The 55,730-nt window shown below is 72.0% G+C and carries 54 protein-coding genes and 3 pseudogenes (1 of these 57 running past the window's edge); 22 read left to right on the forward strand and 35 right to left on the reverse strand.

Annotated elements, in window-relative coordinates; all coding sequences use genetic code 11:
- From ACGFYU_RS10570 to ACGFYU_RS10580, 3 genes are all read left to right on the forward strand, one after another.
- Positions 1–120: the end of a methyltransferase domain-containing protein gene (locus ACGFYU_RS10570; protein WP_393826889.1), read on the forward strand. It extends 1,080 nt beyond the left edge of the window; 120 of the gene's 1,200 nt are visible here — the last part of the coding sequence; its start codon lies beyond the left edge, outside the window; its stop codon occupies positions 118–120.
- A gap of 136 nt (positions 121–256) precedes the next feature.
- Positions 257–490 (forward strand): hypothetical protein, encoded by a 234-nt coding sequence (locus ACGFYU_RS10575; RefSeq protein WP_393826890.1) that lies wholly within the window; start codon positions 257–259, stop codon positions 488–490.
- Positions 491–665: 175 nt separating this feature from the next.
- Positions 666–1,220, forward strand: a complete 555-nt coding sequence (locus ACGFYU_RS10580) for a hypothetical protein (protein WP_393826891.1) — start codon at positions 666–668, stop codon at positions 1,218–1,220.
- 7 nt (positions 1,221–1,227) lie between these two features.
- On the opposite strand, the gene ACGFYU_RS10585 is transcribed toward ACGFYU_RS10580, so the two are convergent.
- The 8 genes and pseudogenes from ACGFYU_RS10585 to ACGFYU_RS10620 form a co-directional block, all read right to left on the reverse strand.
- The gene (locus ACGFYU_RS10585) at positions 1,228–1,587 is read right to left on the reverse strand and encodes a monovalent cation/H+ antiporter complex subunit F (protein WP_393826892.1); all 360 of its coding nucleotides are present in this window, start codon (positions 1,585–1,587) and stop codon (positions 1,228–1,230) included.
- A gap of 69 nt (positions 1,588–1,656) precedes the next feature.
- Positions 1,657–2,127, reverse strand: a complete 471-nt coding sequence (locus tag ACGFYU_RS10590) for a hypothetical protein (RefSeq protein ID WP_393826893.1) — start codon at positions 2,125–2,127, stop codon at positions 1,657–1,659.
- 65 nt (positions 2,128–2,192) lie between these two features.
- Positions 2,193–2,387: pseudogene (locus ACGFYU_RS10595) on the reverse strand (hydrogenase expression/formation protein HypE); the annotation flags it as partial.
- A 42-nt stretch (positions 2,388–2,429) separates the two neighbouring features.
- Positions 2,430–2,668: pseudogene (locus ACGFYU_RS10600) on the reverse strand (hydrogenase maturation protein); the annotation flags it as partial.
- A gap of 185 nt (positions 2,669–2,853) precedes the next feature.
- Entirely contained in the window at positions 2,854–3,759 is a 906-nt protein-coding gene (locus tag ACGFYU_RS10605; RefSeq protein ID WP_393826894.1) for a geranyl diphosphate 2-C-methyltransferase, read from the reverse strand.
- A gap of 2 nt (positions 3,760–3,761) precedes the next feature.
- Entirely contained in the window at positions 3,762–5,087 is a 1,326-nt protein-coding gene (locus tag ACGFYU_RS10610; protein WP_393826895.1) for a family 2 encapsulin nanocompartment cargo protein terpene cyclase, read from the reverse strand.
- A 99-nt stretch (positions 5,088–5,186) separates the two neighbouring features.
- Positions 5,187–6,599: a family 2B encapsulin nanocompartment shell protein gene (locus ACGFYU_RS10615; protein WP_393826896.1), complete on the reverse strand. Its 1,413-nt coding sequence runs from the start codon at positions 6,597–6,599 to the stop codon at positions 5,187–5,189.
- A gap of 385 nt (positions 6,600–6,984) precedes the next feature.
- Positions 6,985–8,142, reverse strand: coding sequence for an agmatine/peptidylarginine deiminase (locus tag ACGFYU_RS10620; protein WP_393826897.1), 1,158 nt, complete (start codon positions 8,140–8,142; stop codon positions 6,985–6,987).
- Between the two features lie 155 nt (positions 8,143–8,297).
- Between ACGFYU_RS10620 and ACGFYU_RS10625 the strand changes: the two genes are divergently transcribed.
- Positions 8,298–8,933, forward strand: coding sequence for a TetR/AcrR family transcriptional regulator (locus tag ACGFYU_RS10625; protein WP_393826898.1), 636 nt, complete (start codon positions 8,298–8,300; stop codon positions 8,931–8,933).
- A 20-nt stretch (positions 8,934–8,953) separates the two neighbouring features.
- Here ACGFYU_RS10625 and ACGFYU_RS10630 read toward each other — a convergent pair whose 3' ends face one another.
- The 11 genes from ACGFYU_RS10630 to ACGFYU_RS10680 all read right to left on the reverse strand — a co-directional run bounded on the left by ACGFYU_RS10630 (position 8,954) and on the right by ACGFYU_RS10680 (position 21,760).
- Positions 8,954–9,751, reverse strand: a complete 798-nt coding sequence (locus tag ACGFYU_RS10630; protein WP_393826899.1) for an ABC transporter ATP-binding protein — start codon at positions 9,749–9,751, stop codon at positions 8,954–8,956.
- The gene (locus tag ACGFYU_RS10635) at positions 9,741–10,721 is read right to left on the reverse strand and encodes an ABC transporter ATP-binding protein (RefSeq protein WP_393826900.1); all 981 of its coding nucleotides are present in this window, start codon (positions 10,719–10,721) and stop codon (positions 9,741–9,743) included. Before ACGFYU_RS10635 ends, ACGFYU_RS10630 begins: the two co-directional genes overlap by 11 nt.
- Positions 10,718–11,572 (reverse strand): ABC transporter permease, encoded by an 855-nt coding sequence (locus ACGFYU_RS10640; protein ID WP_393826901.1) that lies wholly within the window; start codon positions 11,570–11,572, stop codon positions 10,718–10,720. Before ACGFYU_RS10640 ends, ACGFYU_RS10635 begins: the two co-directional genes overlap by 4 nt.
- On the reverse strand, positions 11,569–12,528 hold the full coding sequence (locus ACGFYU_RS10645; RefSeq protein ID WP_393826902.1) for an ABC transporter permease: 960 nt from the start codon (positions 12,526–12,528) through the stop codon (positions 11,569–11,571). Before ACGFYU_RS10645 ends, ACGFYU_RS10640 begins: the two co-directional genes overlap by 4 nt.
- On the reverse strand, positions 12,525–14,195 hold the full coding sequence (locus ACGFYU_RS10650; protein ID WP_393826903.1) for an ABC transporter substrate-binding protein: 1,671 nt from the start codon (positions 14,193–14,195) through the stop codon (positions 12,525–12,527). Before ACGFYU_RS10650 ends, ACGFYU_RS10645 begins: the two co-directional genes overlap by 4 nt.
- An 86-nt stretch (positions 14,196–14,281) precedes the next feature.
- Positions 14,282–15,295, reverse strand: coding sequence for an agmatine/peptidylarginine deiminase (locus tag ACGFYU_RS10655; RefSeq protein WP_393826904.1), 1,014 nt, complete (start codon positions 15,293–15,295; stop codon positions 14,282–14,284).
- Between the two features lie 69 nt (positions 15,296–15,364).
- A complete protein-coding gene (locus ACGFYU_RS10660) occupies positions 15,365–17,116 on the reverse strand; it encodes an urease subunit alpha (protein WP_393826905.1) in 1,752 nt (583 codons plus the stop codon).
- Positions 17,113–17,817, reverse strand: coding sequence for an urease subunit gamma (gene ureA / locus ACGFYU_RS10665; protein WP_393826906.1), 705 nt, complete (start codon positions 17,815–17,817; stop codon positions 17,113–17,115). The genes ACGFYU_RS10660 and ureA overlap by 4 nt, the downstream gene beginning before the upstream one ends.
- Before the next feature lie 231 nt (positions 17,818–18,048).
- Entirely contained in the window at positions 18,049–18,630 is a 582-nt protein-coding gene (locus ACGFYU_RS10670; RefSeq protein ID WP_393826907.1) for a TetR/AcrR family transcriptional regulator, read from the reverse strand.
- A 65-nt stretch (positions 18,631–18,695) separates the two neighbouring features.
- On the reverse strand, positions 18,696–19,865 hold the full coding sequence (locus ACGFYU_RS10675) for an agmatine deiminase family protein (RefSeq protein ID WP_393826908.1): 1,170 nt from the start codon (positions 19,863–19,865) through the stop codon (positions 18,696–18,698).
- 77 nt (positions 19,866–19,942) lie between these two features.
- Positions 19,943–21,760 (reverse strand): serine/threonine-protein kinase, encoded by a 1,818-nt coding sequence (locus ACGFYU_RS10680; RefSeq protein WP_393826909.1) that lies wholly within the window; start codon positions 21,758–21,760, stop codon positions 19,943–19,945.
- A gap of 124 nt (positions 21,761–21,884) precedes the next feature.
- Here ACGFYU_RS10680 and ACGFYU_RS10685 point away from each other — a divergent pair, with 124 nt between their 5' ends.
- Together ACGFYU_RS10685 and ACGFYU_RS10690 are read left to right on the forward strand one after the other, a co-directional pair.
- Positions 21,885–22,490, forward strand: coding sequence for a TetR/AcrR family transcriptional regulator (locus ACGFYU_RS10685; protein WP_393826910.1), 606 nt, complete (start codon positions 21,885–21,887; stop codon positions 22,488–22,490).
- Between the two features lie 183 nt (positions 22,491–22,673).
- Entirely contained in the window at positions 22,674–23,840 is a 1,167-nt protein-coding gene (locus tag ACGFYU_RS10690) for an agmatine deiminase family protein (protein ID WP_393826911.1), read from the forward strand.
- 8 nt (positions 23,841–23,848) lie between these two features.
- Here the strand turns inward: ACGFYU_RS10690 and ACGFYU_RS10695 are convergent, their stop codons facing one another.
- The 7 genes from ACGFYU_RS10695 to ACGFYU_RS10725 form a co-directional block, all read right to left on the reverse strand.
- A complete protein-coding gene (locus tag ACGFYU_RS10695) occupies positions 23,849–24,250 on the reverse strand; it encodes a hypothetical protein (RefSeq protein WP_393826912.1) in 402 nt (133 codons plus the stop codon).
- 24 nt (positions 24,251–24,274) lie between these two features.
- The gene (locus ACGFYU_RS10700) at positions 24,275–24,550 is read right to left on the reverse strand and encodes a DUF6766 family protein (RefSeq protein ID WP_393827138.1); all 276 of its coding nucleotides are present in this window, start codon (positions 24,548–24,550) and stop codon (positions 24,275–24,277) included.
- Positions 24,551–24,807: 257 nt separating this feature from the next.
- The gene (locus ACGFYU_RS10705) at positions 24,808–25,005 is read right to left on the reverse strand and encodes a hypothetical protein (RefSeq protein ID WP_393826913.1); all 198 of its coding nucleotides are present in this window, start codon (positions 25,003–25,005) and stop codon (positions 24,808–24,810) included.
- Between the two features lie 73 nt (positions 25,006–25,078).
- Entirely contained in the window at positions 25,079–25,393 is a 315-nt protein-coding gene (locus ACGFYU_RS10710) for a PRC-barrel domain containing protein (RefSeq protein WP_393826914.1), read from the reverse strand.
- An 11-nt stretch (positions 25,394–25,404) separates the two neighbouring features.
- On the reverse strand, positions 25,405–26,412 hold the full coding sequence (locus tag ACGFYU_RS10715; protein ID WP_393826915.1) for a glutathione S-transferase family protein: 1,008 nt from the start codon (positions 26,410–26,412) through the stop codon (positions 25,405–25,407).
- Positions 26,413–26,457: 45 nt separating this feature from the next.
- On the reverse strand, positions 26,458–27,009 hold the full coding sequence (locus ACGFYU_RS10720) for a metallophosphoesterase (RefSeq protein WP_393826916.1): 552 nt from the start codon (positions 27,007–27,009) through the stop codon (positions 26,458–26,460).
- On the reverse strand, positions 27,006–27,182 hold the full coding sequence (locus tag ACGFYU_RS10725) for a hypothetical protein (protein WP_393826917.1): 177 nt from the start codon (positions 27,180–27,182) through the stop codon (positions 27,006–27,008). The genes ACGFYU_RS10720 and ACGFYU_RS10725 overlap by 4 nt, the downstream gene beginning before the upstream one ends.
- A gap of 4 nt (positions 27,183–27,186) precedes the next feature.
- Between ACGFYU_RS10725 and ACGFYU_RS10730 the strand changes: the two genes are divergently transcribed.
- Complete coding sequence (locus tag ACGFYU_RS10730; RefSeq protein WP_393826918.1) at positions 27,187–27,849, forward strand: ANTAR domain-containing protein; 663 nt, start codon at positions 27,187–27,189, stop codon at positions 27,847–27,849.
- Positions 27,741–29,573: a PP2C family protein-serine/threonine phosphatase gene (locus ACGFYU_RS10735; RefSeq protein ID WP_393826919.1), complete on the forward strand. Its 1,833-nt coding sequence runs from the start codon at positions 27,741–27,743 to the stop codon at positions 29,571–29,573. Before ACGFYU_RS10730 ends, ACGFYU_RS10735 begins: the two co-directional genes overlap by 109 nt.
- A 35-nt stretch (positions 29,574–29,608) precedes the next feature.
- On the opposite strand, the gene ACGFYU_RS10740 is transcribed toward ACGFYU_RS10735, so the two are convergent.
- Together ACGFYU_RS10740 and ACGFYU_RS10745 are read right to left on the reverse strand one after the other, a co-directional pair.
- Entirely contained in the window at positions 29,609–29,764 is a 156-nt protein-coding gene (locus ACGFYU_RS10740) for a hypothetical protein (RefSeq protein WP_393826920.1), read from the reverse strand.
- A 219-nt stretch (positions 29,765–29,983) separates the two neighbouring features.
- Positions 29,984–30,394 carry a nuclear transport factor 2 family protein gene (locus ACGFYU_RS10745; protein WP_393826921.1) on the reverse strand — a complete coding sequence of 137 codons (411 nt, stop codon included), beginning with the start codon at positions 30,392–30,394 and terminating at the stop codon, positions 29,984–29,986.
- Positions 30,395–30,523: 129 nt separating this feature from the next.
- On the opposite strand from ACGFYU_RS10745, the gene ACGFYU_RS10750 reads away from it, so the two are divergent.
- Both ACGFYU_RS10750 and ACGFYU_RS10755 read left to right on the forward strand, forming a co-directional pair.
- Complete coding sequence (locus ACGFYU_RS10750; RefSeq protein WP_393826922.1) at positions 30,524–32,953, forward strand: SpoIIE family protein phosphatase; 2,430 nt, start codon at positions 30,524–30,526, stop codon at positions 32,951–32,953.
- Positions 32,954–33,388: 435 nt separating this feature from the next.
- Positions 33,389–33,616 (forward strand): hypothetical protein, encoded by a 228-nt coding sequence (locus ACGFYU_RS10755; RefSeq protein WP_393826923.1) that lies wholly within the window; start codon positions 33,389–33,391, stop codon positions 33,614–33,616.
- Positions 33,617–33,646: 30 nt separating this feature from the next.
- Here ACGFYU_RS10755 and ACGFYU_RS10760 read toward each other — a convergent pair whose 3' ends face one another.
- Positions 33,647–34,042 carry a RidA family protein gene (locus ACGFYU_RS10760; protein ID WP_393827139.1) on the reverse strand — a complete coding sequence of 132 codons (396 nt, stop codon included), beginning with the start codon at positions 34,040–34,042 and terminating at the stop codon, positions 33,647–33,649.
- Between the two features lie 115 nt (positions 34,043–34,157).
- Here ACGFYU_RS10760 and ACGFYU_RS10765 point away from each other — a divergent pair, with 115 nt between their 5' ends.
- Positions 34,158–35,132: a helix-turn-helix transcriptional regulator gene (locus ACGFYU_RS10765; protein WP_393826924.1), complete on the forward strand. Its 975-nt coding sequence runs from the start codon at positions 34,158–34,160 to the stop codon at positions 35,130–35,132.
- Positions 35,133–35,217: 85 nt separating this feature from the next.
- Here the strand turns inward: ACGFYU_RS10765 and ACGFYU_RS10770 are convergent, their stop codons facing one another.
- From ACGFYU_RS10770 to ACGFYU_RS10780, 3 genes are read right to left on the reverse strand one after another with little or no spacing between them, the layout of a single operon-like run.
- Positions 35,218–36,858, reverse strand: coding sequence for a thiamine pyrophosphate-binding protein (locus ACGFYU_RS10770; RefSeq protein WP_393826925.1), 1,641 nt, complete (start codon positions 36,856–36,858; stop codon positions 35,218–35,220).
- Between the two features lie 41 nt (positions 36,859–36,899).
- Positions 36,900–37,649, reverse strand: coding sequence for a class II aldolase/adducin family protein (locus tag ACGFYU_RS10775; protein WP_393826926.1), 750 nt, complete (start codon positions 37,647–37,649; stop codon positions 36,900–36,902).
- A gap of 19 nt (positions 37,650–37,668) precedes the next feature.
- Entirely contained in the window at positions 37,669–39,165 is a 1,497-nt protein-coding gene (locus tag ACGFYU_RS10780; RefSeq protein WP_393826927.1) for a sodium:solute symporter, read from the reverse strand.
- A 241-nt stretch (positions 39,166–39,406) separates the two neighbouring features.
- Between ACGFYU_RS10780 and ACGFYU_RS10785 the strand changes: the two genes are divergently transcribed.
- Positions 39,407–41,020 (forward strand): helix-turn-helix domain-containing protein, encoded by a 1,614-nt coding sequence (locus tag ACGFYU_RS10785; RefSeq protein WP_393826928.1) that lies wholly within the window; start codon positions 39,407–39,409, stop codon positions 41,018–41,020.
- 82 nt (positions 41,021–41,102) lie between these two features.
- Positions 41,103–43,886, forward strand: a complete 2,784-nt coding sequence (locus ACGFYU_RS10790) for a SpoIIE family protein phosphatase (protein WP_393826929.1) — start codon at positions 41,103–41,105, stop codon at positions 43,884–43,886.
- A 113-nt stretch (positions 43,887–43,999) separates the two neighbouring features.
- Here the strand turns inward: ACGFYU_RS10790 and ACGFYU_RS10795 are convergent, their stop codons facing one another.
- A complete protein-coding gene (locus tag ACGFYU_RS10795; protein ID WP_393826930.1) occupies positions 44,000–44,965 on the reverse strand; it encodes a pirin family protein in 966 nt (321 codons plus the stop codon).
- 108 nt (positions 44,966–45,073) lie between these two features.
- Between ACGFYU_RS10795 and ACGFYU_RS10800 the strand changes: the two genes are divergently transcribed.
- The 6 genes from ACGFYU_RS10800 to ACGFYU_RS10825 all read left to right on the forward strand — a co-directional run bounded on the left by ACGFYU_RS10800 (position 45,074) and on the right by ACGFYU_RS10825 (position 49,392).
- The gene (locus tag ACGFYU_RS10800; protein WP_393826931.1) at positions 45,074–45,424 is read left to right on the forward strand and encodes a tetratricopeptide repeat protein; all 351 of its coding nucleotides are present in this window, start codon (positions 45,074–45,076) and stop codon (positions 45,422–45,424) included.
- Between the two features lie 113 nt (positions 45,425–45,537).
- Entirely contained in the window at positions 45,538–46,737 is a 1,200-nt protein-coding gene (locus tag ACGFYU_RS10805) for a methyltransferase (protein WP_393827140.1), read from the forward strand.
- 51 nt (positions 46,738–46,788) lie between these two features.
- Complete coding sequence (locus ACGFYU_RS10810) at positions 46,789–47,544, forward strand: MerR family transcriptional regulator (protein WP_393826932.1); 756 nt, start codon at positions 46,789–46,791, stop codon at positions 47,542–47,544.
- A 107-nt stretch (positions 47,545–47,651) separates the two neighbouring features.
- A complete protein-coding gene (locus ACGFYU_RS10815; RefSeq protein ID WP_393826933.1) occupies positions 47,652–48,317 on the forward strand; it encodes a DUF6230 family protein in 666 nt (221 codons plus the stop codon).
- Complete coding sequence (locus tag ACGFYU_RS10820; RefSeq protein ID WP_393826934.1) at positions 48,308–48,745, forward strand: DUF6114 domain-containing protein; 438 nt, start codon at positions 48,308–48,310, stop codon at positions 48,743–48,745. Before ACGFYU_RS10815 ends, ACGFYU_RS10820 begins: the two co-directional genes overlap by 10 nt.
- On the forward strand, positions 48,742–49,392 hold the full coding sequence (locus ACGFYU_RS10825; protein ID WP_393826935.1) for a hypothetical protein: 651 nt from the start codon (positions 48,742–48,744) through the stop codon (positions 49,390–49,392). Before ACGFYU_RS10820 ends, ACGFYU_RS10825 begins: the two co-directional genes overlap by 4 nt.
- A 16-nt stretch (positions 49,393–49,408) precedes the next feature.
- On the opposite strand, the gene ACGFYU_RS10830 is transcribed toward ACGFYU_RS10825, so the two are convergent.
- Positions 49,409–50,176: a metallophosphoesterase gene (locus ACGFYU_RS10830; RefSeq protein ID WP_393826936.1), complete on the reverse strand. Its 768-nt coding sequence runs from the start codon at positions 50,174–50,176 to the stop codon at positions 49,409–49,411.
- Positions 50,177–50,237: 61 nt separating this feature from the next.
- Entirely contained in the window at positions 50,238–51,650 is a 1,413-nt protein-coding gene (locus ACGFYU_RS10835) for a short-chain fatty acyl-CoA regulator family protein (protein WP_393826937.1), read from the reverse strand.
- A gap of 267 nt (positions 51,651–51,917) precedes the next feature.
- On the opposite strand from ACGFYU_RS10835, the gene aceA reads away from it, so the two are divergent.
- From aceA to ACGFYU_RS10850, 3 genes and pseudogenes are all read left to right on the forward strand, one after another.
- Positions 51,918–53,216: an isocitrate lyase gene (gene aceA, locus ACGFYU_RS10840; RefSeq protein WP_393826938.1), complete on the forward strand. Its 1,299-nt coding sequence runs from the start codon at positions 51,918–51,920 to the stop codon at positions 53,214–53,216.
- A gap of 26 nt (positions 53,217–53,242) precedes the next feature.
- Entirely contained in the window at positions 53,243–54,835 is a 1,593-nt protein-coding gene (gene aceB / locus ACGFYU_RS10845) for a malate synthase A (RefSeq protein WP_393826939.1), read from the forward strand.
- Positions 54,832–55,697 (forward strand): annotated as a pseudogene (locus ACGFYU_RS10850) (3-hydroxybutyryl-CoA dehydrogenase). The gene aceB and the pseudogene ACGFYU_RS10850 overlap by 4 nt, the downstream one beginning before the upstream one ends.
- The last annotated feature ends 33 nt before the right edge of the window (positions 55,698–55,730 follow it).

Consider the following 55,730-nt stretch of genomic DNA (forward strand, 5'->3'; position numbering starts at 1 on the left):
GCCGACGACCCGCTCGCCGAACCGAACCTCCGGCCGGTGCTGCACACCACGGGATGGCGGCTGACCGTCTACGACGACGCCGAGCACCACTTCCTCGCCCGTGCCGTCCGCGCGCGGTGACCGTGTGGACGCCTTCAAACCCTGGGCGGCCGTATTTCCCTCCGATGGCCTACCCCGACTGGCCCCTTGGGACCGACGGCCCTCTCATGGACTGGGGGCCCGCTCCCCGCCCGCTCACTCGCAGAAAGGCACGCCCATGTACGAAATGCGCGCCGAGTCCACCGCCGACCGATGCGAACTGATCTGGCACGTCGTTGCCAAGGCCCCGATGGCCGGCACCCTCTGTGGAGGTCTCATCGCACCGGACGCGTTCGCGACCGGGCCCGCGGTCACCGCGGCAACCGAACGCTACTGCGACCCCTGCATGACCGCCTTCGGAACGGTCCTGCGGACGTCGGCCGAACCAAGCGGCCACAAGGACCCCGCGTAGTCGTGCCCGGGCGGATCCGCTGCGGCGGGTGTGGGGCGATCCGCCTCGGGTAGGCGCACGGGATGGCCTTCCGACACCCGGCGGAGAAGAGCGGGGGCCGAGGCCGGGCCGGCCGCTTCGCGAGGCTCGCCGAGCCGGCCTCCGATTTCACGAGCTCCGCCACCTTCTCCCTGCTGTGCCTGCCCTGGTGGCCGGTCTGGTGGTCGTCCACGTCCTGGGCCCGCCCACCGAGTGGCAGCACCTCGCCGGCGACTCCATCGGCGCGGTTTCCCTGCTGCTGCCGGCCTTGCCGAAGAACTCCGAGCGACGCGCCGAACACGCCGTCCAGCGCAAGCGCGACGCCAGCGCCGCGGCCCTCCTGCAGCAGCAGGAGGGCAAGCAGAGCGAGGCCCCCCACGCCGTCCACTCCATGGGTACGGCCGCCACGGCCGGACCGCCCGCCGCGGCGGCGTATCCGGCCCGGTCGGTGAAGAGCGCCGCGCCGTGCCCCAGGCTCTCCGCCACGGCCGGAACCGCGCCGACGAGCAGGCCCAGCGCCAGCAGCACGGCCGGGACCGCCACCATGGGCGGGCGCGGCGACCGCCGGGCGGCCCGGACCTCCGGTCCCTCGCCCTCGCCCGTGGTCCCGGCATCGCGCGGGCCGGAGCGCGGCCGCTGCCCCGCGCCACGGAAGATCCGGGCCGCCGCCCCGAGCAGGGTGGCTCCCGTCACCGCGGAGGTCAGCAGGTAGACCGGGGTCAGCCCGAGGCCCGCCGCCTCCTCGCCGAGCGCCTTGCCCAGCCCGGGGCCGAAGGGCGGCAGGCCGGCCAGTACCAGGGCTGCTCAGGAGCACCAGGGCTGCCGCGCTCGTGAGGACACGTCCGACACCGGTCCACAGCAGCACGGTCGACAGGGCGGACACGAAGGCCATCTCGGCCGTCCCCGGACGGCGGGTGGGCACCGGCGAAGCGGGTGAAGACCAGGACCCCGGCCGGGGAGAGCGCGGCGAACACGAGGGCCAGGTCCTGGTACGAGGAGCGGTGGAAGGCCATGGGCAGCACCAGGAGGACGGCGCCTGTCACCGTACCCGCCAGGCACAGCCCGGCCAGTCGGCGCACCGCGCTGCCGCGGGCCGCCGCCCGGCAGCACCAGCGCGGCGGCCGACCACGTGGTGGCGGGTACGGCGCTCATCGCGTGCCGTCCCGGCGGCCCACCGCGCGCTCCGGCCCGCCCGACGAATCCCTGAAGGTGTGTACGACGGCCTCCGCGGGTCCCTCGGACGGCTCGGGCAGATCGACGACGCAGGTGTCGGCGGACCACCCCAGAGCCACCCCCGCCCATCCCGGATCGGCTCCCGTGCGCAGCCGGACGCGCCGGATCCGGCCCACCCGCACCGCCGGCCGGGCGATCACCCGTACGAGGGTGCCGAGGCCGGCGACGGCTGCGAAGGCCAGCGACGCACAGGCCCGCAGGGCTCGCGACGTCCCGCGCACCCGCACGCCGGCCGCCCGCCGCATCCGCAGGGCCACGGCGGCCGCGCCGGCCGCCGCGGCGCCGGCCACCAGCAGTTCGACGGGGTCGACGGCGCTGATCGCCACCAGGGCGATGCCCGTGAGAGCGCCCCACCAGCCGAGGAACTCGACCACCACGCCGCGCACCCTGATTCCTCCCCTCGATCGGGCCTCCCTGGGCCCGCGGACACAGATTCCTACGCCCCGCGCTGTCAGCAGATCCGTGGCAGTTGCTCCCCGATCGGCAGGTCGACCACGCGGGTGCCGCCGAGGCCCGTGCGGGCCACGACCAGACCGGGGTGGGCCTCGACCGCCTCGCCGATCACGGCGGCGCGCCGGCCCAGCGGGTGGTCGCGCATCGCGTCGAGTACGTCCTCGGCGTGTTCGCGGGGTACGAACGCCACCAGGTAGGCGGCCGGGCTCCGCTCATGGCCAGGTCGTTGACCGTGCCGTTGACCGAGAGGTCTCCGATGCTGCAGGCATGCGTGCGCGGACCAGACCGCGCGGGGAACGGCCGTCTTCAGCATCGGCGCCAGGACGAGGTCCGGCCGGTGGCGGCGGACGGCCTCGGCCAGGACGTCGCGGACAGGGCGAGTTCGAAGGACACGTGGTGGCCGTGGTCCCTCAGTTCGGCGTGGACCCGCTGGGTGAGGCTGTTGAAGGCGCCGGCGGCGAGCAGGACGTGCACGTGATCTCCCGTCGGCCGGAACGGGTACGGCCGCTGGCGATCGTCGGCCGCGGCCGCCCGTCGGGCGTCGAGGCCCTGCGGGGATGTCACTCGGAAGGGGGCTCGCGGGCCGCCACCTGGTGGATGCGCCGCGAAAGGGCCGGGCCCGTCGGGTGACGGGACCGGCCCTTTCCGCTGTCGGCGGGTCAGACGCGGTCGGCCGCGATCAGGACGTACTGGAAGGAGCCGTCCTTGTAGGACTCGATGAACGCCTCTTCGATGCCCGTGACCAGCGAAGACGTGGCCCGCAGCTCCCAGTAGGGCAGGGTCGCGGGGGTCAGGTCGACGACGGCCTGCGGTACGAGACGGTTGTCGGCCATGGCGCGCAGGTACTCGCGGCGGGAGTGGATGTTGCACTCGAAGTGCGCGTTGATCTGGGAGACCCACTTCGAGGGCTGGCCGTAACGCGGGTTCCAGCAGCCGGTGATAGTCACGTAGCGGCCGCCGACCGCGAGGACGCGGGCGTGCTCGGCGAAGAGGTCGTGCAGGTCGACGTACATGCTCGACTCGTTGTTCCACGAGGCCGCGGCCTGCCCGGTCTCGAAGGGCGTGCTCAGCATGTTGCAGACGCGGGCCCGGACGTGGTCCTCGATGCCGAGTTCGCGGGCCCGCTGGTTGGCGAAGTCGGCCTGCTTGGCCGACAGGGTGACGCCCTCGACCTTGCATCCGAAGCGCTGGTGGGCCATGACCATCGAGCCGCCGCGGCCACAGCCGGCGTCCACGAGGGTGTCGCCCTGCCCGATGGGGCCGAGGTGGTCCAGGAGCAGTTCGGCCTGTGCCGACTCCAGGCGGTGGAGTTCGGCAACCAGCTTCTTCTCGTACTCGCTGTCGGCGGTGTCGCCGAGGGCGGCGTGGTCGATGTCGCCGATGCCGTAGTGGTGGTGGTAAAGGCCGTCGACATCGCCGAGCCGCAGGTTCACGGGCCTGGCCTCGTTGTTCCAGTAGCGGGCGATGTCCCCCTGGTAGGGCGTCGCAGGGGCGGGGATGATCACGGAAGTGCCGGTAGAGGGCGCGGTGGTGGTGAGATCGGTGCTAGTCACGGATAAGTCCATCCTTACCAGAAGTCGGGCAGGGTGTAGCGGTAGGTGTTGCTCATGTGCCAGTAGTGGTTGCCGTCGACCCACACGGCCACGCCGCGCAGGAAGCGCAGGACCCGCGGGTCGGGGCAGGAGACGGCCAGCTCGGCGGAGGCCGCCTCGAACTCGTGCATGAGGTCGTTGTGGACCTCGACCGCCTTCAGGTAGGCCTCCTTGTCGGAGAGGCCCTCCCGTTCGGCGATGACCACCGGCAGGTTCAGGTGCTTGCCGCGGGCCTCGAGTTCCTTGGTGTACGAGTACAGGTCGTTGGCGATGGTGGTGGCGTTCCCCGCGAGCGCGATGACCCGCTGCATGGCGGGCTGCGCGTGCAGGTCCGCCGGCAGTTCGTAGCCGCCGACGGTGTCGGTGATGGTGGGGCAGGGGCGGAAGTTGTTGAACTGGCGCATCGCCAGGTACTCGGACACCTCCGGGACGTAGTTCGTCTCGGCCCAGGCCGCTTCGGCGAGGTACCCCATGTGCAGCCGGGCCATGTCGTGCCGGAACCGGTCGGCCTGGGAGGGGGTGGCCGCCTGGACGAAGTACTCCATGGCGGAGCGGTAGGAGCGCCGCGGGGCGTCCGAGAGGAGCGACTCCTCCCATGCGGGCGCGTATTCCTTCGTCGTGTGGACCGGGTCGAGGGCGGTGTGCGCCAGCAGAAGCCTTCCGCCCAGTCCTACGGGCGAACCGCCGTGGTCCTCGCAGTAGACGTCGTCGACCACGTTCTCGGCGACCATCAGCCGCGTGGCGAGCATCAGGTGGTCCATGGTCGGGGCATCGGGGTGGCAGGCGACCATGTAGCGGCCCACGGAGAAGCCGTCGAACTGGTCCTCCCACTCCGGGGGGTACGCCTGGACCTCGTCCACCGCCCATCGCTTGATCCTCCGGCTGACCTCCTCCACCCGCGCCGGGTCGGGCTCCGGAACCGGGTGGTAGTAGAGGCCCGGGATCGGATTGCCCGCCGCCGGTGCCGCCGCCTTCGGCTCCGGGGGTACCGGAAGCTCCTCGCGCCGGCCCCAGTGCAGGCTCTCCGTGCCCAGACCGCTGGGTCCGCGCAGGATCCGTTCCAGGGCGGGAGCGGCCTGCCGTACGGTGTCCGCGCCTTCCTGCGGTACTGCCGGACCGGCCCCGGTGGCGGGGAAGGGGGCGGGGCCGGACGGCAGCACGGGCGGCGACGGCGGGACGGGCAGGACGCCGGCGGCGGCTTCGGCACCGGAGGCCTGGGCGGTGACGAGGACGTGGGCTCCGAATCGGGCCGCAGCGCCGGGCAGGCTCGACTGCAGCGGGGAAGGCCCGGGATCGGGCATCCGTGGCTCCTTGATGAGATGGGTGGGCTGTTCCGGATCCCGGGCATGCTCGGTAGACCCGGGAGGGTCCGGGCTGTCGTGGGCCGTCGGGTGGGTCCGCTAGTCGCGCCTGCGGGCGATCTGCACGTTCTCCAGCACGCCGAGCGCGTCGGGCACCAGGACCGCGGCGGAGTAGTAGGTGGAGACGAGGTAGGAGATGATCGACCGTTCGTCGATGCCCATGAAGCGCACCGACAGGCCCGGCTCGTACTCCTCCGGCAGACCGGTCTGCCGCAGGCCGATGACGCCCTGGTTGTCCTCACCCGTACGCATGGCGATGACCGAGCTGGTGTTGTCCTTGGTGATCGGGATCTTGTTGCAGGGCAGGATCGGGACCCCGCGCCAGGCCGGGACGGACTGCCCGCCGACGTCGACGTGGTCCGGGTAGAGCCCGCGGGAGTTGAGCTCGCGCCCGATCGCCGCGATCGTGCGGGGGTGGGCGAGGAAGAGCTTGGTGCCGCGGCGGCGGCAGAGCAGCTCGTCGAGGTCGTCCGGGGTGGGCGGGCCGGAGTGGGTCTGGATGCGCTGCTTGAAGTCGGCGTTGTGGAGCAGGCCGAACTCCCTGTTGTTGACCAGCTCGTGCTCCTGGCGCTCGCGCAGCGCCTCGATGGTGAGCCGGAGCTGCTCCTCGGTCTGGTTGTGCGGGCCGTTGTAGAGGTCGGCGACGCGGGTGTGGATCCGCAGCACGGTCTGCGCGATGGAGAGTTCGTACTCGCGGGGCTTGAGCTCGTAGTCGACGAAGGCGCCGGGCAGTTCGGCCTCGCCCGTGTGGCCGGCCGACATCGCGATCTCGGCTTCGCCGTGCTTGTTCTGCCGCTGGTGGGGCAGCGAGCTGAACCGCTGGATGTGCGCCTGGAGGCTGGGTGCCGAGGACAGCACGGCGGCGAACTCGGTGCGGGACAGGGTGAGCAGGGTGCCGGGGGTCTCGGCGGTGGCCGTGTAGTCCCACGTGGCGTCGGCGTCGAGCAGGGCGTTCTCGCCGAACGACGCTCCGTCCGCGAGTACGGCCACGGCGACCGCGTCCCCGTATTTGCCGACGGAGGTCTGGTTGATCCGGCCGTGGGCGATCAGGTGGATCTGCTCGGCGGGGGTGCCGCGCTCGACCAGTACCTCGCCGGCCCGGAAGTCGCGCTGGACGCAGCGGCCGGCGAGCGCGGTCAGCACCTCTTCGTCGTCGAAGCCGCGGAGCAGGGCCAGTTCGCCGAGCTCGCGCGGGATCACCCGGACGTCGCCGCCGTCCTGGATGAACTCGATGCGTCCGTCGCCGACGGTGTAGCTCAGCCGGCGGTTCACCCGGTAGGTGCCGCCCTTGGTCTCCACCCACGGGAGCATCCGCAGCAGCCACCGGGAGGTGATCTCCTGCATCTGCGGAGCGGACTTGGTCGTGCTGGCAAGGTTGCGGGCGGCCGCCGTGCTCAGGCTGGACTGCTGGGGCGGCTCCAGCTGCGCTTCCGGGCTGGTGTCAACGGTCATCGGTCGAGCTCTCCTTAAGGGCGGTGACCGGCATGGGTGCACGTCACCGGTGAAAGAGGAAAAAGAGGGCGAATATCCGGGAATCCGTCCAGATCCGGGGGAACATTAACGGCCCCTACGTCCAGTCGACCTTGAGAAACCCCCGCCATTACCTCGATGCAGTGATCTTGTCCCGCATCGTGTTTGCGGGGGCGGCCGACGGCATTCGGCCAGGTCCGGAGGCGTGGCGCCCCGCGGCCGGCGTCACGACACGCACGTCGCGGCCCTGTTCGAGCCGGACGACGCACATGTCAGGGCCCCTCGGCCGTGATGCGGAAGCGCCGAGGGGCCTGCGGGATACGACGGGCAGGCCGGTGGCGCTCGGCCACCGGCCTGCCGTGGAGAGTCAGGGCATCGGCTGCTGCTGGGTGACGCAGTGGATGCCGCCGCCACCGGTGCCGAGGCGGTCGATGTCGAGCTGTTCGACGACGCGGCCCGGGAAGAGGCGGGTCAGCGTGGCCTTCGCCGCCGCGTCGGCCCGGGTGTCGCCGAACTGGCCGGTGACGACCGCGCCGTTGCACACGTAGTAGTTGGCGTAGGAGGCGAGGAAGTCCCGGTTGGTGGAGCGGATCTTGTCGTAGTCGGGGCCCTGGAGCTTCTCGACGGTCATGCGGCCGCCGCCCGCGGTCGTGGCTCCGGACAGGATCTGGTACTGCTGGCGCGCGTCCTTGGCGTAGACGTCGGTGTCCGAGGCCAGGGGCATCTGGACGAGGGCCTTCCCGGGGGCGAGGAAGCGGGAGGTCGCGTCGACGTGGTCGTCGGTGATGTCCTGGCCGGTCACGCCGTCGAACCAGATGACCTTGGAGGCGCCGTAGGCGGTGCGCAGCGCGGCCTCGATCTGGGTCTGCGACATGTTGGGGTTGCGGTTCCTGTTCGCCAGGCTGCTGCGGGTGGCCATCAGGGTGCCCGCGCCGTCCTGCTCGACCGCGCCGCCCTCGCCCACCAGGGCGGCGGCGGTGAACGGGACGCCGAGGTGGGCGGCGATCCGGCCAGCGACCAGGGCGTCCCTGGAGTGGGCCTGCTTGTTGCCCCAGCCGTTGAAGTTCAGGCCGACGGCGTCCAGGCCGCCCGCTCCGTCGGTGCGGAAGACCGGGCCGGTGTCGCGCATCCAGCAGTCGTCGACGGGGATGGTGGAGAGGACGGTGACCGTCGGGCCGCACAGGGAGCGGGCCTTGGCGGCACTGCCGGAGTTGGCGCAGAGGTAGACCGGCTCGTACGTGGCGATGGTGCGGGCGATGAGGGCGATGTCCGACTGGACGCCGCCGAGCTTGCCGCCCCAGATGGAGGTGCTGTCGGGCCAGGCCATCCAGGTGCGCGTGTGGCGGACGTCTTCGATCGGTACGCGGAAGGCGCCCGCCGCCGGGGCGGGGCGGGCTGCCGCGCGGGCCCTGCCCTCGGTCGCCGCGAGCGCGGCGGCAGCGGCGGTGAGCCCCGCCGCTGCGAGGAACCTTCGTCTGCCCATGCCCTCGCCGGGCGCGGGCGGGTGTGCTGCGTGAGCGTTCATGAGGGGTCTCCTTGTACTCAACTCCCCGCGAGAACAGCGGGGTTGACCGGAAAGCTAAAACTGGCCAAGCGCTCGGTCAATAGTTGAGACGGGGCCGTTCCGAAGGATCGGGGAAAGCCGCAGGTGACGGCGCGCGGGCTCGTTAGAGTGACGCCATGGCAGCTTCCGCGAAGAACTCCCCGGACCTGTCCGCTCCCGCTGCCCGCGCGGGGCGGTCCCGGGTCTCGGCGAAGGGCGAACAGACCCGGGCGCGACTGATCGCCGCCGCGCGGACCCTGCTGGCGGGCGGGATGAGCGAACGGTTCACCACCCGCAACGTGGCGGCCCTGTGCGGCGTTTCGCACGGGATGTGCCACTACCACTTCCAGGACCGGACCGATCTCGTACTGGCGGTCATCGCGGACATCCGACCCGAGTGGATCCACCCCCTGGAGGAGGCGGCCTCCGCTCCCGGGTCCTTCGCGGAGCGGGCCGACCGGGTGGTCGAGCTGCTAGGCCGGCCCGAGGGCGGCGAACTCTCCCACCTCCACTCCGCGTTGCACTGGCACGCCCTGAACGACGCACGGGTCCGGGAGGCGCTGGAGGCGGAGTACCGGCGCTGGCGCGGCTGTTTCGTCACGCTGTTCCAGGTCCTGGCCGAGGAGCGGGGCGGGGCCGTCGACCCGCGGCTGCTGGGCGAGGCCGTGGCCGCCGCCGTGGACGGCCTGGCCGCCGCGGAGTCGCTGGGCTCCGAGGTCGACTCCGGGGCGGTGCTGCCCACCCTGATCCGTACGCTCGCCGCCGGGACCTGACCCCGCCGGACCCCCTGGCACTAGAGCTCCCGCCGGGCCGCGGCGATCGCCGCCGGGTCCCAGCCCGGGCGGGGCACGGACTCCAGCAGCAGCCGGGTGTACGGATGCCGGGGCGCGGCGAGCACCTCCTGCGTGCCGCCCTGTTCGACCACGGCCCCGTGGCGCATCACGACGATCTCGTCGGTGACGCAGCGGACGACCCCGAGGTCGTGGGTGATGAAGAGGTACCCGATCCCGGTCTGCTCCCTGATGTCGGCCAGCAGGTTGAGGATCTGCGCCTGTACGGAGACGTCGAGGGCGGCGACGGCCTCGTCGAGGATGAGGACGGCCGGTTCGACGGCGAGGGCCCGGGCGATGGCGACGCGCTGGCGCTGGCCGCCGGAGAGCTGCCGCGGCAGGGCGTCGGCGGCCCGGGTGCCGAGGCCGACCTGGTCCAGCAGTTCCCGTATCCGCCGCGTGTGGTCGCGCCCGGGGAAGTGCAGCCGCAGCGTTTCGCGCAGGGCCGCTTCGACGCCGGTGCGCGGGTCGAGGGAGAGGTACGGGTCCTGGAAGACCATCTGGATCTCGCGGGCCCGGGCCAGCCGCGCGGCCCGGCCCCGGGTGCGCTCCGTCCGGGACCTGCCGCGGACCCGTACGTCTCCCGCGTCGGCCTGCTCCAGGCCGACGACGATGCGGGCGGTGGTCGTCTTGCCGGAGCCGGACTCCCCCACGATGCCCAGCGATCCGCCTTCCGGGAGGGCGAAGGACACGTCGTCCACCGCGCGGACGGCTCCGTAGGAGCGGTGCAGTCCGGTGACCTCCAGTACGTTATCGGGCATCGACGGCGGTCCCTTCGAGCAGGTCGCTGTGGTGGCAGGCGGCGCGGTGGTCCGGCCGGTCCGGGGCCGCCGCCGGCAGCGGGGCCCGCTGGTCGCAGACCTCCGTGGCGAGCGGGCAGCGGGCGGCGAAGGCGCAGCCGGGCAGTGGCTCCCGCAGGTCAGGCGGCTGGCCCTCGATGGCGGCGAGCCTGCCCCGGGGGCCCTCCATCCGCGGGGTGGAGGCGAGGAGCGCGGCCGTGTACGGGTGCCTGGGGCGTGTGAAGAGGACCTCGGCGGGGCCGGTCTCCGCGATCCGCCCGGCGTACATGACGTAGACGCGGTCGCTGATGGCGGCGGCCAGATCGAGGTCGTGGGTGACGAACAGCAGCCCGGTGCCGAAGCGTTCGCGGAGTCCCGCCAGGACGGCGATGACCTCGGCCTGGCTGGTGACGTCCAGCGCGGTGGTGGGCTCGTCGGCCAGCAGGAGCGCGGGATCCCCCATGAGCGCGGCCGCGATCACGACCCGCTGGAGCATGCCGCCGGAGACCTGGCCGGGGTACTTGCGCAGCACGGACGCGTCCAGGCCCACGGCCCGGAGGAGTTCGAGCGCGCGGGCCTCGGCGTCCTGCCCGTTCATCGTCCCGGTGAGCGTGACGCTCTCGGTGAGGAAGTCCCCGATGCGGCGCAGCGGGTTGACGGCGGCGCGCGGGTCCTGGAAGACCATGGCGACCGTGCCGGCGCGTACGCCGCGCAGCCGGTCGGCGTCCATGGCGAGCACGTCCTGCCCGCCGACCCGTACGGCGCCTTCGACGACCGCGCCGGGCGGCAGCAGGCGCAGCGCACTGCGGGAGGTGAGGCTCTTGCCGGAGCCGGACTCGCCGACGAGGGCGACGGTCTCGCCGGCGGCGACGGTGAGGTCGACGCCGTCGAGGACGGGCCGGGCGGTGCCGGGCAGGGTGACCCGCAGCCCTTGGATGTCGAGGGTGTTCATCTGTCTCTCCTGGCGACTCGGTCGGCCCACCGCTCGCCCACCACGTTGAAGGCGACCACGGTCAGCACGATGAAGGCGCAGGGCAGGATCGCGGACAGCGGGTAGCCGTGCTGGATGGCGGTCTGCCCGTCGAAGACCATGCGGCCCCAGTCGGGGGTGAGGGCGGGGACGCCGAGCCCGAGGAAGGACAGTCCGGCCAGGTCCATGAGGGCGTAGCCGAAGTTGATGGTGGACTGGGCGAGGACGACGGGGGCGATGTTGGGCAGGACGTGGCGCAGGCAGATCTGCACGGCCGAGTGCCCCTGGACCCGGTAGGCGCTCACGTACGGGCGGGCGCGCTCGGCGAGTACGAGCGAGCGGGTGAGGCGGCTGACGTAGGGCAGGTAGGCCACGGCCAGGGCGATGACGGGAGCCAACAGGCCTTCTCCGTACACCGAGATGATCAGGATGGCCAGCAGCATGCCGGGAAAGGCGAAGACGAGTTCCGTGCTCCGGGAGAGGACGGAGTCGAGCCAGCCGCCGCGCCAGGCGGCGGCCATGCCGACGGCGATGCCGGCGACGGTGGAGAAGACGACGACGCCCAGCGGCCCGAGCAGGGAGGTGCGCGCTCCGAGCAGCAGCCGGGCGAGGGTGTCGCGGCCGGCGGCGTCCACGCCGAGCGGGTGCGCGGCGGAGGGTCCGGCGAGGGCGCCCGCGAGGTCCACGGCGTTGGGATCCTGGGTCGCCAGCCACGGCGCGAGCAGCGCGGCGAGGACGACCAGGCCGACGAGCGCCAGGCAGACGCGGTGGAGTGGGGAGCCGGCGGCGCGGATCCGGGAGAGGCCCGGCCGGCGGGTCAGGACGGCGGTCACGCGGTGGCCTTCCTGGAGGTGAGGGTGACCCGGGGGTCGACCAGGGGCAGGGCCAGGTCCACGATCAGGTTCACCGTCATGAAGAGGGCGACGATGATCAGGGAGATCGCCTGGACGGTGGGGAAGTCCTTGGTGGTGGTGGACAGTTCGAGGAGCTGGCCGATACCGCCGATGCTGAAGGCGGTCTCCACGAGGATGGTGCACACCAGCAGGGTGGAGACGATCAGTCCGCCGGTGGTCAGGACCGTCCCGAGGGAGTTGCGGAAGACGTGGCGGCGGATGACCTGGCGTTCGGGGACGCCGCGGCTGCGGGCGACGGTGACGTGCTCGCTGTCGAGGGCTTCGAGCATGGCCGAGCGGGTGACCCGGGCGAGCATGCCGATCAGGTAGAGCGCCAGGGCGATCGAGGGGAGGGCGAGGTGCCAGAGCATGTCGCCGAGGCCGTCGCCGGCGCCGCTGCTGGGGAACCAGCCGAGCCGGACGGCGAACAGCCCCTGGAGCAGGACGGCCGCGACGAAGGACGGGGTGCCGACGGCGAACGTCGTGGTGACCAGGATGGCGGAGTCGGTGGCCCCACCCCGGACGGCGGCGATCCGGCCCAGCAGCAGGCCGATCGCCACGACCACGACGAGCGCCATGGCGATCAGCAGCAGCGTCACGGGAAGCCGGTCCGCCAACAGGCGGGAGACGTCGGTGCGGTAGGTGATCGAGCGCCCGAAGTCGCCCTGCAGCACGTCCCCGAGCCAGCGGAGGTAGCGTACGAGGAAGGGCTCGTCCAGGTGGTACTGGGCATTGATCGAGGCGAGGGCCTCGGGGGAGGCCGAACGGCCGGCGAGCAGGAAGCTCGCCGGGCTGCCGGGTGCCAGGTACATGGCTCCGAAGACCACGAACGAGGCGACGAGGAGGGTGGCGGCCATTTCCGCCACCCGTCGTACGGCGAAGCGGACGAAGCTCACGGTGCGGCCCCCACGTCTGCGGCCCACGGGTGGTACATGTAGGAGATCGTGGTGGGCGCTCCGGTGATCCGCTTGCCCAGGAACAGCGCGGTCGGCCACTCGGCGACGGGGATCCACAGCAGCTGCTCGGAGGCCTGGCGCTGCAGCTTCGCCTCGATGTCCAGCCGCTCCTCGACCGGGTAGACGGCGGCGGCCTGCTCGACGAGCCGGTCGTACTCGGGGTCGCTGTAGCCGGCGAAGTTCATGTAGGCGCCGGTCTTGAAGTTCGACAGCAGGTCGAGGGGATCGGTGATCGAGTCGTAGTAGGTGAGCGGGAACATGTCGATGCCCTCGCGCGCCCCGGGGTCGGTGAACAGCGCGGTGAACGCGTTGGGGGCGATGGTCTTCAGCCGGATGTCCAGGCCGATCCGGGTACCGGCCGCCTGGACGGCGGTGGCGAGCAGGGACACGTCCTGGCCTATGGAACTGGTCGCCATGGTCAGGGACTTGCCGGTGGCCCCGGCCTCCTTGATCAGGGCCTTGGCCTGCTCGATGTCCTGGCCGGAGGGCGGGAGCCCGTCGAAGGCCGTCTTCAGGGTGTGTTCGGGGGCCGCGGCCCACGCGGCCCGGGTGGTGAGGGAGTTGGTGACGGTGCCCGCGCCCCCGAGGCCGGCCTTGACGAATCCGGTGCGGTCGAGGGCCAGGGACAGGGCCCGGCGGACGCGGACGTCGCCGAGGGGGCCCTGCATGTTGGTGACGTTGACGTTGACCGTGCTCAGGCCCTCGCCGAAGTAGAGGGTGCCCGTGCCGCTTTCGCGCAGGCGCGCGTAGCTCTCGGTGGGGATCAGGTAGCCGCCGTCGACCTCCCCGCTGAGCAGGGCGTTGGTGCGGGCGGAGGGGTCGGTCAGGACGCGGAAGACGGCCTTCTTCGACTTGGCCTTGGTGCCCCAGTAGCCGTCGAAGCGGTCGAGTTCGATCGACTGGCCCTTGTTCCACGTGCCGAGTTGGAAGGGGCCGGTGCAGGCGAGGCCGCCGGTGGTGCCGTAGTCCTTGCCGGCCGCCTCGACTCCCGCCTTGGACGCCACCACGCCGGCGGCGGTCGCCATGTACTGCGGGAACTGCGAGTCGGGCTTCTTGAGCTTGACGGTGACCTGGAGCGGGCCGCTCTTGGTGACGGAGGTGACGTTCTGGAACACCTGGGCCCAGGCGGCCGCGTTGTCGGGGTCCGTCTGCCGGCCGAGGCTGAAGACCACGTCGTCGGCTGTCATCTCGTTGCCGTCGTGGAAGCGGACGCCGGGGCGCAGGTCGTAGACCCAGGTGGTGGGGTCGGGGTTGGACGCCTTCCGGGCGAGGCCGGGCTCGGTGGTGAGGCCGGGGGTCCAGCGCATGAGGCTCTCGCACACGTTGGACAGGATGGTGTTCTGCGGGTAGTCGAAGGCCACCGTGTAGTCGAGGGTGGGCGGTTCGGCGTAGACGGCCCAGCTGAAGGAGTCGATCTCACCGCGTGCCTGGGGCGTGGTGGCGGAGAGGTGGACGTCGGTGACGTTGCCGCCGTCGGCCTTGGGCGGGCCCGAGCAGGCCGCGGCGAGCAGGGCGAAGGAGGTCAGGACGGCGGTGGTGAGGCCCGCGGTGCGGCGGCCGGGCCGGCGGTGGGTGCGTCTGCCCGTGCGGGGTGGGGAGGTGGTCATCTTCGCGCTCTCTTTTCCGTGAGGGATGCGGGGGGAGGAGCGGGCGGACCGCCGGGGCGGTCCGCCTGGTGGGGCCGGTACGCGGGTCAGCCGGCGGCGGGGATCTGCTGGGTGATGCAGTGGACCCCGCCACCGCCGAACGCGACGGCGAGCGCCCGCACCCCGACGACCTTGCGGCCGGGGTAGGCGGAGGCGATGACGGCGAGGGCGTCCTCGTCCTGGGGCGCCCCGGCCACCGGGACGACCACGCCACCGTTGGCGACGTAGTAGTTCAGGTACGAGACCTCGATCTCGCCGTCGGCGAAGTCCGCGAAGGAGGTCTGCGGTACGTCGATGATCTCCAGGCGGCGGCCCCGGGCGTCGGTGGTGGCCTCCAGCACCGCGCGGTTGGCGCGCATCCTGGCGTAGTCGGGGTGGGCGGGGTCGGACGGCAGGGAGACGACGACGGTGCCGGGCGCGGCGAACGCCGCGACGCCGTCGACGTGGCCGTCGGTCTCGGTGTCGAGGAGCCCGCCGTACGGCAGCCAGATGACCTTGGTGACCCCGAGCCGGGCCTTCAGCTCGGCCTCGATCTCGTCACGGCTCATGCCGGGGTTGCGGTTGGGGTGGAGCAGGCACTGCTCGGTGGTGATCAGCGTGCCCTCGCCGTCGACGGTGATCGCGCCGCCTTCGAGGATCATGTCGGAGGCGATCCGGTCGGCCCCGACGTGCTCCAGCAGCAGGGCGCTGACCCGGTCGTCGGCGTCGAAGGGGTGGTGCTTGCGGCCCCAGGCGTTGAAGCGGAAGTCCACGCCGGCCCGGTTGCCGTCCCCGTCGAGGACGAACAGCGGGGCGGAGTCGCGGAACCAGGAGTCGTCGAGCGGCAGCTCGATGACGGTGATGCCAGGGGTGTCCTTCCCGCAGCGGGCCCGGGCCTCCTCGCCGTGGCCGGGCGGGGCGACCATCGTCACGGGTTCGAAGGCGGCGATGGCGCGGGCGACGTTGGCGTACTCCTCCTTCGCGTCGGCGAGGACGCTTCCCCACAGCTCCTCGCGGGTGGGCCAGGCCATCAGGCAGCCCTCGTGCTCGGACCACTCGGCGGGCATACGGTATTCAGCCATCAGAGGTCTCATTTCTTTCGTTGGCGGAGTCTTCCATCGAACTGAAAATTCAGTCAAGAGCGAGATCGGTCAGAGGAAGTAGAGGCGGTTGAGGGAGACCTCCTGCGCCGGTTCGGAGCGCAGGGGCTCGCCGTCGAGCGTGACGAGGCCGCTCCGGGGGTTCACGTGGACATCCCCCAGCCGGGCGTTGCCGACCATGTCCTTCGGGCCGATGCCACGGGTCCCCCGCACGGCGACCCGGCGGCGTCGGGTCGCCAGGGCGTCGTACGGGGCGCCGAAGGAGCCCGACTCGGCCGCGGCGCGGCTGACGAACGCCACCGAGAGGTCCGCGGGGGCGCCGCCGTGCGCACCGAACAGGGGGCCCAGGACCAGTGGCTCACAGCAGTCGGTGGCGGCGTTGGGGTCGCCGGTGACTCCGTAGGCCGGGAAGCCTGACTTGAGGACCAGCTGGGGCTTCGCGCCGAAGAAGGGCGGGCGCCAGAGCACGATGTCGGCGAGCTTGCCGACCTCGATGGAGCCGATCTCGTGGGCCAGGCCGTGGGCGATGGCGGGGTTGATGGTCAGCTTGGCCATGTAGCGCAGGACGCGGGCGTTGTCGTCGCCCTCGCCGTCGCCCTCCATGGGCCCGAGCTCGGCCTTCATCTTCCCGGCCATGGCGAACGTCCGGCGGACGGTCTCCCCGGCCCGGCCCATGCCCTGGGCGTCCGAGGAGGTGATCGCGATCGCCCCGAGGTCGTGCAGGACGTCCTCGGCCCCCATCGTCCCGGCCCGGATCCGGTCGCGGGCCATGGCCGCGTCGCCCGGGAGGTCGGTCTTCAGGGCGTGGACGGAGACGATCATGCCGTAGTGCTCGGCGACCGCGTCCCGGCCGAAGGGCAGGGTGGGGTTGGTGGAGGAGCCGATGACGTTCGGCACGCCCGCCATCTTCAGCACGTTGGGGACGTGCCCGCCGCCGCAGCCCTCGATGTGGAAGGCGTGGATCGTACGCCCCTCCAGGACACGCAGGGTGTCCTCGACCGAGAGGCACTCGTTCAGGCCGTCGCTGTGCAGCGCGACCTGTACGTCGTGCTCCTCGGCCACCCGCAGGGCGGTGTCCAGGGCGCGGGTGTGGGCGCCCATGTCCTCGTGGACCTTGAAACCGCACGCCCCGCCCTCGGCCAGGGCCTCGACGAGGGGGGCGGCGTCCGAGGAGGAGCCGCGGGCCAGGAAGCCGATGTTGACCGGCCAGGCGTCGAAGGCGTTGAACCCGTGCTTCAGCGCCCAGGGCGAGTTCACGCCCACACCCCAACTCGGGCCGATCTCCTGCCCGATGATCGTGGTCACACCACTCGCGAGCGAGGCCTCCATGATCCGCGGGGACAGCAGGTGCACGTGGGTGTCCACGGCGCCGGCGGTGGCGATCAGACCCTCGCCCGAGATCATGGTGGTGCCGGTGCCTACGACGACGTCCACGCCGTCGAGGGTGTCGGGGTTGCCGGCCCGGCCGATCGCGTGGATACGGCCCTCGCGGATACCGATGGACACCTTGCGGACGCCCAGGACGGCGTCGATGACCAGCACGTTGCTGATGACGACGTCGCACGTCTCGCGCACCGCCGCCGCCTTCAGGTGCAGGCCGTCACGCGCGGTCTTGCCGAAACCGGCCAGGAACTCGTCGCCCGGCTTCTGCGCGTCGGACTCCACCCGGACGACGAGTCCCGAATCGCCCAGGCGTACCCGGTCCCCGGCCCGCGGGCCGTGCACCGCCGCGTACTCGTGCGGGTCGATGTCCCGGCTGCTGCCGGGGGCGCAGTGGTCGCCGTGTCGGGTCGGTCTGCTCATGTCGGGATTCCTTCTGGGGTACGCACGCCGAGGTAGCCGCAGGCCGCGGCCCTGAGCAGGGCCTCTTCCTTCGCGCCGGGGGCGTCGAGGGGGCCGTCGACCAGGCCGGCGAAGCCGATCGCGATCCGGTCGCCGCCGATGGGGACGAGGCCCACCTCGACGGTGGCGCCGGAGTCGAACCGGGTGGACGACCCGGCGGCGACGGCCAGGCGCATGCCGTACGCGGCGGCGCGGTCGAAGTCGAGCCGGGGGTTGGCCTCGAAGAAGTGGAAGTGCGAGGTCACGCTCACCGGTACCGAGGCCGTGTTGCGTACGGCGAGGGTCAGGACCGGGGCCGGCGCCTCGACGGTGTCCGAGGCGGGCAGCACGGCGCCCGGCGCCCCGTCGTCGCGGGGGTGCTCCCCGAAGGGGTCACTGATCGCCGCGAGGCGGGTGCCGTCCTCGAACACCGCCTCGACCATCACCTCGGTCACGATGTCGACGACGCCCGGAAGCACGTCGTCCGGGCCGAGGACACCTCGGCCGCGCTCGAGGGCTTCGGCGAGGCGGAGGCCGTCGCGCGCCGCCTCGCACACCGTGTCGGCGATCACGGCGGTCGCCTCCGGGACGTTGAGCCGCAGGCCCCGCGCGTGCCGGGCCCTGGCCAGTTCGGCGGCGGTGAACAGCAGCAGCCGGTCACGTTCGGTGGGCGTCAGGGGCATGGTCTTTCCTTCCTCCGGAAGGCGGGGCGAGCGGGCCTGGGAGGGCCGGAATTCGCCGTCCGGGATTGCGACTCTGGCATTGACTGAAAATTCAGTCAATAGCTTGGCAATGAAAGGCCCTGATCCCGAAGAGGACAGGGTCGACAGGGTCGGATCGGGTCGGACGGCGTTCCAGGGCAGGCTTCAGCCCCCGGCGACCGCGCCCCGCAGGGCGGGGTCCGGGTACGTCAGTCAGTTCTGCCGGAGCCCGGCCAGTTCGGCGTCGATGGCGCCGCTCATGAGCTCCCGCGCGTGGCCGATCCTGATGCCACCGCTGAGCCAGCGCATGCTGAGCCCCTCCAGGAGGGCGGTGAGCCGTTCGGCCGCGGCGGCGAGCGCCGAGGCCGGCGCCATCGGCTGGACCTGGCCCAGCAGCGCGGCGACCTCCTGGACCCACACCAGGGTGGCCCGGGCCAGGTCCTCGCGCAGCACCTCGTCGAAGACCGCACTGGCCCGCAGTTCGCCCCAGGCCGAGCTGTTCTCCCGTACCTCGACGGTGTCCTGGAGCTCCAGCAGCAGCGTCTCCTCCAGCTCCTCCCGAGGGGTGAGCGGCGGTTCGTCCGGGTCGCGGTCGGTGGTGTAGCGCTCCGCACGGTCGTTGATGAATTCGAGGGTCTGGCGCAGGACCCCCGTGCGGTCCTTGAAGTGGTAGTAGATCAGGGCGGTGGAGACGCCGGCCTCCGCCGCGAGTTCCTCCACGCGCAGCCCGCGGACCCCGCGCCGGGCGATCACCCGGGCGGCCGCTTCGAGGATCTGAGTGCTGCGAGACGCCATGGCCCGCACTTTACCGGGGCGTTCCGTGACCGGCGTACGCGGCCCGTCACCGGGAGCGGCGGACATCAGGCCAGGGGCGGGGCGGCCGGGTGGGACTGGGTGGCGCAGTGGATGCCGCCGCCCCCGCCGGCGATGTGGTCGATGCCGATCTGGACCACCTGCCGGTCGGGGTAGGCGGCCTGCAGGATGGCGTACGCGAGACCGTCGGCGTACCCGTCGCCGAACTGCGGCGCGATGACGGCGCCGTTCGCGGTGTAGTAGTTGGTGTAGCTGGACAGGAACTCCGCTCCCCCGCCGCGGATCCGGCGGCGGTCGGGGCCGGGGAGCTCCGTGACGGCGAGGCGGCGGCCGCGGGCGTCGGTGGTGCTTTCCAGGGCCCGCTTGGTCTCCTCGTAGACGGCGATCCACTTCGGGTCCGCACCGGCTCCGGGCTTGTCCAGGATGACCCGTCCCGGGGCGGTGAAACGGGCCAGGCAGTCGATGTGACAGTCCGTGATGTCCTGGCCGGCCAGACCCGGGACCCAGATGACCTTCTCGATGCCGAGGGCGGTCTTCAGGGCCTGTTCGACCTGGTCCTGGCTCATGCCCGGGTTGCGGTTGGCGTTCACCAGCGAGCTGACCGTGGCCAGCAGGGTTCCCTCGCCGTCGGTCTCCAGCGAGCCGCCCTCGCCGACGAATCCCGCGCGGATCCGCGGCACCCCGTACTCGCCGAGGAGGACGCCGGCCGCCGCCGCGTCGTTGGCGAAGGGCTGGGCGTACGGCGTGCCCGTCTTGCCCCAGCCGTTGAAGTTGGTGTCCACCCCGGCGACGGCTCCGGGGCCGACCACGAAGGTGGGGCCGAAGTCCCGGATCCAGAGGTCGTCGTTGGGGATCTCGATGACGTCGATGGCGTGGTACGCGCCGCGCCCGCAGCGGTAGCGGGCGTCGGCGGCCTGACCGGGGCGCGCCAGCATGACGACCGGCTCGAAGCGCGATATCTCGTACGCGACGTCGGCGATGTTGCCGCGGACCGCGTCGAGCTTGCCCTCCCAGACCGAGGAGAGGGCGGGCCAGGCCATGTAGGTGCGGACGTGGCGGTCGGTCTCCGCGGGCATCCGCAGGGCCGCGGAACCGCCGCCGGGTGCGGTGGCCGCGTGCGCGGCGGTGGAGGGGAGGAGCGGACCGAGGGCGGTGAGCGGCAGGGCCGCCGCGCCGAACTGGAGCAGTCGGCGGCGGGTGGCGCGGGGCGTGTCCATGGGGTCTCCCTGAGGGTGAGGGGGCCGGATGACTCGGCATCCTTGCGTTAACTGAAAATTCAGTCAAGTCCTGGGTTTCAGGGCCGGCGGTACTGGTCCACGGCGATCGTCACGGAGCCGCCGGCGGCGGCCTCGACCAGCCGCACGATCGCGATGTCGTTCCGGTCCGGACTGCGCACGCAGAACGGCCGGGCGTGGGCGAGCGCGTTGAAGGGCAGGGCGGCGGCCGGTCGCGTCTCGATGCCGTGGACGCAGTCGGCCGCCGTCAGCTCCGCGCCGTCGGCCACGAAGGCGTCCGACTCGTCGGACGGCAGGAACGCCTGGCCGTCGCGCGCCAGGTACCAGGTGGCCGTCTCGGCGGGCACCACCTTGCCCGCCTTCAGGTCGAACTCGTAGCCGGAGTCGGGGGCGGTGAGCTGGGCCTTCGCGTAACCGGGGAGGTAGGCGGCGGCCGTGGGCGGGGCCGGGGCCGGCCGGGTGGCGGGGCTCCCGCTCACGTCCGGGCCGGCCCCCTCCCCCGCGGGGTCGTCCAGGTAGTACACGGCTCCGGCGCAGGCCAGCAGGGTGGCGGCCACCGCCAGGGCCGCCGTCGGCGGGCGCCGCCGCCCGCGCCTGGCCGCACGGCGGCCGGGGGCTGGGACGAGATGGTCGGAGCCGGGTCCGCGGCCGGCCGACGGGGTCGGCGCGGGAGCCGGGTCCGACGTGCGAGGCGGGGCCGGCGCGGGAGAAGGGGCCGGCGCGGGCACCGACGCTCCGGTCACGACCCCGCCCCAGGCCCCGGCCCCGGACGCGGACGCGGCCCCGGGCACGGGCACCGCCCCGGGCATGGGCACGGGCACCGCCCCGGCCCCGGCCGGCGCCGTCGGCGCGTGGGAGCCGGGCATGGGCGGAGCGGAAGCGACCGGGCAGCCGTCTTCCGGGCCGGGGTATGCGGTCGCCGCCGTCCTGGTCGCCTGCAGGTGCTCCGGAGCTCGCCACCCGGCGTCCGCCCGGCCCCCGACCTCGTCCCGTACCGGCCGGGGCAGCCAGCCCTCGGTGAACTCCGGCCGCGGCCCCACCACGGGGTGCGCGTGCACGGACGCGATCAGTTCGACGGTCGTGGGGCGGTCCTCGGGGCGCTTGGCCAGGCACCACGAGATCAGATCGTGCAGGTCGCGGGGCACGCGGCTGAGGTCGGGATGCTCGTGGACCACCCGGTACAGGGCCCCGGCCTCCGGCCCGTTCCCGAAGGGCGGGACCCCGCCCGCCACGTGCGCGGCCAGCGTGCCGAGCGCGAAGACGTCGGTCGCCGGGGTCACCTGGCGGCCCAGCGCCTGCTCGGGCGCCATGAAGGCGGCGGTGCCGATCCGCAGGCCCGTGCCGGTGAGGGCGGCGGCGTCGGCCGCACGCGCGATACCGAAGTCGATCACCCGCGGGCCGTCGCCCGCGACCAGCACGTTGGCCGGCTTGAGGTCGCGGTGGACGACGCCCACCCGGTGGATCGCCTGGAGCGCCTCGGCGATGCCCGCGACGAGGAGCAGGACCGTACGCACCGGCAGCGGTCCGTGCCGTTGCACCACCTCGTGCAGCGAGGGGCCCGGCACGTAGGCCGTGGCGAGCCACGGGGTGCGGTCGTCCACCCCGGAGTCGACCACCTGGGCCGTGAACAGGCCGTGGATCCGGCGTGCGCTGGCCACCTCCTGGGCGAACCGCTCGCGGAACTCGGGGTCCGCGGCGAACTCCCCGCGTACGGCCTTCAGTGCGATGGGGCGGCCGCCGGGCGTGTACGCCAGATAGACCACCCCCATGCCGCCGGAGCCGAGACGGGCGTGGAGGCGGTAGCCGCCGATCTCGTAGGGGTCGTCGGCGGACAGCGCCGTGGGGGTGGGTGGTACGCCGGGATGCTGCTCGGGCATGCGGTGGCTCTTTCAACGTTGCGGCAATGACCTGCGCGCATCGTGCCGCTAACTAAAGTTTCAGTCAATGTGTGACAATGCGAGACGCACACGGCCGGGAGGTATCACCAGGAGGGACCACACAGTGACCGACCGCAGAAGAGCAATCCTCACGGGTGCCGCACGGGTCATCGCACGTCAGGGCGTGCGGGGACTGCGGGTGGCGGACCTCGCGGCCGAGGCCGGCGTGTCCACCGCCCTGATCTACTACCACTTCAAGGACCGGCCCGGCATCCTGCGGCACGCCCTGGCGTTCATCGGGGACCGGGCGGACCGCTACACCGCAACGAGGGAGGAGGAGGGAGAACCCCGCCCCTCCGACCCGCGGCAGCTCCTGGAGCAGACCCTGCTGCTGGAGTTCCAGGACCTGCCCGAGGTGCGCGAGAACAGTACGGCCTGGGGAGAGCTGCGGGCGCACTCGGTCTTCGATCCGGAGCTGCGGGAGGAACTCGCCGCGGCGGGCGCGGCCTGGGTGGCGGAGATCGCGGGCCACCTCGCCGAGCTGTGCCCGGCCGCGCCGCCCGGCGCCGTCACGGCCGCCGCGGAGCGCCTGACCGCTCTGCTGGAGGGACTCAGCGTGCGCTGGCTCAGCGGCCTGCTCCCCCTGGAACATGCCCGCGGCCTGCTCGGCGAGGCGATCGGAGTGGAAACAGCCCGTCTGGACTCCCTCGATCACCGTCCCGCGAATTGACTGAATTTCCAGTCAGTGCGACAGTGACGACACGTGGCCGCATCACTCTCCGTGCAGAGCGGCCGTTCGCGGTGCGGAGCGCGCACCCTTGTCCGTAGCGCCCGGTTTGTCGGCCTACGCCACACCACCCGCGCCCGCCCTGGCGGATGCACCCCGTCCGCCGGCCCACGATCGGAGTCCCCCGTGTCCTTCCTGCCCCCTACCCGCCGGACCGTCCTTCGGACCCTCTCCGCCATCGGCGCGATGGTCGCGGGCGCCTCGGCCTGCGGCCCCTCCCAGAACGGAGCGCAGGCCGGCGCCACCGGCGGGTCCACCCAGCCCGCCGCCGCCTCGGCCGGCAGGCGCCGGCTGGGCGCCGAGTGGGAGAGCCACACCCGTACGTTCATGTCCTGGCCGGCGCTGTCCAAGGTCTGGGAGCGCGACCTGCCCTACGTACGCGAGGACATCGCACGGATCGCGCGGGCGGTCGGGGAGTACGAGGCGGTCGTCATGATGGCCCGGCCCGACCAGGTGGACGCGGCGCAGCGGGCGTGCGGCTCGCAGGTCGAGGTGATCCCGCTGGCCGTCGACGACCTCTGGGCCCGCGACACCGTCCCCGTGTTCGTCGAGGAGGGCGGCAAGGTCGTCGGGGTCGACTTCAACTTCAACGGCTGGGGCAACAAGCAGCAGCACGAGAACGACGGAGCGGTCGGCCGCACCCTGCTCCAGAAGTACGGGATCCCCCGGGTCCAGGCTCCGCTTGTCGCGGAGGGCGGATCCTTCGAGCCCGACGGCGAGGGCACCCTGCTGATCACCGAGAGCTCGATCGTCAACGACAACCGCAACAAGGGCAAGAGCCGGGACACGATCGAGGCCGAGCTCAAGCAGACCCTGGGCGTCGAGAAGGTGGTCTGGCTGGCCGGCGTACGCGGTGAGGACATCACGGACGCCCACGTGGACAGCCTGGTGCGCTTCACCGCGCCCGGTGTGGTCCTGCTGGACCGCGCGCACCCCAGCACCCCGGCGGACTCCTGGTCGCGCTCCGCCGATCAGGCGAAGTCCGTCCTGTCGAAGGCGACGGACGCCCGCGGCCGGCGCTTCGAGGTCATCGACCTGCCGCAGCCCGACCTGAACAGGATCACGGGCCGCGGAGACGACTTCGTGTCGACCTACGCCAACTTCTACATCGCCAACGACTCCGTCTTCATGCCCAAGTTCGGGGACCGCAAGGCCGACGACCGGGCCCGCGGCATCCTCCAGGAGCACTTCCCCAAGCGGGACGTCGTGCCGGTCCCGATCGACACGATCGCCTCGGGCGGCGGCGGCATCCACTGCTCGACCCACGACCAGCCCGGCAAGCCCGCCGCCTGACGGCGGCCTCAACCGGCGAGGGCGACGAGCCTTCGGTACTCCAGCTGGTCGATCCGTCGTGCCGTGAGGTGGACGTGGACGTCCGTGAGGTACTCCTTCAGGGCGGTGTGGGCGGCCGTGTACTCGGCCTCCTGTGCGGCGGTGTCCGGCGGCATCCAGAGGACCAGCAGCCGCGCGTGCCTGCGGGCCCCTTCCCGGGTGGCGAAGGACAGCTCGTGGACGACCAGGCGCGCCTCGTCCGCGGGCAGCGCCTGCAGGAGCTCCTCATGGCTCAGATTGCCCTCCACCTCCGGCACCAGCACGCCCGGTGGATCCGCCATCCGGAGGATCACGGTATTGATCTCCCGGGTCTCCTTCAGGTGGTGAAGGGCGTCAAGGCAGCCTTCCGAAAGGCCGACCGGGCTGCTCACGAAGTACCTCCCATGCGGTTCGGTTCAACCCTCCACTCCCGTGGAGCTGTGCGGGGCGCCGACGGGCTTGGATTCCGGGGATCCTCGCTGGCGCCGGCGCAGCTGCTGCTCGTTGCAGGCAGCCGTACCGGCGATGGACTTCGTGCCGGCCCGGCGGGGTGAGTCGGCTCGGGCGTGATCGCCGATGCGCTGTTCCCGGTCGCTTTCCGGTCCTGCCTTGTGGAGTTCCTTGGATTCGGGTGAGCCGCGCTGGAGGAGCCAGACGGTGCCGGGTACTTCCCCGACCGAGAGCCGCTGCAGCCCGCCGAAGGCGAGGGTGAGGCTGTTGTCCCGCCAGAAGCCGCCCCTGTGGTGCTCCCGTGGGCCGCTCGCCGGTACGGCTGCTCGCCCCGCGGTGTTCCTGGAGCTGCTGACGGGTCCGCAGCGCCGGCGGTGCGCATGCCCGCGGGTAGTCCGCTTCGGCGAGGGCCCGCGCGGGGGCCTGTCCGGCCTCCCCGGCCCCGCTCAGCAGCGCCGCCACGCCGACGGCTGCCACCGCCATCGGTGCTTGGGTACGGTCAGAAGTCCTCGTCACTCCGGTCCCGCTCGCCGGGGTGCACGTCTTCCTCGCGGCGCCGCTTCAGCTCGTCGGGAGTCTTGCCCCGGGCGCCGGTGCCGGAATCGGGGTGGGCCGGGTCCTGGCCGGGCCGCTGCGGGCGCTTCTGCTCCTCGCGGCCCTTGCCCGGCTCCTGGCGCTTGTCCTTCATACCGCCCATGACGGCGACTCCTTGACGTGTGGGGTACGGGCTGCCTCCCGCTCACGCTGACACAGGGCCTGACAAGTCGCATTCACATGTGGCGGTTGGCGTAGTACTGCTCGATGAGACGGATGACGGCGACGTCGTCCTCGTGGCGTCCGCTCTCGAAGTCGGGCGAGTCCTTGACCTCGGCCTTCGTGGCGGCGAGATGGACGGTCCTCTCCTCGGCGTCGACCCGGGTGATGACCTCGGCGGGGACCAGGACATGGCGACCGAAGATCCACGGCCCCGTGTCGACGACCACGAAGTCCCTGCCTGCGTCGGGTGAATGGCGGTCCACGCTGCCGATGTGTCCGTCGGACGCCTCGACGCGATAGCCCACCAGATCGTCGTTGATGCCACTCATGGCGGCCTCCTTCAGGAGAGCGGGGTGTGGTCCGGCGGTACCGCCTCCTCGGGCGGGACCGGGCCGGGTGGGGTGCCGTCGCCGAACGGCCGTCCTCCCAGGGCGGCGCGGCCGTGCGGCGTCAGCCAGCCCGACGGGTCGGGGCCGTTCGGCACGATGCCGGTGGGGTTGATGTCGGAGTGCACCAGGTAGTAGTGCCGCTTGATGTGGTCGAAGTCGACGGTGTCGCCGAAGCCGGGTGTCTGGAACAGGTCCCGCGCGTACGCCCACAGCACCGGCATCTCGGTCAGCTTGTTCCGGTTGCACTTGAAATGGCCGTGGTAGACGACGTCGAAGCGGACGAGCGTGGTGAACAGCCGTACGTCCGCCTCGGTGAGGGTGTCGCCGACGAGGTAGCGGGACCGGTCGAGGCGGGCCGACAGCCAGTCGAGCCGGGCGAACAGCCTCTCGTACGCGTCGGCGTAGGACTCCTGCGACCCGGCGAATCCGGCCCGGTAGACGCCGTTGTTCACGTCCCGGTACACCACCTCGTTGACCGCGTCGATCTGCGGCCGCAGCAGGAGCGGATAGAGCGCGGGCGCCCCGGGCCTGTGGTGGGGCGCCCATTGCAGCGACATGTCGAGCGTGATCCGCGGGAAGTCGTTGGTGACCACCTTCCCGGTCGGGACGTCCACGACCGCCGGCACCGTGATGCCGCGGTCGTAGCCGGGGTCGCGCGCGCGGTAGGCCTCCCGGAGGCGCTCGATGCCGAGTACGGGGTCGCGCCCGCCCGGATCGAGGTCGAAGGTCCAGCTGCGCTCGTCGTGCACCGGCCCGGCGACGGCCATCGGCAGGGCCCGCTCCAGCCCGAGGAGTCGCCGTACGATCACCGCGCGGCTCGCCCACGGACAGGCACGGCTGACCACCAGCCGGTAGCGGCCGGGCTCCACGGGGAAGCCGTCGCGGCCGTCGGCGGTGATCCGGGTGGTGAGGTACCGGCTGTCGCGGGAGTACTCCTTGCCGGGGGTCACATAGCTCACGTCCCGCGCCTACCCGCGGTCGGCCGCCGTGAACGCCAAGGCCCGTCATCCGATGCGTCGGCGCGCGGATCCGTTCCCGTTCGGCGACAGGTCGTAGACCGCGAAGGCCCGGTCGATGACGGGCATGGCAACGTTGCGGACCCTGATGCCGCCCGCCGTCATGCCGTGTTCGGTGCCGAGGTGGGCGTGTCCGTGGGCGGCGAGGTCGGCGCCTTCCTCGTCCATCGCCTCGGCGAGGAGGTGGCTGCCGAGGAAGGGGTAGATCTCCAGGGGTTCACCCGCCAGGGTGTCCGGCACGGGCGCGAAGTGGGTCAGCGCGATCCGCAGCCCACAGCCCGCCGCGCGGAGCTCCTCGGTGACGGCCCGCTCCTGGTCGCTCTGGTAGTCGTGGTTCCCGAGGACCGCGACCACGGGCACGGGCAGACCGGCGACCTCCGCGGCCACCACCCGGGCTTCTTCCCGAGTCCCGTGCCGGGTCAGGCCGTCGGCCAGGAGCAGCAGGTCCGCGCGGTCGCCGAGGGTGTCGAAGGCGGGGCGCAGCAGACCCGCGCCGTCCGGGCCGAGGTGGACGTCCCCGACGGCCGCGACGCGCGTCATGACAGCTCCTCGGCGGTCTCCTCGTGTGCCGGCCGGTCCCGCAGGTGCCGGATGCGGTACTCGATGCTTCCGGTGGAGCTCGTCCGGTCCGCGCCGGACACGCTGGGCGAGGGGCGGCGGTATCCGCGGGGCCGTGGGAACAGGTCCACCGCGCCCCGGGGTGGCATGCTCATTCGTATGGAGGGCGATTCCGTGCTTCCCGAAACCGGCGGCTGCGCGGCACCCGAGGTGTTGGCGCTGGCCAAGGTCGTGGCGAGGCTCCGTACCGAGGTCGTCGACCTGGAGGGCGTGGCCTCGGTGGCGGCCGTCGTGGAGCGGGCCAAGGGCGTGCTGATGGCCCAGGCGGGCGTTTCCGCGGAGGCCGCGCACCAGCTGCTGCTCGACCGCGCCGAGCAGCGGCGGCGGACCCTCCTGGAGGAGTCCTGGATCACCCTGAGCCGGGTCGGCTCGGGGCCCCCGCCGCCGGCGCCGCCGGCGCCCCACGGCGCGTCGGCCGGGTCGGTCGTGGCGCCGCAGGCGGACGGACGGCCCGGCGCGCCCGCCAGGGTGCTCCTGGCTCGGCTGGCCGAGGGCCTCGCCGGTACCCGTACCGCGGACGACGTGGCGGAACTGCTGCGGGCGGTGCTGGGCGACGCGGAGGCCGTGGACGCCGTCATGATCTACACGGTGGCGGGCGGCGGAAGCCTGGAGCTGGCAGGATGCGCCGGTGTGGACGCGGCGCTGGCCGAGCAGTGGAGCCACGTCCGCCGCTCAGCGGCGTCGCCGCGCTGGAGGCCGTCGCCACCCGGGAGGGGGTCTGGCTCGAAGACCCGGAGGCGGACGCCGTCCAGTACCTGCTGATCGGGAATCCGCCCGAGCGGTGGCCCTCGCGCGCCTGGCTCCCCGTACCCGGCAGCCCGCCGGTGACGGCGGTCGTCGGGTTCTTCCGTACTCGGCCGGGCCCCTTCGACGCACCCACCCGCACCCTGCTGCGGAGGGCCGTCAGGCTCTGCGGCGGGCCCCTCCGGGAAGGCCACGGGCCCGGCCCGCTCCACGAGGACGCCGACGCCGTCCAGACGATCTTCGACGCGCTGTCCGGGCCGGCGGTCCTGCTCACTCCCCTGCGGTCGGAGACGGGGGAGGTGGAGGACTACCTGATCGTCGCCGCGACGCCGGAGTCCGTGGACGTGGTCGGCCGGCACGGCAAGGAGCTGGTCGGGCGGCGGGTCCTGGAGACGTACCCGACCGTGGCGGGCACCGCGCTGTGGGACGGGTACCTGGAGACGCTGACCACCGGGGTGGTCCACGAGAGCCAACCCTTCACCTACGAGGAGGTGACCGCGGGAGTCCCGCAGCAGTCGGTGTACTCGGTCCGGGTGTCCAGGCTGGGCGACCGTCTGGTGGCGTCCTGGATCCGCCACGACACCAGCGAGCGCGAGGCCCGCAGGCTCGCCGAACTGCAGCGCCTGGGCAACCTGGGCTGGGCGGGCTGGAACCTGGTGACGGACACCGTCACCTGGTCCGACCAGGTCTACGCCGTCTTCGACCGCGACCCCGCGCTTGGCCCGATGCGGCTGGAGGAGCTCCCCCGTCATCTGCCGGCGGACGACCTGCCGAGGCTGGGCGCGGCCGTCCGGCGGCTGCTGGGCGACGGCCGGGCCATCGACGAACCCTTCCGCGTCACCACGGCGAAGGGGGTGCGCCACCTGCGGATCGTCGCGGAGGCGCGGACCGACGCGGACGGTTCCCCCGTCGAGGTGCACGGCTTCTTCCAGGACCTCACCGCGCTGCGCGACGCCGAGCTCGCCCTGGTCGAGAGCGAGCGTGCCAACCTCGTCCAGCGCGGCATGCTGAAGGCCGAACGCGCGCTGGGCGCCCGGCTCCAGGACACCCTGCTGCCGGTCCCCGAGCAGTCGCTCGAACTCGCGGGCCTGTGCGTCGACGTCGCGTACGTCCCCGCCGACAGCGGGCTGAACGTCGGGGGCGACTGGTACTCCGCGATCGAACTGCCGGACGAGAGCGCCCTGTTCGTGGTCGGAGACGTCGCCGGCCACGGGCTCTCCGCCGTCGGCACCATGGCCCAACTGCGGTTCTACACCAAGGGCATGACCGTCACCGGGTCGGCCCTCCCCGACGTCCTCGGCAGGCTCAACTCCCTGCTGCTGCATACGGCAACGGACCCGGACGGCGCCACCGCCACCATGGTCATGGGGCGCTACCAGCCCTGGGACCGCCGCCTGACCTGGGTCCGTGCCGGGCACCTGCCGCCGCTGCTGATCCGCGGGGGTGAGGCGGGCTACCTGTCACAGCCCGCGGGCTGCCTGCTCGGCGCCGCGTTCCACTCCTCGTACGGGCAGGAGACGCTCGACCTGCTGCCCGGGGACCACCTGCTGCTCTACACGGACGGCCTCGTGGAGGATCCGGGCGAGGACATCGAGGTGGGGCTCGGGCGACTCGCCGAGGCCGCCGTGCGGCTCCTGCGGGAGAGCGGGAACGACATGCTCGCCCGCACTCTGGCCGCGCTGCGGCCGGGGAACCGCGACGACATCTGCGTCCTGGACATCCACGTCCCGGACGATTCCTGATCCGACGACGATTCCCGATCCGACCGCCTTCCGGCTCAGGTCTTCGGCAGGCGGTTGAAGAACGTGCGGTAGTGCCGGAGGGCCGGCCTCAGGTCCTCCGTCGCCACGTCCTCGCCGCTCTGCCACCGGCCTTCCACTTCCTGCTTGTGCGCCGCGAAGGTCCCGGCGAGGTTCTGCATGACCTCGGCCACCAGGGCGTCCGCCGACGTGACCGCCTGCCGCGGGTCGCCGACGAAGCGGGCCTGGATCTCGCTCCACGCCGTGCGGTACCGCTCCGCTTCCTGTCGAGCCGGGTCCTGCCGCTGCCCGCGGGCGCGCGGTTCGCGCTCGGCGACCGGCGCGCCGCACTTCTCCTCGACCGTGCGCTCGTACTCCTGCGTCCCGGGGCCTTGCCGCCTGGCTCCTGCATGTCAACTCATCAGATCCGGCGCGAAGTAGTCGCGCAGTCGGGCGATCTTCCCGTCGCGGATGCGGAAGATCTGTACGAGCGAGACGGTCACGTCCTCTCCGCCCCCGTCGAAGACCGTGTCGATCTCGGCGATGAACACGTCGGGGCCGGCGGTGGTGTGCAATACGTATCCGGACTTCTCGAAGTTCGGCGCGCCGCGGTCGTCCTCCACCTGCCGCTCGTAGTACGCCGCCATCGCGGTACGGATCTCCTCGCGGCCGACCAACCGCCTGGGGAAGGCGGCGCCGGCCGGCAGGAGCGGTGCCTCGAAGACGCCGTCCTCGGTGAAGCACTCGGCGAGGGCATCGGCGTTCCTGGTCATGGAGCCGGCGTGGACGTAGCTCTCGAAGATCTCCTGCGGCGTTCTGGACACGGCGGCCTCCCTGGACGCGGACGCGGACGCGGAAGACCACATCATCCCGGATGGCGTAGCGCCTCTGGCTCTCGTTCCGGACATCGACCAGCATGAGGAGAGCGGGACCGGCGGACGAGATGGGCACGCATGCGCGCCACTGAGAGCAACCAGGACTATCCCTTCGCTGTCACGAACACGGCCGCGGCACTGCTGGACGCTGCCGGGACGATCGTCGCCTGGACACCGGCGGCCGAGGCCCTCCTGGAGCGCCGGTCCGCGGACGTGTGCGGCCGACCGGCACGGGAGCTCCTGGCGGACGCGGGCAGCTGGCAAGCGGTTCTGGCCCAGGGCGGGCAGGGGGAGCAGGAGGGCTGGGAGGGGCGGGCCACGCTGCGGCACGGATCGGGACGGGAGCTGGAGATCGGCTTCCGCGTCATCCCGCTGAACGACGGCGCGCGCGGGGACGCGGCCCGCTGCCTCGTACTCGGCGCGCCCCTGGAGCTGGTCGCCCAATGGCGGCAGGACCACGCCTTCACGCACGAACTGTTCCTGCAGGGCCGCGTGGGCCTGGCCGTCTTCGACGCGGAGCTGCGCCTGCAGCGGACGAACACGCACCTGTTGCCGTACACCGGTGTGCCCGTCGACCTGAACGGCCGCCGCCTGGCCGACTTCCTGTGGGCCGAGGACGCGCGGATCATCGACGACCGGCTGCGGGAGGTCCTGCACAGCGGTGTCCCCCTGATCGGCTTCAACACGATCGCGCGCACCCTGGACGACCCCAGGGGCGGCCGGGTCGTGACCATCCAGGCGTTCCGGCTGCAGGAGCCCGACGGCCGTCCGATGGGTGTGGCGGCGGTGTTCACCGACGTCACCGAACACGAGCGGGCGCGTGGCCGCCTGGACCTGCTGTACCGCGCGACCGGAGCGCTGGGCGGTTCGCTGTCCGTCCTGCGCACGGTCGAGGACCTGGTCGAAGTCCTGGCGCCCACGTTCGGTGATTGCGCCGCGGTGGATCTCGCGGAGACCGTTCTGACCGGCGGTGAACCACCCGCTGAAGGGCATCTCACGCTGCCGCTGATCCGGATGGCCGTCGCCGGAGCGGAGACGGACGCGCTGCGCACGGGTACGGTCCGGTTGACGGCTGCCGGGCCCGGGGCGCGGGAATGCCGGGGCGAGCTGGTCACCGGCCTCGGAACCCGACCCGCGGGGCCCGGGGACAACGCGGCCCCGGAGTGGGCCACCACCGTCCCGGGTGCGCACTCGGCGATGACGGCGCCGCTGTGCGCGCGGGGCATCGTTTTCGGCGGGCTCACGCTCTGGCGGAGGGGGGACAGCGCCCCGCTGGAGGAGGACGACCTGGCGCTCCTGGAGGAGATCGCCGCCCGTGCGGCCGTCGCCGTGGACAACGCGCGGCGGTACACCAAGGAACGCCGCACCGCCCTGGGCCTGCAGCGCAGCCTCCTGCCGCCGGCCACCTCGGACACGCCCGCGCTGGAATCCGCCAGCCTCTACCTGCCCGCCGACGCGGACAGCGGAGTCGGCGGCGACTGGTTCGACGTCATCCCGCTGTCGTCGGCCCGTGTCGCCCTGGTGGTCGGGGACGTCGCCGGTCACGGGCTGCACGCCACAGCCATGATGGGACGTCTGCGCAGCGCCGTACGCGCGATGGCGGACCTGGAACTGGAACCCGAGGAACTGCTGGCGCACGTGGACGACATGGTCCTGCAGGTCGTCGCCGAGGTCGAAGGCGACCACTCGGACGACGGCGACGCGGGCCCTCCGCTGCCCGGCGGACCGGTCGGGGCCACCTGCCTGTACGCCGTCTACGACCCGGTCACCCGGAATTGCGTCATGGCGAGCGCCGGACACCCGCCGCCGGCCGTGGTCGGCCCGGACGGAACCGTGGAGTACGTCGATCTGAGCCCCGGCCCGCCCCTGGGGGTCGGTGGCTGGCCCTTCGAACCGGTCGAACGCGAACTGCCGCCGGGGAGCGTCCTCGCCCTGTACACCGACGGGCTGATCGAACGCGGGGAGGGGGACGTCGACCAGGGCATGCGCGACCTGGCGGACCGCCTGCTGCGCGCGGACGTATTGGACCGGCCCCTGCGTCAGGCCCGGCACGACATCGTGGAAGGCCTGCCGCCGGGCAGGCTGAGGGACGACGTCACCCTCCTGCTGGCCCGTACCCGGGTGGTGGACGTCGGCTCCATCGCCACTTGGCAACTCGACGCCGACCCGGCGATCGTCGGCGAGGCGCGGCATCTCGTCCTGGATCAGCTGAGCGCCTGGGACCTCGACGAGCTCGCTTTCAGCACGGAGCTCATCGTCAGCGAGCTGGTCACCAACGCCATCCGCCACGCGGGTGGCCCGGTCCGGCTCCGGCTGATCCGGGCGGACACCCTGACGTGCGAGGTCTCGGACTCCAGCAACACGCAGCCGAGGATGCGGCGGGCGAGGAGCTCCGAGGAAGGCGGCCGCGGCCTGTACATCGTCGCCCAGCTGTCGCACCGCTGGGGCAGCCGCTACACCATGGGGGGCAAGACCGTGTGGTCCGAACAGAACCTGCCCCCCGCCTGACGCCGCCGTCCGGCTTGCGGGGTGGACACCCCTGCCCCACAGTCCGAGACATGGACGCGCGCGAGGCAGCGCTCCGACGGGCACACGCCCATGCCGTCCGCCGGCCGGCGAGCCTGAACGACCGCCGCGTTCCCGCCCGCGCTTCGGTCGACGAGATCGTGCGCACGCTCGGTGACGAACCGCCCGACGCTCCCAGCCCTCCCGTCGACGTCGTCGACCTGCTCGCCACGGCCTGCGAGCCGGGGCTACGTCCCCTACGACTGCGGCCTCGCCGTCGTGCGCGATGCTTCCGCTGTCCGGGCGGCGATGGGTCTGCGCGGCGGCTAACTCATCCAGGACGAACAGGGCGACCCCATCGGCAAGGTCTCCGAACTCTCCCGGCGCGGCAGGGCCTTCACCGTGTGGGCGGCGCTCAGGTCCCTCGGCCGGTCGGGCGTGGCCGATCTCGTCGAGCGGCTGTGCGGGCACGCCGCCGCGTTCGGCGACGGCGAGCGTACGGAACGGGTACTCACCCGGCTGCTCGACGACGGCACGGCCTGGATCAGCGGCTCCACGTGGCGCGGGCGACGCGTCATGCGCATCTCCGTGAGCAACTGGTCGACGACCGACGAGGACGTGACGCGCGCGCTCTACGCGATCCGGCGTGCGTCCGCCGGTGCCTGACACTGTGTCGGCACCGGCGGTGAGGTCGCGTCACGCGACGGCGGTCCCCTCGACCTCGACCATCAGGGTGGGGATCGCCAGCCGTGTCACCCCGAGCATCGTGGTCGTCGGCGCCACCCCGGCGGCGCCCAACCGCGACGCCAGCACCCCGTAGTGCCGGAAGAGCAGATCGACGTCGGTGGTGTAGACGTTGAGCCGGACGAGGTTCGCGAGGGACATGCCGGCCTCGCCGAGAACGGCCTCCAGGTTGTCGAGGCTCAGTGCCAACTGCGCCTCCATGTCACCCTCGTGCCGGGGCTCGCCGTCGCCGCTCATCGCGGTCTGCCCGGCGCAGTACAGGGTGCGGGTCTGCCCGGAGACGATCTCACCCTGGTTGTACCCCAACTCCAACGACCACGGCCACGGGTTGACCGCCGTTCGTTCCACAGCCATATGAACTCCATCCGATCCATCGGCAGTACGGACGCCTCGTCGACGTCGTGTGGAAAGCCTCCCAACGAATCACGACATCGACTGTCATGTATTTCGGTAGAGTTTTCACATGCGCGCCCACCGGTTGGTCTCACTGGTGCTGCTGCTGCGCCAACGCGGTCGGCTGTCCGCGGCCGCGCTGGCCCGCGAGCTGGAGGTGTCCACGCGCACCGTGCTGCGTGACATCGACGCGCTGTCCGCGGCCGGCGTCCCGGTCTACGCCGAACGCGGCCGACACGGCGGTTTCTCGTTGCTGCCCGGTTTCCAGACGGAGCTCACCGGGCTGAACCACGACGAGGCGCTCGCCCTGCTGATCGCCGGATCGCGGCGCGGCGCGCAGGTGTTCGGGCTCGGCTCGGCGCTCGCTTCGGCCATCCTCAAGGTGGTCGACGCGCTGCCCGACGGCCTTCGGGACACCGCGGCCGACGCGGCGCGGAGATTGCTCATCGACCCGGAGACCGACCTCCTCTCGCGCCGCGTGGCCGCCGAGGAGGTGCCCGACACCATCGTGGCCGAGGTCCGGCGCGCGGTGTTGGCCGGACACAGGCTGCGCATCCACTACGCGGCCGTGGACCAGCCCCCGAAGTGGCGCACGGTGGACCCGATCGGCCTGGTCACCGTACGCGACCAGGGCTATCTGCTGGCCGCGAGGTCCGGCACGGACCGCACCTACCGGCTGTCCCGCATCCTGGCCGCCGAGGAACTCGACGAACCCGCACAGCGACCGGACCGCGTCGATCTGGACCGGGCCTGGCAGGAACGCAGCACGCGGTTCCGGACCGGCGGGGATCAGGCAACTGTGCTCGTACGGGTGGACCCGGCGCGGCGGGAGGACCTGGTGGGCGCCGCGCTGGCCGTCCACGCGGAAGAAGCCGACACGGACGGCCGGCTGCGCCTGGAGGTGACCTTCCAAGACCCGAGACACGCCGAATGGGCACTGTGGCAGCTCGGCACGCACGCGGAAGCCCTGTCCCCACAGTGGCTGCGCACTTCCCTGCACCACCGCGCCACCGCACTCGCCGCCCGCTACGCGGCGCCGTCCTGATTCAGCGCACCCTTCCCCGGGGCTTCAGGCGCGTCGCCGGGAGCCCCGGAGCCGGGATCGGGGCGCCGAATGTTCGCCCGGGTCCTCAGGGAGTCGGGGCCTGCGCCGTGTGAGTGGGGGCGAACATGCGGAGCAGGGCCGGGAGGACCAGAACGCTCGGGCCTGGGGTGGCAAGGGCGGCGGTCAGATCGCGTTCCATACCCGCGGGGGTGGTCAGGGAGGCCGGTACTCCGAACGACTCGGCCAGTCGGACGAAGTCCGGGCGGGCCAGTTCGGTCGCAGTAGCCTCGCCGAAGGTGTCCGTCATGTAGTCGCGGAGGATGCCGTATCCGCCGTCGTCGACGATCAGCCACGTGACGTTCAGGCCGAGTTGGCGGGCGGTGGCGAGCTCGGCGATCGAGTACATCGCCCCGCCGTCCCCGGAGACCGCGAGCACCGGCCGGTCCGGGGAGGCGACCGCCGCCCCGAGCGCCGCAGGAAATCCGTAGCCGAGGCCGCCGGCGCCCTGGGCGGAGTGCATGACGTTCGGTACGCGAGCGTCGAAGGCGGACCAGGCCCAATAGCCGAGGATCGTCATGTCGAAGAAGACCGGGGCGTCGTCGGGCAGAGCGCGTCGGAGCGAGGCCAGCAGGTCACGTTCCAGTCCCAGCTCCTGTTCGTCGAGACGTGCACCGACCCGCTTGAGGAGACCGGCTGCCGCCTCCTCGGCGCGGCCGTCCGGCTCCATGACCGGAATGGAGTCGAGCAGCCCGGCCAGGGCGCGTCTGGCGTCGGCGTGGATGCCGAAGGCGGGGTGGTTGGACTCCAGTTTGCCGAGGTCGGCCTCGATCTGGATCAGGCGGCCGCGCGGGGCGAACGTGTGGTAGTTGCTGGAGAGTTCACCGAGTCCGGAGCCGACCACGAGCAGGACGTCGGCGTCTTCGAGCAGATCGGTGGTGTGGCGGTCCTCCAGCCAGGACTGGAGCGAGAGGGGATGCTTCCAGGGGAAGGCGCCCTTGGCTCCGAAGGTGGTGGCGACCGGGGCGCGCAGCATCTCGGCGAGGTGCAGCAGTTCGTCGGTAGCGCCCGAGCGGATCACTCCGCCGCCCGCCAGGATGACCGGCCGCTCGGCTTGTGCCAGAAGAAGGGCGGCCTCGGCGATCAGCTCGGGCCGGGGAGCCAGGGGGCGGGGGTCGGCGCGCAGGCCGATCACTGGAGGGACGGTGGTCGGTGCGAGCAGTACGTCCTGGGGGATCTCCACCCAGACCGGGCCGTACGGCACCGTGAGCGCGGACTCCCAGGCGGCGGCCAGGGCGGAGGGGATCTGCGAAGCGGTGCGCGCGGTGTGCACGGTTTTGACGATGTCGCGGAAGCTGGCCTGCTGGTCGACGAGTTCGTGGAGGTAGCCGTGCCGGCCGCCGCCCAACCCCGCCGAGGGGATCTGGCTGGACACGGCGAGGACCGGGACGGAGGCTGCGGCCGCCTCCTGGAGGGCGGCGAGCGAGGTGAGAGCGCCTGGTCCAGTGGAGAGGAACAAGGGGGCGACGGTACCGGCGGTGCGAGCGTAGCCGTCGGCGGCGAAGCCCGCGTTGTTCTCGACCCGTAGGCCCACGTAGCGCAGTGAGGAACGGCGCAATGCGTCAAAGAGGCCCAGGGCGTGCTGGCCGGGGAGGCCGAAGACGCATTCGGCGCCGAGCGCGGAGAGGGATTCGACGACGAGGTCGCCGCCGTTGCGGATGTGGCTCACAGGATGCCCTCGCGAGGTGTTTCGGTGGTCATCGGCGTCTCTCAGTTGGCGTGGTCGGGGGCTATGCGCTCGACGAGGCGGAGGAGGGCGGCCCAGGCCAGGTCGTACGCCTGGTCGTCCTGGAAGTCGGATCCGTGCTCGTCTCCGGAGAGTTGGCGGGCGGTCAGTTCACGGACCTCGGGGGAGGGGATCCGCAGCGGAGCGCCACCCGCCATGGCCGCGGTTTGGATCTGGCAGGCGTTCTCCAGGTAGTGCATGCGCAGGAAGGCCTGGGCCGGGCTCGTGCCCACGGTCAGCAGGCCGTGGTTGCGCAGGATCATCGCGGGATGCTCTCCCAGATCGGCGACCAGGCGCTTTTGCTCGTCCAGGTTGAGGGCGACGCCTTCGTAGTCGTGGTAGCCCAGCCGGTTGTGGAACTCCATCGAGATCTGGTTCAGCGGCAGCAGCCCGCCCTCTTGGGCAGCTACGGCGCAGCCCGCCCGGGTGTGCGTGTGCAGGACGCAGTGGGCGTCCTCGCGGGCGCTGTGGATCGCACTGTGGATGACGAAGCCGGCCGGGTTCACGGGGTGGGGGCTCGGCTCGACCGCGTTGCCGGACAGGTCGATCTTCACCAGGTTGGAGGCGGTGATCTCCTCGAAGAGCAGACCATAGGGGTTGATGAGGAAGTGCTGCTCGGGGCCGGGGAGGCGGGCCGAGATGTGGGTGAAGATCAGGTCCGTCATCTTGAAGTGCGCCACCAGGCGGTAGACCGCGGCGAGTTCTCGGCGCAGCTCGAGTTCGGTGGTGTCCATGGGTCTTCCGTCTGTCCCGTCAGTGCTGGGAAACCGCGGACGCGGCGACTGCAGTGGCATTGGGCTGTACGGCGTGGGCGGTGTCCTGACCGGCCAGGCGGCGGCGCCATTGCTCCAGGATCGCGGCGTCCGTGGGCCGAGTGGCGAGGCTGACCACCAGGTAGGCGACCAGGCTGACGGCGAGGCCGTAGTAGATGGGTTCGTTGGCCAGGATGCCCTTGGTGGCCATCAGGGTGATCACGGTGAGCCCTCCCGCGGTCATCGCGGCGAGCGCGCCCTGGAGGTTGCCGCGCCGCCACAGCAGGCCGCCCAGGATGGGGACCAGGAGGCCGCCGACGAGCATGTTGTACGCGACGGTCAGGGCGGCGAGGACGTCGTCGAGCAGGCAGGCGATGACGATCGATACGACACCAAGGATCACGATCGTCACGCGGTTGGAGCGGACTTCGTCGTGGTCATCGGCCAGAGCCGGGGCCGGGCGTCCGCCGAGGACGCGCAGTCGGGCCCAGATGTCGTTGTTGGCCACCGTCGCCGACGCGATCAGGGCGCCGCTGGCGGTGGACATCATCGCGGACAGTGCCGCCGCGAGGACCAGGCCCTTGATACCGGTCGGCAGCAGGTTCTTGACGACGGTCGCGAAGGCGCTGTCCGCGCTCTCCAGCGTGGGGTAGAGGGTTTTGGCGGCCATGCCGATGAACGCGCCGGCCAGGGCGTAGACCAGGCAGTACACGCCGGCGACGGTTCCGCCGTAGGAGGCGACCTTGTCGGTGCGGGCGGTGAAGATGCGCTGCCAGATGTCCTGGCCGATCAGCATGCCGAACGTGTAGATCAGCACGAAGGTGAAGATGGTCTCCCCGCCGATCGAGGTGAAGGAGAAGTAGTCGTCCGGGAGCTCGTCCTTCATCTGCGCGAAGCCGCCGGCCTTGACCACCGCGATCGGCAGGAGCAGCACCAGTACGCCGATGCTCTTCACCACGAACTGCACCATGTCGGTGAGGGTGATGGACCACATGCCGCCCATGGCCGAGTAGCCGACGACGATGGAGCCGCCGATCACCACGGCCGCCCAGCGCGGTACGTCGAACAGTACGTCGAATACGGTCGCATAGGCGATGGTGGAGGTGACGACCAGCATCAGCGTGTAGATCCACATCACCAGCCCGGAGATGATGCTCGCGGCGTCGCCGTAGCGCAGCGAGAGCATCTCGGCGACGGTGTAGACCTTGAGCCGGGCGATGCGGGCGGAGAAGAAGACGCTCAGGGCCAGCAGGCCCAGGCCGATGGCGAAGACCATCCAGGCGCCCGAGATGCCGTAGGTGTATCCGAGGCGCACACCGCCGATGGTCGAGGCGCCGCCGAGGACGACGGCCGCCATGGTGCCGGTGTACATCAGGGGGCCGAGACGGCGGCCGGCGACGAGGAAGTCGCTCTTGGAAGCGGCGCGTCTCTTGCCCCACCATCCGACTCCGACGATACCCAGCAGGTATCCGATCATCACCATGTAGTCGATCGTCATGAGGGGTCCTCCAGTGTGGTGCGGCCGCGAGAGGAGGGGCCGCCCAGTGGCTTCCGATGAGGGGGAACCGACTGCCGCCGTCGCGAGGGTGGGGTGACGGCGGCAGGGCTGGTAAGGCGGGGATAAGAGGGACGCTATTCCGGTTACGGACTCCCAGGAAGGGCAGATTTCATCCAATGCGATGGTGGAGAATGGATGAACCATCCAACGGAACCATCCAACGGACGGACGGCATGACGGCATGACCACTCCCCACGAACCCGCGCCCGGCTCCCCCGCCCTGCCCCTCGCCACACTGCTGGCCGACCCCGAGCTGGGTCTGGAGCAGATCGCGGGCCCGGTCGACGACCGCCTGATCGGCACCGCCGGCACGACCGAGGTCGAGGACCCCGCGCCCTACCTGATCGGCGGCGAACTGCTCCTCACGGCCGGCGTGCGCCTCCCGCAGACGGCCGAGGGCATCGACGCCTACGTACGCGGCGTGGTCGGGGCGGGAGCCGCTGCGCTGGGATTCGGCGTGGCACCGGTGTACGACGAGGTGCCGCCGGACCTGATCACCGCCTGCGAGCGGCACGGCCTGCCCCTGCTGCGCGTCCCGGTCGCCACCCCGTTCGTCGCCATCGGGCGTTCCCTCTACGGGGCGATGGCCGCGGCCAGCACCCGCGACCTGCGGCAGATCTCCCAGGCGCAGTCCGGCCTCGCCTCCGCCGCGGCCCGTCCCGACGCGATGCCCGCCGTCCTGCAGCAGCTCTCCGCCCACCTCGGCGCCTGGACCGTACTGATCGACGCGCACGGCCGGGAGCTGTTCAGCGCCGGAACCCGGCCCGCCCCCGCCGTCCGGCAGCAGCTGCTCGACCTGGCCGCCCGCACCATGGCGCGGTCACGGCACACCGGGACGGGCCGCACCCAGCCACCGACCGCCGCTGCCGAACACCACGCGGGCAGCCGGCTCACCGTGCACACGCTGCCCGGCCGGGAGGGCGGCACCGGGCCGCTGGTCGTCGGCATCGCCGCCGCCACGCCCCCCACGGTCGTCCACCGCTCCGTGACCGGCGTCGCCACCGTCCTGCTCTCCCTGCTCACCAGCCCCCGGCACGCCCTCGGCACGGACGCCGCCGGCGCGGGCGCGCTGGTCCGGCTGATGCTCGGAGCATCGCCCGCCGCCGTCGCCCCCGCCCTCCTCCCGGCCGACGCACCGCCCGCCGGCCGCTGGGTCGTCGTCCACGGCCACCGCGCCAGGCCGAAGGCCGGCCCGACGGCCACCGCCGACGGCGACGCCGTACAGCTCGCGGCCCTCGGCACCGCCCTGGGCACCTCCTACCTCGACCTGAACGGCGACGCGCTGCGCGCCCTCGTCCCTGGCGGACACGGAATCGAGGCCGATGCCGACGCCGCCGCCCGGCTGGGCTGGACCCTCGGCTTCAGCGCACCCGTGCCCACCGTCGACCTGCCCGTAGCCGACACTCAGGCCGAACGTGCACTGCGGCGCGCCCTGGCCACCCGCGAGCCGGTCATGCACCATCGTGCCGAGGAGCAGAGTGTCCACGGCATCGTCAAGGCCGCCGACGCGACCGCGCTGGCCCGCGCCCGCTTCGCCCCGCTCGACATCGCGACGTCGCCCGGACCCACCGTCCTACTGGAAACGCTGCGCACCTGGCTCGCCCTGCACTGCAGTTGGGATCAGACGGCCACCGCACTCCAGGTCCACCGCAACACCGTCCGCCACCGCATCGGCCGCGTGGCCGAGCTGCTGGGCACCGACCTCCAGGACCCCGACGTTCGCATGGAGCTGTGGTTCGCCCTGCACTGGCTGCCCGGCGAGCGGCCGACCGGGAGTGGGGGCGACCTGCCGTGACACCGCCCGCGTTCCGCCGGCGGAAGGGGGACCTCACTGCTACAGCCGCGCCCATGACTACGCAGAGTGCTAGAACAGAGGTATGAGCCCATCCGATGGGCGTTCACACACCCGGAGCACGGGCGACAGTGCCGACCAGGCGCCCCGGCACTCGTGGGGCCGGAGTTCCCGCTCGCTCTTCAGCGTGCACAGCGTCGCGGGCCAGGTCTTCCTCCTGCAGCTGACCCTGGCCGTGCTGCTGGTCATCGCCGCCGTGAGCGCCCTCGTCCTCCTGGCTCGGGACGGCAGCATGCGGGCGGCCCGGCAACGCTCGGTGGCGGGTGCCGAGGCGTTCGCCCATGCACCGGGGACTTTGAGTGCCATGAAGGCCGACAACCCGAGCGCGCTGCTGCAACCGGCTGCCGAGGCGGCCCGTACCGCCTCCGGGGTCGACTACGTCGTCGCGTTCAGCCCCGCGGGCATGCGATGGTCGCACCCCGACCCCCGTCTCATCGGTCGGCACGTCACCGGCACGTTCGAGCACGGTCTCGCGGGCGAGCCGTACACGAGTGTCTTCGAGACCCCTGTCGGGCAGGCCGTGGACACGACCGTACCGGTCATCGGCACCGACGGGTCGGTCGTGGGCATGGTGGCCGTCGGCATCTCGGTGGAGAACGTGAATGAAGCCGTGACGGACCAGCTGCCCCTGCTTCTGGGGGCCGCCGCCGGCGCGCTGCTGCTCGTCACGGCCGGGTCGGTCCTGGTGAGCCGGAGGCTACGGCGCCAGACGCACGGCTTGGATCCGGCGGAGCTGAGCCGGATGTACGAGCATCACGACGCGGTGCTGCACGCGGTTCGCGAGGGCGTCGTCATCACCGGCGGTGACGACCGGATCCTGCTCGCCAACGACGAGGCGCGGCGACTGCTGGAGCTGCCCGCGCACGCGGAGGGCCGGCCGGTCTCGGAACTGGGACTTGACCCGCACATAGCCGACCTGATGGTCTCGGATCGCGTGGTGACCGATGAGGTCCACCGCGCGGGAGACCGCCTCCTGGCGGTGAACGTCCGGCCGACGGCCCCGTACGGCGGGCCCGCCGGAAGCGCGGTGACGCTGCGGGACTCCACCGAACTCCGTGCGCTCGCCGGCAAGGCGGAGGCCGCCCGGGAGCGCCTCCAGTTGGTGCACGACGCCGGGGTACGGGTCGGCACCACCCTGGACGTGGTGCGCACGGCCGAGGAACTGGCCGAGCTCGGTGTCCCCCGTTTCGCCGACGTCATCACGGTCGAACTCCTGGAGCCCGTCCTCAGCGGAGGGGAACCCTCCAAGGGAACCATGCAGATGCGCCGGACGGCCGTCACAGGTGTGCCACCTGACGGGCCGCTCTACCCGGTGGGGGAACTGATCGACTTCGTGCCCACCTCTCCGATGGCTGCGAGCATGGCAAGCGGCCGCGCGGTCCTCGAAGCGGATCTGAGCACGGCTCGCGGATGGCAGGCCCAGGATCCCGAGCGGGCCCGGCAGGTCGTGGAGTACGGCATCCGCTCGCTGATCACCGTGCCACTGAGGGCGCGGGGCGTCGTCCTGGGGCTCGCTGACTTCTGGCGTACGGAGGCCGGCAAACCCTTCGAGCAGGAGGACCTGACCTCCGCCGAAGAACTGGCAGCCAGGGCGGCCGTCGCCATCGACAACGCCCGCCGCTACACCCGCGAACACGCCATGGCGGTCACCCTGCAGCGCAGCCTTCTCCCCGCAGCCTTCCCCGAGCAGTCTGCGGTCGAGGTGGCCTACCGGTACATTCCCGCCGAAGCCGGTGTCGGCGGCGACTGGTTCGACCTCATCCCCCTGCCCGGCGCCCGGGTTGCCCTGGTCGTGGGCGACGTCGTGGGGCACGGACTGCACGCGGCGGCGACCATGGGTCGGCTGCGCACCGCAGTCCACAACTTCTCGACCCTCGACCCGGCCCCCGACGAGCTCTTGAGTCACCTGGACGAACTGGTCGCCCGGATCGACGACTACGGGACGCGCGAAGGCGCCGACCTCGGAATCACCGGTGCGACGTGCCTCTACGTCATCTATGACTCGGTGACCGGCCGCACGACGCTCGCCTCGGCCGGCCACCCCATCCCAGCGGTGGTGAACCCTGACGGCACCGTCGCCTTCCCTGACGTCCCTGTCTCACCGCCCCTCGGCCTCGGTGGGAACATGCCCGCGGAGGCCGCGGAGTTCGTCGTGCCCGAGGGCTCGCGACTGGTCCTGTACACCGACGGACTGATCGAAGACCGTCACCGGGACTTCGACGCCGGACTGGAGCGGCTTCGCTCCGTGCTCCCCGTGGCCGCGCGGAACCCACCGGAAGAGATGTGCACAGCGATCATGAACACCATGCTCATGACACGCCCCAGCGACGACATCGTCCTGATGGTCGCCCGCACTCGGAAGCTGGCGCCGGACAGGATCGCTGAATGGGAGGTTCCCTCGGATCCCGCGGCTGTCGGCCCCGTCCGCTCTCAGTGCATCCGCACACTGGAATCCTGGGGACTGGACGAGATCACGTTCACCGCAGAACTCGTCTTGAGCGAGCTGATCACCAACGCCGTCCGCTACGGCACCCAACCCATCGGCGTCCGCCTGCTGTTCGACCGCACCGTGGTCTGCGAAGTCTCCGACGGCAGCAGCACCTCTCCTCACCTGCGCCGCGCGGCCACCACGGACGAAGGCGGACGCGGCCTTTTCCTCGTCGCCCACTACGCGGAACGCTGGGGCACTCGCTACCCGCCCCGCGGGAAGGTGATCTGGGCCGAGTTGTCTCCGCACGCGGAACACGAGGAGCCGAGCATCGAGTTGACGGACGACTTCCTGGACCAATGGGATGACTCCGAGTTGTAGCTCCACCCACCCGCCAGGCGCCCCGCCACCTCCTCCCCGGGAGCAATCCCCGAAGGAGGGGCGGCCTCTCTTCAGCCGGTCTCCACTGATCGGCCTGATCCAGAGACTCCAGGTCAGCGCACCCGTCCCCTTGGTTTCAGGTGGGTTGGGGGAATCTCGGGAGCCGGGATCGGGGGCCCGTCGTAGCCTTTGACCTCGCCGAACCGGGTTCCGTTCATCCAGTCCTCGCGGGCCTGAACGACCTCTTCATGACTCCTGGCGACCCAGTTCCAGAACATCACGATCTCCTCCTCGAACGGCTCGCCGCCCAGGAGCATCAGGCCCGCGTCGGAGACCGCGCGCAGGGGGAGTTCGGTGCGGCCGCAGCCCAGGTAGAGCATCGAGCCGGGGAGGAGGGGGACGCCGTCGACGTGGGCTTCGCCCGACATCGACAGGACCGCGTACTCGAAGTCCGGCTCGAGCGGGAGGCGGGTCTCGGTGCCCGCCGCCAGGGCCAGGTCGGCGCCGACGATCGGGGTGTACGCCGTACCGGGCGAGGTTGCGGTGTCCAGGGTGCCCAGGATGACCGTCGCCGTCAGGCCCGGGGCCGTCACGTGCGGGAGCTCCGGGTGGTGCTGGAAGTGCGGTTCCACGTCCCGGTGGGCGTCCGGCAGGGCGACCCACAGTTGGGCGCCGTGCAGGAAGCGGGCGTGCGGGCGCGGGCTCTCCTCGGAGTGGCTGATGCCGCGGCCGGAGGTCATCAGGCCCAGCTCGCGCGGGCGGACCGTGGCGAGGCTGCCGACGCTGTCGCGGTGCAGCACCTCGCCCTCGTGGAGCCAGCTCACCGTCTGGAGTCCGGAGTGGGGGTGGGGAGCGACCTGCATGCCGGGCTCGTCGGCGATGTCGTCCGGTCCGTAGTGGTCCACGAAGCACCAGGCGCCCACCATGCGGCGGCCCAGGTTCGGCAGGAGGCGGCGTACCTCGGTGGACTCCCCGAGCTTGACGGTGCGCGGGCTGAGGAGCTCGCGTACCGGTTCGGCCACGACGAAGCCGCGGCCGCCGCAGGTGGAGAGGGCGGGCTGGCGATCGAGATTGCTCATGCGGACAAAGTAGTCCCGAGAGTCCCGAGGGGGTGGGTGCCTTGGGTGGAATGTTTCACCGTGCGGGCGTGTTCGAGCGGGGGACATGGCGAAGGAAGGAAGAGCAGGATGGACGGGCCTACGGCGTACCTCGGGCACGGGACGGCAGCCGAGCGCTGGGACCGGGCCCGGCTCTTCTTCGACGCGAAGGAGTACGCGACGGCCGCCCGCGTCCTCGACACCCTGGCGGGCGAGGTGCCCGAGCAGCTGGCGCCCCGGCTGCTGCTGGCCCGCGCCTACTACCACTCCGCCCAGCTCTCCCGCGCCGAGCGGGAGCTCCGCGCCATCCTGGAGCGCTGGCCGGTGGAGGACTACGCGCAGCTGATGCTCGGTCGCACCCTGGAGCGGCTCGGGCGGCCCGACGAGGCCCGTCCGTATCTGCGTACGGCCGCCGCGATGGCCGGGGATTTCCCCGAGTAGGAGCCGAGTAGGGGCCGAGTGGGAGTGGTGAGCAGGGCCGATCGGCCCCCGGGCCGCGCCGTCCGTACGGGGCCGGGCTCCGGCTCGGTTAGCCTGGGTCGCATATGAACCGCCTGACCACGCCTTTCGGCTCCTACGAGCTCACCCGCTTCCCCGAGGACCCGCGCGACCGGCTCCGCGCCTGGGACGCCGCCGACGAGTACCTGCTGCGCCACCTCGACTCCGGTACCGGGGAGCGCGGTCCGGTGGACCTGGCCGCCGCCGCGGGCCGGATCACCGTGCTCGGGGACCGCTGGGGGTCGCTGACGACGGCGCTCGCCGCGTACCGGCCGACGCAGATCACGGACTCCGCCCTCGCCCGTTCCGCCACGGCCGCCAATCTGGACCGGGCCGGCATCGGGACGTCCAAGGCCACGGTGACGCTGCTGACCACGCAGGACCCGCCGCCCGAGCGGATCGACGTCCTGCTGGTGCGCGTGCCCAAGAGCCTGGCGCTGCTGGAGGACCAGCTGTACCGGCTGGCCCCGCACGTGCACGCGGGCACCGTGGTCGTCGGCACCGGCATGGTCAAGGAGATCCACACCTCGACGTTGCGGCTGTTCGAGAAGATCCTCGGCCCGACCAAGACCTCCCTCGCCGAGAAGAAGGCCCGGCTGATCTTCTGTACGCCGGGCACCCCCGGGGCCATCCGGCCCGCGGCCGCCGACCCGTGGCCGCTGACGTACACGGTGGACGAGGACGCCGGCTCGGGCTCCGGGCTGACCGTCGTCAACCACGCCGGGATCTTCTGCGCCGACCGGCTCGACGTCGGCACCCGCTTCTTCCTCCAGAACCTGCCCACCAACACCGACGGCGCCACGGTCGTCGACCTGGGCTGCGGCAACGGTGTCGTCGGCACGGCCGTGCAGGTCCACGATCCCGATGCCCAGGTGGTCTTCACCGACGAGTCCTACCAGGCGGTCGCCTCGGCGCGGGCCACGTACCGGGCGAACGTCCGCGAGGGCCGGCGGACCGCCGAGTTCTTCACCGGCGACGGGGTGGCGATGCTGGATCCCGGCTCCGTCGACCTGGTGCTGAGCAATCCGCCGTTCCACTCCCACCAGGCCACGACGGACGCCACGGCGCTGCGCATGTTCGCGCAGTCGCGCAAGGTGCTGCGGCCCGGCGGCGAGCTGTGGATCGTCGCCAACCGGCACATGGGCTACCACACCCACCTGCGCCGCCTGTTCGGCAACAGCGAAGTCGTCGCGAGCGAGCCGAAGTTCGTGATCCTGCGGGCGGTCAAGCGGCGTGAGCGTCCGCGGCCCATGTGACCTGCCGGTACGCACCTTTGTGACCTGCCGGTACGTCCTACACTCGGCCGCGTGAGCAGCAGCGGGGTGGAGGACGGGACCGGCGGCGGGCGCTACCGCCGCGAGGACGTGGCCCGGGCGGCCGGCGTCAAGGTGCGCAACCTGCGCTACTACCAGGAGCGCGGGCTGCTGCCGCCGCCGCGCCGGGAGGGCCGCATCGCCTGGTACTCCGAGGACCACCTGACCCGGCTGCGCCTGATCAGCGACCTGCTGGGGCGCGGCTACACGGTCAACGGCATCGCCGAGCTCCTGCAGGCCTGGGAGGACGGCGGGGGCCTGTCCCAACTCCTGGGTCTGGAACGGGAGATGACACGGGATTGGGTGCAGGAGGAGCCGGTCACGATGACCCGCGCCGAGTTGCGGGAGCTGTTCGGCCCGACCGCTACGGCCGAAGACACCCGGCGGGCGGCGGAGTTGGGGTACGTGACGGTCGACGGGGACCTCGTCACCCACCCGAGCCGCAGGCTGCTGGACGCGACGCTCACGCTGGTGCGCCAGGGGGTGCCGCTCGCCGAGATCCTGGACGCGGGGGACTTCGTACAGGCGCAGGCGGCCGCGCTGGCGGACCGGTTCGTCGGGCTGTTCCGGCGGCATGTGATCGGTGCGCAGGGGCTGGAGCGGCTTTCGGCCACGCAGCTCCAGCACATCACGGCGGCGGTGGCGGCACTGAGGCCGGTGGCCGGTGAGGTGGTGGCCACGGAGTTCGCGCGGGCGATGGCGCGCCGGGTGGACGCGGAGGTCGCCGAACTGCTGCGTACGGAGCAGTAGGAGTCGGCCGAAAGGGTGCGCTCGCACAACCTTGCCAACCACCATTGGCACTCTTACATTCAACTCGTCGGTAACAACGGTGCACAGCCGAAATAAGGGACGATCTCATGGCAAATTCCCCCGAGTTACCCGAGCCTCCCAAGTCCCCTGAATTCCCCGAATCCCCCGCACCGCCCTCAGGCGCCGGCCGCGTCCGCTGGCGCCGGTTCGCGGTCCTGACCGTCCCCGCCGTCGCCGTCACCGCCGGCCTCGGCATCGCCCTCGCGCAGGGCGCGCTCGCCGCCTCCTTCGCCGTATCGGGGCAGCAGTTCAAGGTGTCGGCGAAGAGCCTGGAGGGTGAGGGCTTCGCCCAGTACGGCGGCGTCGACGTCAACGCCCGCGAGGAACTCATCCCGGTGGCGGTCACCGCCATCAGGGAGGCGAAGCTGAACAGCCTCTGCCAGTCCGTGGTCACCTCCCTCCCGGTGATCGGGGACATCTCGCTCAACCTGACCGCGGGCCAGAAGACCCCGGTCGAGGCGAGCAACCTCTTCGTCGACGCGACGCAGCTCTCCGGCGACGCCGTCTTCAAGAACATCGAGATCGGGCGCGACGCGTCCACCCTCGACAAGGGGCCGGCCGACGCGCAGGGGATGCAGGACCTCTTCGCCCAGCAGGCGGACTGGGTCAGCATCACCAACCTCCAGCAGACGGCGTGGGCGACCAACGCCGGCACCTTCAAGCTCTCCGGGCTCTCCATGAACATCAGCAAGGGCAAGAAGGAATGCTTCTGACCCGATGGCGGCGGTGGCGGCGCAGCAGGCCGTTCTGGGGAGGGCTCCTCGCCGTCCTCGCCGGGACCGAGATCTGCCTCCTGCCGCTCGCACCGCTGAAGGTCATGCTCCAGCAGGGGGTGGCGGGCATCCCCTCCGTGCTGATGGGCATCGTCATGATCGTGCTCGGGCTCACCGCCTGGTTCTCGCCCCCGCAGCGGAACCTGGCCGGTGTCCTCACCACGCTGATCGCCACCGCGGCCCTGGTCCTGTCGAACCTGGGCGGCTTCCTGATCGGCACCCTGCTCGGGATTCTCGGCGGCGGCCTGATGTTCGCCTGGCAGCCCTACGCCGCCCCGCTCCCCAGCGCCGCACCGTCCCCATCCCCCTCCCCCACCCCCACCCCCACCCCCACCCCGCACCAGGATCCCCAAGGAGCACAGCCATGAGCCGTACGCGCACCGCGCTCGCCCTCGGGATGGCCGCCGCCGGAGCCCTGTCGCTGGCCTCGGTCACCGCCTCCGCCGCACCGTTGGCCGCGGCCGGGTCGACCACCGTCACCCCGGCCGGGCACTCCTTCAAGGCCACCCTCAGCGGGAAGGCCACCCTCAAGGCCGGGTCGGTGACGGTGACCTGTACGGTCTCCGTCTCCACCGGTACGGTGCCGGCCGCCCCCGGCAACCACAACGCGGCCGGGCCGGTCTCCTCGCCGATCTCGCCGCCGACGTACAGCTCCTGCACCTCCAGCATGCCGGGCGTGACCCCCACGGTCACCACCAGCGGCGCCTGGTCGGTGTCGATGCAGGACGGCTCCCCGATCACCGCGACCATGACCGTGCCGGTCGGCGGGCTGGTGCTCAAGACGACCGGGCTCGCCTCCTGCACGGTCACCGCGGCGCCCACGGCCGCGCCCGCCGTCGGCGGCACCTGGGCCAACGGCGCGCCGTCGAGCCTGACCTTCACCAACGCCTCGGTGCCGGTCAAGGTCACCGGCGGGTTCGGCTGCCCGACGAGCGCGACCTCGTCCACCTTCAACGCGGTCTACCTCGTCGCCGACACGACCGACCCGGCCCAGCAGATCACCGTAGGCCCCTGACCGGGGGCGGCAGCGGCTACGGGCGGCTGACGACCACCCGGTAGTGGGTCGTCAGCCGCCCGTCCTCGCCGAGGACGTGGAAGGCCACGGCGGGCGGCTCGTCGAGGTGGACGTGGTGGTCGGGCGCGGTCCGGTTCTCCCACGGCAGCCGCAGGGTGGAGACCACGCCCGGCGCGACCAGCAACGGCCGCCCCGCGAAGGTGGTCGCGGCCGCGGTGTGGGCGTGCCCGCACAGGAAGGCCGTGAGGTGCGGGTGGCGCTCGACCAGCGCCGCGAGCCGCTCCTCGCCGAACTGCCGGATTTCGTCCACGTACGGGGTGTGCAGCGCAACCGGCGGGTGGTGGAAGGCGACCAGGACCGGGGTCTCGCGCGGGGTGTCGGCCAGTACGCCGTCCAGCCAGCCGAGCGTGGAGTCCTCCAGCAGGCCGTGGTCCTCGCCCGGGACGGACGAGTCGCACACCGCGAGCACGAACCCGTCCCCGCGCAGCACCTGGTCGACCGGCGCCGCCGACGCGGCGGCCCCCTCCCCCAACAGCCCCTGCCGGAAGGCGACCCGCTCGTCGTGGTTGCCGGGGCAGATGACCAACGGGTGCCGCGAGCGGAGCAGTTTGGCGGCTTCCTCGTATTCGGCGGCGGTGGCGTGGTCGGCTATGTCGCCGCTGACCAGTACGGCGTCCAGGTCGTAGGGCAGGCTGTCGAGGTACTCCATGACGGCGCGGGTACGGTCGGCGGCCCGCGTGCCGCCGTCGAGATGGACATCGCTGAGGTGGGCGATCACGATCACGAGCGGTGACTCCTTCGTCTCTGGTCCAGAGAAGTGATCACCCTATTCGACACTGTCCAACTCACCCTTCCCGGGCCTCGATCCGGTACGGGACGAAGGTGCTGGAGTTCTCGTCGACGGCCAGGGGCAGGCCGAGCGGGGGCGCCGCGCGCTGGGGGCAGTCGAGGCGCTCGCACAGCCGGCAGCCCATGCCGATGGGCGTGGCGGCGGCGGTGTTGTCGAGGTCGAGGCCGTCGGAGTAGACCAGGCGCGCGGCGTGCCGGATCTCGCATCCGAGGCCGATGGCGAAGGTCTTGCCCGGTTCGCCCCAGCCGCCGCGGTGGCGGGTGACGGCGCGGGCGGTCCACAAGTAGCGCTGCCCGTCGGGCATGGAGGCGATCTGGACGTGGATCCGGCCGGGCGCGGCGAAGGCCTCGTAGACGTTCCAGAGCGGACAGGTGCCGCCCGCCCGGGAGAAGTGGAATCCGGTGGCCGACTGCCGCTTGGACATGTTCCCGGCCCGGTCGACGCGGACGAAGGAGAACGGGACCCCGCGCAGCCGGGGCCGTTGGAGGGTGCTCAGGCGGTGGCAGACGGTCTCGTAGCCGAGGCCGAAGTGGTCGGTGAGGCGCTCGATGTCGTACCGGTACTCCTCGGCGGCCGTGTGGAAGGCCCGGTACGGGAGGATCAGCGCGGCCGCGAAGTAGTTGGCGATCCCGATCCGGGCCAGGGAGTGCGCGGTGGAGCCGACCGGGAAGTCCTCGGCGGCCAGCCGGTCCAGGTCGTCGCCGTACTCCAGCAGGGCCAGCTGGGTGGCCATGCGGAAGGCCTGCTGGCCCGGTCGCAGCCGGGCCGAGAGGCGCAGGACGCGGGCGGCGGGATCGTAGTGGTGGAGCCGGTCGGTGTCGGAGGCGATCCGCACCTGGTGGCGCTCCGTGAGCCGCCGCTGGAGGGCTCGGCGGACATCGCCCGGCCGGATGCCGATCTCGCGGGCGCGGTCCTCGGCCGCGAGGTCGACGTCGTGCAGGTAGTTCTGCCGGCGGTAGAAGAACTCCCGGATCTCCTCGTGGGGTGAGCGGGGCGAGCCGGCCGCTCCCGCGAGGGCGTCCCGGCTCTCCGCGGCGTCCGACAGCCGCTCGGCGAGCAGCTGGCCGCGGCGGCCGAGGTCGAGCAGGACCTGGGCCACGGCGGGCATGCGGGAGGCCAGTTCGGCGAGGTCGGACGGGGACACCCGGGCCTCGGCGACCTCGCCCGCGAGGGCCTCGCGCAGGTCCGCCACCAGCCGGCTCGCATCGCGCTCCGAGAAGAAGCCGGGGTCGACGCCGAAGGCCTCGGTCAGCCGCAGCAGCACCGGTACGGTCAGCGGCCGGGAGTCGTGCTCCATCTGGTTGAGGTAGCTGGGCGAGATGCCGAGGACCCGGGCCAGTTCCGCCTGGCTCATCCGCCGCTCCTCGCGCAGCCTCCGCAGCCGCGCTCCCGCGTAGGTCTTGCTCACCGCGCCCCCTCGGCCACCCGTCCCAACAGCCGTCACCCTACGCGAGGTTGCCCCGGAATGAACCTTCGCAAGATTCGCAGAACCCCTTCCGAAGATTCGCAGAACTTGGCAGCCGTCCACGGTTGTTGGCACTGGATGCCGCTGCGAGAGTCGTTCTGCGGCCGACGCCCTCGGCTCCACCGGGAGGGATTCAGCGGCCGCACTCCATTCCGCGGCACGAAGTGCCATTCCTTGGCACCCTTCACGACTCTTGGAGACGGTGACGTCATGGCTCAGACAGAGACGACGGCAGAGACGACGGCAGCGGCGGCGGACCTCGCACAGCGGTGGGCGACCGATCCCCGCTGGGCGGGCATCGAGCGGACCTACGGCGCCGAGGACGTGGTGCGGCTCTCCGGCAGCGTCCGCGAGGAGCACACCCTGGCCCGGCGCGGCGCCGAGCGGCTGTGGCGGCAGCTGCACGAGCGCGACTACGTCCACGCGCTCGGCGCCCTGACCGGCGGCCAGGCCGTCCAGCAGGTCCGGGCCGGACTCCAGGCCATCTACCTCTCGGGCTGGCAGGTCGCGGCGGATGCCAATCAGGCCGGTCACACCTACCCGGACCAGAGCCTCTACCCGGTCAACTCCGTTCCCCAGGTGGTCCGTCGGATCAACAACGCCCTGCTGCGCGCCGACCAGATCGCCACCGCCGAGGGCGGCACCGACGCAACGGACTGGCTGGCGCCCATCGTCGCCGACGCCGAGGCCGGTTTCGGCGGCCCGCTCAACGCCTTCGAGCTCACCAAGGCCATGATCGCGGCGGGCGCGGCCGGCATCCACTACGAGGACCAGCTCGCCTCCGAGAAGAAGTGCGGCCACCTCGGCGGCAAGGTCCTCGTCCCCACCTCCCAGCACATCCGCACCCTCAACGCGGCCCGCCTGGCCGCCGACATCGCCGACGTCCCGACCCTGATCATCGCCCGTACGGACGCCCTCGCCGCGAACCTGCTGACCAGCGACGTCGACGAGCGGGACGCACGGTTCACCACCGGCGAGCGCACCGCCGAGGGCTTCTACCGCGTCGAGAACGGCATGGCCCCGGTCATCGCCCGCGGCCTCGCCTACGCCCCGTACGCCGACCTCATCTGGGTCGAGACCGGCACCCCGGACCTCGCCCAGGCGCGCGAGTTCGCCGAGGCGATCCACGCCCAGTACCCGGACCGGATGCTGGCCTACAACTGCTCGCCCTCCTTCAACTGGAAGGCGGCCCTGGACGACGACCAGATCGCCAAGTTCCAGCGGGAGTTGGGCGCGATGGGCTACCGCTTCCAGTTCATCACCCTGGCCGGCTTCCACTCCCTCAACCACGGCATGTTCGACCTCGCGCGCGGCTACGCCGAGCACGGCATGACCGCGTACGTCGACCTCCAGGAGCGCGAATTCGCCGCCCAGGAGCACGGGTTCACCGCTGTCCGGCACCAGCGCGAGGTGGGCACCGGCTACTTCGACCTCGTCTCCACCGCCGTCAACCCCGCCTCCTCCACCACCGCGCTCGCCGGGTCCACCGAGGAAGAGCAGTTCCACTAGGCCCTTCCACCAGTCAGGAGACCGCAATGGCCACCCCCGCACTGACCCGCCGTGTCCGGGTCCTCGGCGCGCCGGGCGACCGGCACGAGGAGATCCTCACCGTCGAGGCGCTGGAGTTCATCGGCCGGCTCGACGCCGCCTTCGGCGAGCGCCGGCTGGACCTCTTCAAGGAGCGGCGCCGCCGGTCGGCCCGCCTGGCCGCCGGCACCCCGCTCGACTTCTCCGTCGCCACCTCTCCCGTCCGCGCCGATCCGTCCTGGCGGGTGGCCCCGCCCGCGCCGGGGCTGACCGACCGCCGGGTCGAGATCACCGGCCCGCCCGACCGGCGGATGACCGTCAACGCCCTCAACTCCGGTGCCCGCGTGTGGATGGCGGACTTCGAGGATGCCACCGCCCCCACCTGGGGGAACGTCATCGACGGCCAGGTGAACCTGCGCGACGCGATCGACCGGCGCATCGACTTCACCGCCCCCGACGGCAAGGAGTACCGGCTCGGGCAGGACCTCGCCACGATCGTGGTCCGGCCCCGCGGCTGGCACCTCCTCGAAGAGCACCTGGAGATCGACGGCCGCCCCGTACCGGCTTCGCTGGTGGACTTCGGCCTGTACTTCTTCCACTGCGCCCAGCGGCAGATCGACGCCGGCCCCGGCCCGTACTTCTACCTCCCCAAGCTGGAGAACCGTTACGAGGCGCGGCTCTGGAACGACGTCTTCGTTCTCGCCCAGGACCTCCTCGGCATCCCCCGCGGCACGATCCGCGCCACCGTCCTCATCGAGACGATCACCGCCGCCTTCGAGATGGAGGAGATCCTCTACGAGCTGCGCGAGCACAGTTCGGGTCTGAACGCGGGCCGCTGGGACTACCTCTTCAGCCTGATCAAGACCTTCGCGCACCGCACCGACTTCCTCCTCCCCGACCGGGACCGGGTCACCATGACCGCCCCGTTCATGCGGGCGTACACCGAACTCCTCGTCCGCACCTGCCACAAGCGCGGCGCCCACGCCATCGGCGGCATGGCCGCCCACGTCCCCGGCAAGGACCCGGCCGCCCACGAGGCCGCGCTGGCCAGGGTCCGGCTGGACAAGGAGCGGGAGGCCGAGGACGGCTTCGACGGCTCCTGGGTGGCCCACCCGGGCCTGGTCCCGGTCTGCCGGGACGCCTTCGACGCGGTCCTCGGCGACCGGCCGCACCAGCTGGACCGCACCCGCGGCGACGTCGCCGTCCGGGCCTGCGACCTGCTCTCGGTGCGCCGGGTCGGCGGCTCGCCGACCCCGGACGGCGTGCGCGCCAACGTCGCCGTCGCGCTGCGGTACTTCGACGCCTGGCTGCGCGGGCGCGGAGCGGTCGCCCTGTACGGGCTGATGGAGGACGCGGCCACCGCCGAGATCGCCCGGGTGCAGCTCTGGCAGTGGCTGCGCCATCGCGCCGTCACCCGCGAGGAGGTCCTCGGCCTGCTCGACTCCGAGTGCGCGGCGCTCGCCGCGGAACAGCCCGGCGCCGAGGTGGCCGCGGCCCGCCGGATCCTGGAGGAGACCGCCCTCGGTCCCACCCTGCCGCCCTTCTTCACCCCCGGGGCCTACGCCCGCCACCTCGTCCGCCGTACGGAGGCACGCTCATGACCAGCCCCCTCAGCCGGGTCGGAGTCGTCGGTGGCGGCCTGATGGGCGCCGGCATCGCCGAGGTGTGCGCCCTCGCCGGGCTCGACACCCTCGTCTGCGAGGCCGACGCCACCGCCGCCCGGGCGGCCGCGAACGCGTCGCGGTCTCCCTGGAACGGGCTGTCCAGCGCGGGAAACTCGACCGTCTCTCCGCCGAGCACGCCCTCGCCCGCCTCGTCTTCACGGCCGACCTCGACGAGCTCGCGGACCGCCGTCTCGTCATCGAGGCCGTCACCGAGGGCGCCGAGGTCAAGACGGAGCTGTTCACCGCGCTCGACAAGATCGTCGAAGACCCGGAGGCCGTCCTCGCGTCCAACACCTCCGCCATCCCGATCATGCGCCTGGGCATGGCCACGGGGCGCGCCGACCGGGTCGTGGGCCTGCACTTCTTCAACCCCGTTCCCGTCCTGCCCCTGGTGGAGATCGTCTCCTCCCTGCACACCTCCACGGAGACCGTGCGCACGGTGGAGTCCTTCGCCCGCGACACTCTGGGCAAGAACGCCATCCACTCCACGGACCGGGCCGGCTTCGTCGTAAACAGCCTCCTCGTCCCCTATCTGCTCTCGGCCGTGCGCATGGCCGAATCCGGATACGCCACGCCCGCCGACATCGACGCGGGCATGGAACTGGGCTGCGCCCACCCCATGGGCCCGCTCAAACTCGCCGACCTGATCGGTCTGGACACCGTCGCCGCCATCGCCGACTCGATGTACGAGGAGTTCAAGGAGCCGCTGTACGCCCCGCCGCCGCTGCTCCAACGGATGGTGCAGGCGGGATTGTTGGGCCGGAAATCGGGTCGTGGATTCCACACCTACACCGGGTAGGCTTGCGAACGCAGCTGGTTCGCCCCCGTCCTC

It is taken from the genome of Streptomyces sp. NPDC048337 (assembly GCF_043201175.1).
In the GTDB taxonomy this organism is placed as follows: domain Bacteria; phylum Actinomycetota; class Actinomycetes; order Streptomycetales; family Streptomycetaceae; genus Streptomyces.

What these genes read in the sequence shown, in the direction of transcription:
- ACGFYU_RS10710 (WP_393826914.1), bottom strand. Translation starts at nt 25,393, where the DNA reads ATGAGTGGCATCAACGACGATCTGGTGGGCTATCGCGTCGAGGCGTCC.
- ACGFYU_RS10620 (WP_393826897.1), bottom strand. Translation starts at nt 8,142, where the DNA reads ATGAACGCTCACGCAGCACACCCGCCCGCGCCCGGCGAGGGCATGGGC.
- ACGFYU_RS10675 (WP_393826908.1), bottom strand. Translation starts at nt 19,865, where the DNA reads ATGGACACGCCCCGCGCCACCCGCCGCCGACTGCTCCAGTTCGGCGCG.
- ACGFYU_RS10825 (WP_393826935.1), top strand. Translation starts at nt 48,742, where the DNA reads ATGAGCCGTACGCGCACCGCGCTCGCCCTCGGGATGGCCGCCGCCGGA.
- ACGFYU_RS10790 (WP_393826929.1), top strand. Translation starts at nt 41,103, where the DNA reads ATGAGCCCATCCGATGGGCGTTCACACACCCGGAGCACGGGCGACAGT.
- ACGFYU_RS10635 (WP_393826900.1), bottom strand. Translation starts at nt 10,721, where the DNA reads ATGAACACCCTCGACATCCAAGGGCTGCGGGTCACCCTGCCCGGCACC.
- ACGFYU_RS10775 (WP_393826926.1), bottom strand. Translation starts at nt 37,649, where the DNA reads ATGGACACCACCGAACTCGAGCTGCGCCGAGAACTCGCCGCGGTCTAC.
- ACGFYU_RS10625 (WP_393826898.1), top strand. Translation starts at nt 8,298, where the DNA reads ATGGCAGCTTCCGCGAAGAACTCCCCGGACCTGTCCGCTCCCGCTGCC.
- ACGFYU_RS10630 (WP_393826899.1), bottom strand. Translation starts at nt 9,751, where the DNA reads ATGCCCGATAACGTACTGGAGGTCACCGGACTGCACCGCTCCTACGGA.
- aceB (WP_393826939.1), top strand. Translation starts at nt 53,243, where the DNA reads ATGGCCACCCCCGCACTGACCCGCCGTGTCCGGGTCCTCGGCGCGCCG.
- ACGFYU_RS10670 (WP_393826907.1), bottom strand. Translation starts at nt 18,630, where the DNA reads ATGGCGTCTCGCAGCACTCAGATCCTCGAAGCGGCCGCCCGGGTGATC.
- aceA (WP_393826938.1), top strand. Translation starts at nt 51,918, where the DNA reads ATGGCTCAGACAGAGACGACGGCAGAGACGACGGCAGCGGCGGCGGAC.
- ACGFYU_RS10660 (WP_393826905.1), bottom strand. Translation starts at nt 17,116, where the DNA reads ATGAGCAGACCGACCCGACACGGCGACCACTGCGCCCCCGGCAGCAGC.
- ACGFYU_RS10725 (WP_393826917.1), bottom strand. Translation starts at nt 27,182, where the DNA reads ATGAGCATGCCACCCCGGGGCGCGGTGGACCTGTTCCCACGGCCCCGC.
- ACGFYU_RS10705 (WP_393826913.1), bottom strand. Translation starts at nt 25,005, where the DNA reads ATGGGCGGTATGAAGGACAAGCGCCAGGAGCCGGGCAAGGGCCGCGAG.
- ACGFYU_RS10575 (WP_393826890.1), top strand. Translation starts at nt 257, where the DNA reads ATGTACGAAATGCGCGCCGAGTCCACCGCCGACCGATGCGAACTGATC.
- ACGFYU_RS10795 (WP_393826930.1), bottom strand. Translation starts at nt 44,965, where the DNA reads ATGAGCAATCTCGATCGCCAGCCCGCCCTCTCCACCTGCGGCGGCCGC.
- ACGFYU_RS10815 (WP_393826933.1), top strand. Translation starts at nt 47,652, where the DNA reads ATGGCAAATTCCCCCGAGTTACCCGAGCCTCCCAAGTCCCCTGAATTC.
- ACGFYU_RS10610 (WP_393826895.1), bottom strand. Translation starts at nt 5,087, where the DNA reads ATGCCCGATCCCGGGCCTTCCCCGCTGCAGTCGAGCCTGCCCGGCGCT.
- ACGFYU_RS10800 (WP_393826931.1), top strand. Translation starts at nt 45,074, where the DNA reads ATGGACGGGCCTACGGCGTACCTCGGGCACGGGACGGCAGCCGAGCGC.
- ureA (WP_393826906.1), bottom strand. Translation starts at nt 17,817, where the DNA reads ATGCCCCTGACGCCCACCGAACGTGACCGGCTGCTGCTGTTCACCGCC.
- ACGFYU_RS10615 (WP_393826896.1), bottom strand. Translation starts at nt 6,599, where the DNA reads ATGACCGTTGACACCAGCCCGGAAGCGCAGCTGGAGCCGCCCCAGCAG.
- ACGFYU_RS10785 (WP_393826928.1), top strand. Translation starts at nt 39,407, where the DNA reads ATGACCACTCCCCACGAACCCGCGCCCGGCTCCCCCGCCCTGCCCCTC.
- ACGFYU_RS10765 (WP_393826924.1), top strand. Translation starts at nt 34,158, where the DNA reads ATGCGCGCCCACCGGTTGGTCTCACTGGTGCTGCTGCTGCGCCAACGC.
- ACGFYU_RS10780 (WP_393826927.1), bottom strand. Translation starts at nt 39,165, where the DNA reads ATGACGATCGACTACATGGTGATGATCGGATACCTGCTGGGTATCGTC.
- ACGFYU_RS10750 (WP_393826922.1), top strand. Translation starts at nt 30,524, where the DNA reads ATGCGCGCCACTGAGAGCAACCAGGACTATCCCTTCGCTGTCACGAAC.
- ACGFYU_RS10605 (WP_393826894.1), bottom strand. Translation starts at nt 3,759, where the DNA reads ATGGACTTATCCGTGACTAGCACCGATCTCACCACCACCGCGCCCTCT.
- ACGFYU_RS10820 (WP_393826934.1), top strand. Translation starts at nt 48,308, where the DNA reads ATGCTTCTGACCCGATGGCGGCGGTGGCGGCGCAGCAGGCCGTTCTGG.
- ACGFYU_RS10655 (WP_393826904.1), bottom strand. Translation starts at nt 15,295, where the DNA reads ATGGCTGAATACCGTATGCCCGCCGAGTGGTCCGAGCACGAGGGCTGC.
- ACGFYU_RS10720 (WP_393826916.1), bottom strand. Translation starts at nt 27,009, where the DNA reads ATGACGCGCGTCGCGGCCGTCGGGGACGTCCACCTCGGCCCGGACGGC.
- ACGFYU_RS10650 (WP_393826903.1), bottom strand. Translation starts at nt 14,195, where the DNA reads ATGACCACCTCCCCACCCCGCACGGGCAGACGCACCCACCGCCGGCCC.
- ACGFYU_RS10680 (WP_393826909.1), bottom strand. Translation starts at nt 21,760, where the DNA reads ATGCCCGAGCAGCATCCCGGCGTACCACCCACCCCCACGGCGCTGTCC.
- ACGFYU_RS10730 (WP_393826918.1), top strand. Translation starts at nt 27,187, where the DNA reads ATGGAGGGCGATTCCGTGCTTCCCGAAACCGGCGGCTGCGCGGCACCC.